Source organism: Cryptocyanus atlanticus LEGE 06306 (assembly GCF_056633155.1).
In genome coordinates this window covers 1-54,795 of the sequence record NZ_JBSJOZ010000012.1, presented here as the reverse complement: position 1 = coordinate 54,795, position 54,795 = coordinate 1, and the positions used below count along the sequence as shown (strand labels likewise).

Below are 54,795 nucleotides of genomic sequence, written 5' to 3'. Positions count from 1 at the left end.
GCCCCCCGCTGGGCCAGCTCCCCTGAACGGGGCGGCGGGCTGGAGGGCGCTCCACCGGCGGAGGCCTCCACGGCCACGGGACTGACCAGGCTGGTCAGCGCGGGCAGCAGGGCCAGAGCGATGGCCGGACTCAGCCATGGCCCCGGCAAGGAGCTGTTCGGTCCCGGCATCGCCCCAGATCCGTTGATGGTGAACGCTAACGCTGGGGGCCAGTCCCTAGGATTTCATGTCCCTAGAGGGCGGTTGGCTCCGTAGATCGGGGTTGCTGCCGGATACCGCAGGTTGTTCCCGGGCCATGCCTCTCCCCTCCCGCTCCGAATGGCCCCACCGCGACTCACCGGCCCCGATGGCCGTGGCCGGTGAAAAGGACGCCTGCGGGGTTGGCTTTCTGGCTCAGCTGAGCGGCGAGGCCAGCCACTGGCTGCTGCTCCAGGCCCTGAGGGGGCTGGGCTGCATGGAGCACCGGGGCGGCTGCGGCGGCGACGGTGACTCCGGCGACGGTGCCGGCATCCTCTGCGGGATCCCCTGGAGCTACCTGGAGGCGGTCTGGCCGGAGGCGGCCCAGGCGGAACCCGGCCGCCGGGGCCTGGCCATGCTCTTCCTGCCGGCCGATGCCGAGAAACGGGCCCTGGCCCGCCGCTTCTGCGAGGAAGGAGCGGCCCTGGTGGGTCTCCGCAGCGTCGGCTGGCGGGCGGTGCCGGTGGACGCGTCCGTGCTCGGTCCGCTCGCCCGCGAGACGGCGCCGGTGATCGAGCAGTGGCTGGTGGAGGGCCCCGAGCCCGGGGACGCTCTCGAATCCCTGCTGTTCCGGTGCCGCCGCCGGGTCGGCGACCTGGCGCGGGAAGCCTGGGGCGCGGGGGCGGGGGCGCTCTACTTCGCGTCCTTCAGCGGCCGCACCCTTGTCTACAAGGGCATGGTGCGCTCGGCCGTTCTGGGCCCGTTCTACCGCGACCTGGCCGATGATCGCTTCGCGGTCAGCTTCGCGGTCTACCACCGTCGCTTCAGCACCAACACCCTGCCCCGCTGGCCCCTGGCCCAGCCGATGCGGCTGCTCGGCCACAACGGCGAGATCAACACCCTGCTGGGGAACCTGAACTGGGCCCATGCGGCGGAGTCCCATCTGGATGCGGTCTGGGGGCCAGCCGCCGATGATCTCAAGCCGGTGGTGAATGCAGCCTTCAGCGATTCCGCCAACCTCGACGCCATGCTCGAGCTGATGGTGCGCAGCGGCCGGCCGATCACCGACAGCCTGCTGACCCTGGTGCCGGAGGCCTTCCGGAATCAGCCGGAGCTCGAATCCCGGCCGGAGGTGCAGGCCTTCTATGAGTACTCCGCCTGCCTGCAGGAACCCTGGGATGGCCCGGCCCTGCTGGTGTTCAGCGATGGTCGCAGCGTCGGGGCCACCCTCGACCGCAACGGCCTCCGCCCCGCCCGTTACTGCATCACCAGTGACGGACTCGTGGTGATGGGTTCGGAAACGGGCGTGATGGAGATCGAGGAGAGCCGCATCGTGGAGAAAGGTCGCCTCGGCCCTGGCCAGATGCTCGCCGTTGATCTGGAGAACGGCAGGCTGCTGCAGAACTGGCAGGTCAAGGAGGAGGTGGCCGCCCGCCATCCCTACGGCGCCTGGCTCCAGGAGCATCGCCGCAGCCTGCCCGGCCAGCCCTGGCAGGGGGAGCGCTGCATGGATGAGCGGGACCTGCTGCGTCACCAGATCGCCTTCGGCCTCACCTCCGAGGATCTTGATCTGGTGATCGAGGAGATGGCCGGCCAGGGCAAGGAGCCCACCTACTGCATGGGCGACGACATTCCCCTGGCGGTGCTCTCCGGCAAGCCCCACCTCCTCTACGACTACTTCAAGCAGCGATTCGCCCAGGTCACCAACCCGCCGATCGACCCCCTGCGCGAGGAACTGGTGATGAGCCTGGAGATGCATCTGGGCCGGCGGGGCTCCGCCCTGCGACCGGAGCCCTCGGCGGCCTCGGTTCTGCACCTCGACACCCCCGTTCTCAATGAGCTGGACCTGGCGGCCCTGCCCCTGCAGGGCCTGCCCACCACCACCCTCTCCACCCTCTACGCCATGGAGCAGGGCCCCGACGGGCTCCGCCAGGCCCTGGAGCGGCTCTGTCGCACGGCCGAGGACGCCGTGCGGGATGGACTGCAAATCCTGGTGCTCTCCGATCGCGCCGCCTCCGGCCTCAGTGCCGGCACCACCTACATTCCGCCCCTGCTCGCGGTGGGGGCGGTGCACCAGCACCTGCTCTCCCTGGGTCTGCGGCTCCACTGCTCCCTGGTCGTCGACACCGCCCAGTGCTGGAGCACCCACCATCTGGCCTGCCTGATCGGCTTCGGGGCGAGTGCCGTCTGCCCCTGGCTCAGCTGGGAAACCACCCGCCATTGGCAGGCCCACCCCCGCACCCGCACCCTGATGGAGCGGGGCAAACTGCCGGCGATCGATGCCGCCACGGCCCAGGCCAACGTGCGCAAGGCCCTCGAAGCGGGTCTGCGCAAGATCCTCTCCAAGATCGGCATCTCCCTGCTGGCCAGCTATCACGGCGCCCAGATCTTCGAGGCGATCGGCATCGGCGCCGATCTGATCGAGCTGGCCTTCCGGGGCACCACCAGCCGGGTGGCGGGTCTCAGCCTCGATGACCTGGCCAGCGAGACCCTGGCCTTCCACAGCAAGGCGTTCCCCGAGCTGAATCGCAACCGGCTCGAATTCATGGGCTTCGTGCAGTACCGCACCGGCGGTGAGTTCCATCTCAACAGCCCCGAGATGGCCAAGGCCCTCCATGCCGCCGTGGCCGCCGGCCCCGGCTACGACCACTTCGCCACTTACCGCACCCTGCTGGAGCACCGTCCCGTCACCTCCCTGCGGGATTTGCTCGATCTCCGGGCGGCCCCCACGCCCCTGCCGATCGACCAGGTGGAGAGCGTGGAGAGCATCTGCAGCCGGTTCTGCACCGGCGGCATGAGCCTGGGGGCCCTCTCCAGGGAGGCCCATGAGGTGCTGGCCGTCGCGATGAACCGGATCGGCGGCAAGAGCAACAGCGGGGAGGGGGGGGAGGATCCGGCCCGCTACCACCCCCTCACCGACGTGGACGACGCGGGCCGGTCCGCCACGCTCCCCACCATCGGCGGCCTGCGCCGCGGCGATAGCGCCTGCTCCGCCATCAAGCAGGTGGCCTCAGGTCGCTTCGGGGTCACTCCCGAATATCTGCGCAGTGGCCGCCAGCTTGAGATCAAGGTGGCCCAGGGGGCCAAGCCGGGGGAGGGGGGGCAGCTGCCCGGCCCGAAGGTTGACGCCTACATCGGCTGGCTGCGCAACAGCAAGCCCGGGGTGGCCCTGATTTCTCCCCCCCCCCACCATGACATCTATTCGATCGAGGATCTGGCCCAGCTGATCCACGACCTGCACCAGGTGCATCCGGCCGCGAAGGTGTCAGTGAAGCTGGTGGCCGAGATCGGCATCGGCACGATCGCCGCCGGGGTGGCCAAGGCCAACGCCGATGTGATCCAGATCTCGGGCCACGACGGGGGAACCGGGGCCTCACCGCTGAGTTCGATCAAACACGCCGGCAGTCCCTGGGAACTGGGTCTGTCGGAGGTGCACCGCAGTCTGCTGGAGAACAGCCTGCGCGACCGGGTGCTGCTCCGGGCTGACGGCGGCCTCAAGACCGGCTGGGATGTGGTGATGGCCGCCCTGCTCGGGGCCGAGGAATTCGGCTTCGGCTCGGTGGCGATGATCGCCGAGGGATGCATCATGGCCCGGGTCTGCCACACCAACAACTGCCCGGTGGGAGTGGCCACCCAGAAGGAGGCTCTGCGCCGACGCTTCACCGGCCTGCCCGAGCATGTGGTCAACTTCTTCCTCTACGTGGCCGAAGAGGTCCGGCAGCTGCTCAGCGTGCTGGGTGTGGCCCGGCTCGAGGATCTGATCGGCCGCAACGAGCTGCTGCAGGCCCGGGAGGTGTCCCTGGCCAAGACCGGGCCCCTTGATCTCTCCTGTCTGCTGGCCCCGCTGCCCCGGCAGGCCGATCGCACCTGGCTGCGCCACGACCCGCAGGCCCATGGCAACGGAGCCATCCTCGAAGATGGGCTCCTGGCCGATCCCGACGTGCTCGAGGCGATGGAGCAGCACGGGTGCATCAGCCGCCGTCTGACCATCGTCAACACCGACCGCAGCGTGGGAGCCCGGCTCGCCGGCGAGATCGCTGCCCGCCATGGCAATGCCGGTTTCCGGGGGGAGCTCGATCTGCGTTTCGAGGGCGCAGCGGGCCAGAGCTTCGGCGCCTTCCTGCTCCGTGGCATGGACATCAGGCTGGAAGGCGATGCCAACGATTACGTCGGCAAGGGCATGAACGGTGGTCGCCTCACCGTGGTGCCCCACCCCGGCGGCCATGACCCCGGGGGCCAGGTGATCCTCGGCAACACCTGCCTGTATGGCGCCACCGGAGGAGAGCTCTTCGCCCTGGGCCGCTCCGGAGAACGGTTCGCCGTGCGCAACAGCGGAGCCCGGGCCGTGGTGGAGGGCTGCGGCGACCATTGCTGCGAATACATGACCGGCGGTGTGGTGGTGGTGCTCGGCAGCACCGGCCGCAACGTGGCCGCTGGCATGACTGGCGGGGTCGCCTTCCTGCTCGATGAGGCCGACGGCCTGGCTGCCCGCCTCAACCCGGAGATCGTGACCATGCACGGGCTGGACACCCCCGAGCAGGAAGCCCTGCTCAAGCCCCTGCTGGAATGCCATCTCGAGGTCACCGGCAGTCGGAAGGCGGCCGAGATCCTGGCCCACTGGCCCCAGTGGCGCAGCCGTTTCAAGGTACTGGTCCCCCCCAGCGAGAAAGCCAACCTGGGCCTGAGCGAGCGGGAGGCCCTGGCGGCCGTCTCCTGAGGCTGCTTTCCCCGGTGGGGCTGGCGGGGGGCTCAGACCCGCTCGAAGGCGATCAGCCGGGAGAAGTAGAAGGGGGCCTGGTTGAGGCTGCGGCGCAGGGGCCGGAATCCGGCGGCGGCGGCGGCGGCCACGATGCCGTCCTCACGCAAGGTGTAGGCCCTGGTCGTGCGGCTCGGTCCGGGAAAGAGCTGGCCGATCGACTTCAGCAGGGCCAGCAGGGGCGTGTAGGGGGCGAAGCTCACGATCAGACGGCGCTCCGCCAGGCCGGCCAGATGGGCCACCATCTCCTCGGCGGCCTGCTGGGGGTAGTGGATGAACACGTCCAGGCAGATCACCGTGTCGTAGCGGCCCTCGAGGCTCTCCAGGTCCGAGCTCGTGATGTTCAGTCGGGTAGGGGGCACCCCCGCCTCCCCGGCGCGGCGGCACGCCTCGGCCACCATCGCGTCGGAGAGATCGCTGGCGGCGATCGGGCCGGCCCCCAGTTGGGCCAGCGGCAGACAGAGGCTGCCCACGCCGCAGCCCGCGTCGCAGAAGCTCCGTGCCGGGAGATCGCCCTCCTCCTGCAGCCAGGCCAGCACCTGATCCACGGTTTTCTGGTGGCCGATGCGGATGTTCCGCTGCACCTTGTTGACCTCGTCGCTGTCGCTGTAGATGCGCGTCCAGCGCTCGAATCCCGTGCTGTTGAAGTAGGCGCGTACCTCGTCTTTCTCGGCCCGCTTCGGACAGGTCGCCGCGGGGCCGGAAAGCGGGCTTGTCGGCCGGTCGGCCGTTGGGCCCGTCCGGCTCGGGTCCAGGGGCGGATCTGCCTTCATCGGGAGCTCGGGTGGGGTGGGGGCGGATCCTACGGAGCCTCAGCGGGGCCTCCGCCAGTGCAGGGGTGCTCCAGCCGCCCCATCCCCGTCCTGACTCCAGCGCAGGGTCTCGGGCAGGGACCGACCCACCAGCATCGGCGCCACCGGCTGGCGCGCCCCCAGCACTCGGCGTGGTGTGACGGTGGCCGCCGCGATCGCCTGGCCCGGCCTGGCACTCCAGCCGGCCAGCCGGCTGACCCCCTCCAGCAGGGGCAGGGTGGTGCCGGCCAGGGTGCCGTCCTCCAGCCGGCAGCTGCCGTCTTCCACCAGCAGCCCCCGCTGGTCCCAGCGATGCCTCCCGGCGCCCAGGCCATAGGGGGCGAGGGCGTCGCTGACCAGCACCACCTGGCCGGGGGCCAGCCGCTGGAGCAGCACGGCCATCGCCGGCGCCACATGGATCCCGTCGGCGATCAGACCGAGCGCCACATCGCCGCGCAGGGCCGCCACCGCCAGCGGCCCCGGGGCGCGGTGCCCCAGGCCGGCCATGGCGTTGAACGCATGGGTGAGCATCCCCACTCCGGCCTGGAAGGCCTGCTCGGCCGCCGCGGCGTCGGCACGGCTGTGGCCCAGGCTGACGACGATGCCGGCGGAGCGCAGGGCGGCGATCACCGCGCCGGCTCCTTCCAGTTCGGGGGCGAGGGTGACCAGGGCGATCGAGCGCTCGAAGCCGGCGATGCGCTCGCGCAGGGCGTCCAGAGTCGGTGGACAGAGGTGGGCGATGCTGTGGGCACCCCGCCGCTCGGGGGCGAGGAACGGCCCCTCCAGGTGGGCCCCCAGCAGGCGGCAGCGACCCGGCTCGTGCCGCAGCCGGGCCTGCTCCAGCACCGCCAGTGCCTGGCGGAGCTGGCCGACTCCGCAGGTCACCAGGGTCGGGCAGATGGCCTCGACCCCGTCGTTCCAGAGCCGCTCCAGCAGCTGCAGCAACCGGGGCAGATCCTGGGGTGTGAGCTCGGGGAAGGCCAGGCCCAGTCCGCCGTTGATCTGCAGATCAACGGCGGGCGGACTGAGCCAGTCCCCCCCCCAGCGCTCCCCGGCCGCCACCGTGCCGGGTGGCAGCGGTTCGACTCGGGCGATCCGTCCCTCGCCGTCGACTCCGACGCGCCAGCGGCGGTTCGCCCGGTGGGTGCAGGGGCCGGCCTCGGGAAGCCGCACGTCGCTGAGCCAGCGCAGGGACATCGGCAGGGGGACGCGGCGAGCGTGAGAATGCCATCCTCGCCGCCCCCCGGTCGTGATCGTTGAGCCGTCCTCCACCGAGTTCGCCCCTCCGCCGGCCCAACCGGGCGACGGCCGCGCCCTTGCCCGGGTGGCCGTGGTGATGGGCAGCGACTCCGATCTGCCCACCATGCAGCCGGCCGTGCAGCTGCTCGAGGACTTCGAGGTGCCAGTGGAGGTGCGGGTGCTCTCCGCCCATCGCACGCCGCTGGAGATGGTGGCCTTCGCCGAAGGCGCCTCCCCCAGGGGGTTGCGCGTGCTCATCGCCGGCGCCGGAGGCGCGGCCCACCTGCCCGGCATGCTGGCGGCTCTGACGACGTTGCCGGTGATCGGCGTGCCGGTGCTCAGCCGCGCGCTCTCGGGGGTGGACTCGCTCCACTCGATCGTCCAGATGCCGGCCGGGATCCCTGTCGCCACCATTGCCATCGGCAATGGGATCAATGCCGCTCTGCTGGCGGTTCAGATCCTCGCCCTCGCCGATCCCGCCCTGAACGCCCGCCTGGTGGAGTATCGGCGCCAGCTGCATGACCAGATCTGCGGCAAGGACGCTCGCCTGCGTCAGCTCGGCAGCGCCGCCTACCTGCGGGGCATGGAGCCATGAGCCTCGCCCCGGGCCTGGCGCCCTGGCAGCGGCTGGGTCTGGCCCTGCCACTGCTGGTGCTCAATCTGTGGGTGCTGCGCCAGCTGCTGCTGCCGCTGGCGCCGTTCCCCGCCCTGTTCCTGACGGCGGCCCTGATCGCTTTCCTGCTCGATCTGCCCAGCCGCTGGTTGCGGGGACGGGGGGTTCCATCGCTGCTGGCCCTGACGCTCGTGCTGGGTCTGGCCTTCGGGCTGCTGGTGCTGGTGGCTGTCTGGTTGCTGCCGCGGCTGGTGCAGCAGCTGGGCGATCTGCTCAACACCCTGCCCTCCTGGCTCGCCGAGGGGGAGGTGCTGCTGGACCGGGCCCAGGCCTGGGCCGCTGAGCGCGGCCTGCCGGCGGATTTCGGCGACCCGAGCAGCGCCCTGCTCACCCGCTCCACCCAGCTGGCCGCCCAGATCAGTCAGCGGCTGCTTGGCTTGCTTGGCACCACGGTCACCCTCACCCTCAACACCCTGATCGTGATCGTGCTGGCCATCTTCCTGTTGCTCGGGGGCGAATCGATCAGCCAGGGGCTGGCCCGCTGGTTGCCCGAGAGCTGGCGGGCCCTGGTGCTCGCCACCACGGTGCGCACCTTTCGCGGTTACTTCGGCGGGCAGGTGATCCTCGCCCTGATTCTCAGCGCCGCCCAGATCGTGGTGTTCACCCTGCTGGGGATCCCCTACGGCGTGCTGTTCGGGGTGGCGATCGGCTTCACCACCTTGATTCCCTATGCCAGCGCCCTGACGATCGTGGCGGTGAGCCTGCTGCTGGCCCTGGAGGATCCCGGCACCGGAGTGAAGGTGCTGGCGGCCTCAATCAGCGTCGGCCAGGTGGTGGATCAGGGGATCCAGCCGCGGTTGATGGGCCAGATCGTCGGACTGCAGCCGGCCTGGCTGCTGCTCAGCCTGCCGGTGGGGGCCCGGGTCGGCAGCCTGCTGGGGCTGGGAGACCTGCTGGGTCTGCTGCTGGCGGTGCCGGTGGCCAGTTGCCTCAAGACCTTTCTCGATGAACTGGCCCGGCGCCTGGGCCTGCCGGAGCCGCCGCTGATCACCCCGCCGCGATCAGCTCCTGACGCTCCAGGTAACTGATCACCTGACGGGCCGCCTCCTCCAGGCTCCGCCCCCCGGTATCAACCCGCAGCTCCGGGGCCTCGGGGGCCTCGTAGGGGCTGGAGATGCCCGTGAACTCCTTGATCACCCCGGCGCGGGCCTTGGCATAGAGCCCCTTGGGATCCCGCTGTTCGCAGACCGCCAGGTCGGCGGCGCAGTGGATCTCGATGAAGTCGCCGGGCTCCACCAGGGCCCGGGCCCGCTCCCGGTCGGCCCGGAACGGCGAGACGAAGGCGGTGAGGGTGATCACGCCGGCATCGAGGAAGAGCTTGGCCACCTCCCCGATGCGACGGATGTTCTCCTCCCGGTCGGCGTCGGAGAAGCCCAGGTCGTGGCAGAGGCCATGCCGCACGTTGTCACCATCGAGCAGATAGGTGGCCAGTCCCCGCCGGAACAGCTCCACGTTGACGGCGTTGGCCAGGGTGCTCTTGCCCGCCCCGGAGAGGCCGGTGAACCAGAGGATCGCGCTGCGGTGGCCGCGCTGGCGGGCCCGGGCGGCCCGGTCGATCGAAGCGTCGTGCCAGACGATGTTGGAAGCCTTGCTGTCGGCGGAGGGGCTTGTCATCGCGCTGGGGGTCGGTGGAAACTCGGGACCATTGTCCTAGGTCGCCCAGACAGGCGGGGAGGGTCAGCCCCCCGCCTCTCTGGGCCGGAAGCCCTCCGCCGTGAGGGCTTCCAGGCAGGGAGCCCGCTGATCGCCCTGGAGTTCGATCACGCCCGCTTTCAACGTGCCCCCGCTTCCGGCGGTGGCCTTGAGCCGCTTGAGCAGGGCCCGGGCGTCGGACTCACTGAGCTCCAGGCCGGTGATGAGGGTCACGGTCTTGCCGCCCTTGCCGGCCTTGGTGCGCTGCACGCGGACCCGCTGCCGGGGTCGGGGGGTGGCCGGGGCCTCCGGGTTCTCGGGCCGGGCAGTGCTCGCCTCGGGGCTGAACTCCCGCCAGCCTCCCTTGCCCATGCCGCCCATTGCCGCTACGCCTCCTATCACAGCGCATCGGTGAGCCCGTGGATCTGCCGCCCCTCCGCGTTGAGATGCTGCGCCTCGACCTGAACCCCCGCCCGGTGCCTCCCGCCTGCATTCCGCGGTCGGCCCCCGACGGGGACAGCCTGCGCTTGTCGATGGTGGAGGCGCCCCCATGCCCGGATCCCGCCGCGCGCCTTCGCATCGACATGCCGCCGGGCTGGTCCCCCCTGCCGGCCCGCCCGGACGGTGGGAAAGTCTGGACCCTGCCGCCCCCGCCGGTGCCGCCGCGACCCGCTTCCTAGGCTGAAGCACCCCGATTGATCACCGGTGACGAGCACCCTCCCCCCGATCCCGCCGGGGTCCTCCCCCCTGACCGGTGCCGCCGCCCTGGAGGAGGGGGCCCGCCCCAATGCGCTGGGCCGCTTCGGCCGCTTCGGCGGCCAGTACGTGCCGGAAACCCTGATGCCGGCCCTGGCGGAGCTGGAGGCTGCCGCCGCCGAGGCCTGGGCCGATCCCGCCTTCACCGGCCGGCTCAACCACCTGCTGCGCACCTACGTGGGCCGGCCGACACCGCTGTATGAGGCCGAGCGGCTCACCGCCCACTACGCCCGCCCCGAGGGCGGTCCCCGCCTGTGGCTGAAGCGCGAGGACCTCAACCACACCGGCGCCCACAAGATCAACAACGCTCTTGGCCAGGCCCTGCTGGCCCTGCGCATGGGCAAGCAGCGGGTGATCGCCGAGACCGGCGCCGGCCAGCACGGCGTGGCCACAGCCACCGTGTGCGCCCGCTTCGGCCTCGAGTGCGTGGTCTACATGGGCGCCGAGGACATGCGCCGCCAGGCCCTCAACGTGTTCCGCATGCGCCTGCTGGGGGCCACGGTGCAGCCGGTCACCGCCGGCAGCGCCACCTTGAAAGATGCCACCAGCGAAGCCATCCGCGACTGGGTCACCAACGTGGAGAGCACCCACTACATCCTGGGCTCGGTGGCGGGCCCCCACCCCTACCCGATGCTGGTGCGCGACTTCCACGCCGTGATCGGCCAGGAGACGAAGCGCCAGTGCGCCGAGGCCTTCGGTCGTCTGCCCGATGTGCTGCTGGCCTGTGTGGGTGGCGGTTCCAACGCCATGGGTCTGTTCCATCCCTTCGTTCAGGACACTGGGGTGCGCCTGATCGGCGTGGAGGCGGCCGGGGAGGGGGTGGCCACGGGGCGCCACGCCGCCACGATCACCGAGGGCCGCATCGGCGTGCTGCACGGTGCGATGAGCCTGCTGCTCCAGGACGGCGACGGCCAGGTGCAGGAGGCCCATTCGATCAGCGCCGGCCTCGACTACCCAGGCGTGGGCCCGGAGCACAGCTATCTCCAGGAACTGGGCCGGGCCGAGTACGCCGCCGTCACCGATCAGCAGGCCCTCGACGCCCTGCGCCGGGTCAGCGAGCTGGAGGGCATCATTCCGGCGCTGGAAACCGCCCACGCCTTCGCCCTGCTTGAGTCGCTCTGCCCCACCCTGGCCCCCGGAACCGAGGTGGTGATCAACCTCTCCGGCCGAGGCGACAAGGACGTGGCCACCGTGGCCGACCGGCTCGGGGATCAGCTGGCGGGATGAACCCCGAGCCGGTCAGGAGGCTGTCTCGGTGTCGCCGGCGTCCTTTCCCTCCCAGGCGAAGCGGGGCAGTCTCCGGAGGGCTTCCCGCTGGCTTTCAATCCAGACCCGGTTGATCTCCGCGATCACCGGCGCTCCCCGCTCCAGGGTCTGGTGGTGGGAGATCGCCAGGCTGTCGCGCGGGTAGAGAGCCACCTCGAACGGGGGGCCCACCGTGAGATTCGAGCGGCGGGTGATCACCTGGGAGACCAGGCACAGGCGGGCCGCGTCCTCGAGGGAGAGTCGCCAGTGGCCTACCCCATCAAGCGGGGGTTTGCCGTATTTGCTCTCGCCGATCTGCAGGAATGGCGTTTCGGGGGTGGCCATGATCGCGTTCCCCTGGGGATAGATCAGATAGAGCCCGTGGGGTTTGCCGGCGATCTGGCCACCGAGGATGAAGGAGGCTTCGCCGCTCGCGCCCACCTGATGAAGGGCCGAGTGGTTCTCGTTCTGCACGGCCACGCTCAGCCGGCCGATGTAGGCGGCCACCTCGAACAGATAACGGGCGCTCAGCAGGTCATGGGCGGTGGGGTCCTCCGGAGCCAGCACCAGACCCGGCCCCGCCGATCCCCCCGGGGTGTACATGCCCTCCCGGCGGGCCTGGTTCAGATCGCGGTGAATCCGGTTGACCACCGCCTGGGTCGTGGCCAGATTGCCGGCGGTCTGCAGCATGAACAACCGGTCAGGGGCCGGTTTGAAGCGGTGCAGTTTCCGGTAGGAGGAGATGTAGTCCACTCCGGCATTGGTGCGGGAGTCGGAGGCCATCACTAGCCCGCCCTCGAGCAGAAACCCGACGCAATAGGTCATCCCGCGGGCCTCAGCTGAGCAGCCGCTGAAGGTTAGTGGCCACCGAGCGCACGGCCGCCCGCGCCGTGGCGTAGGCCATCCGCATCGGACCCACGAGGGCCACGTGGCCCTGGCTGCCGTCTCCGGTGCGGTAGGCGGCTTTCACCACCGCACAGTGCCGCAGTGCCGGATGGGGATGCTCGGCGCCGATCCAGATGCTGTCAGTGGCCAGGTCGTCCTCCGGCTGCAGGACCCGCTGGGGCTCCTCCTCCACCAGCTGCAGCAGGGGGCGCAGGGCGGCGGTGCGGCTGAATTCGGGCTGGGCCAGCAGACCCCCCAGTCCCAGGGCCATGGCGCCGCCCCTGGCCTCGGCGCTGGCCTGGCGATGGCTGCGCAGGGCCTGTCGCACCAGGGTGGCACTGCCGCTCAGCTGGGAGGGGAGCCCCTCCCAGCGGATCGTGCCGGCCGGGGTCTGCAGCAGCTCCGCGAGCAGCCAGCGCTCCAGGGCCGCCATCTCGGGGGCGATCCCGGCAGGGAGGTGGAGATTGAGGCTGCTGGTGAGCAGCGCGTTCTCCACCAGCACCACCAGCAGCCTGTCACCGTTGGGCACCAGCCGGATCGCCTGCAATCGGGGTTCGGCGCACTGCGGCCGGGTGATTAGGCTCAATAGACCGGTGAGATCGGCCAGACGGCGGGCCAGGTGCAGCAGCAGGTCGTCGAGGGCGGCCCACTGCAGGCTGAGGCCGAGCAGTTCCCGCTCCAGCTGCAGGGCGCCGGCCCCGGGGGAGGGCAGCAGCGCGTCCACGAAGAGGCGGTAGCCCTGCTGGCTCGGGATCCGGCCCGCCGACGGATGGGGCTGCACCAGCAGCCCCAGCTGCTCCAGCGCTCCCATGGCGGAGCGGACGGTGGCCGGACTGGCGGGAAAGCCGAAGCGCCGCACCAGGGTGAGGCTGCCCACCGGTTCCATCGTGTCGACGTAGTGCTGCACGGTGGCCTGCAGCACCTGCTGTTGACGGTGGGGCAGGGTGATCAACCGCGACGGGCCGGGGGGGACTGGCCGTGATCGTACGGAGAAAAGGGGGAACGGGGCCGATCCCGACGCAGCGGGTCACCGATCCGGTCCAGGCCCCGGGGTCAGTAACGCGGCACGGATGGGTCCACCTCCACGCTCCAGGCGTCGATGCCGCCGTGAAGATTGGCCACGTCGGCGAAGCCCTGGGCCTCGATCAGCCAGCACCCGAACTGCCAGCTGCGGATGCCGGCGTGACAGAGCACCACCACCGGTTGATCCCGCCTGAGCAGGGTGTCGATCTGCCCCGCCCACTCCGCCGAACCGCTCAGGGGCAGGTGGATCACCGGATGGGGCAGGGCCGCCAGGGACAGTTCGGCCGGTTCCCGCACGTCCACCAGCTGGAGGGGCTCGCCGGCGGCCAGGCGCTGCTCGAGATGGGTGGCCCGCAGCGTGCTGGGGCCCTGGGCGGGATGGGTCGGGGCCGGCTCAGGCATCGGGTGGGGGCTTCGGTGGGATGTCAATGGGGGCCGCCATGCATAAAGATGAGGCCACTCCTGCGTGCGGCGCATGAAGGCCCGCCCCTTTCTTGCGGTCGTGCTGACGATGGCACTGCTCCTGGTCGGACTGGGGGCGGCCGGCTGGTGGGTGGCGCTGCGCCAGAGCCCACGGCGCCTGCAGGATCACAGTCTGCAGTTGCCGCTTGCGGCCCGGTTCGTCCCCCGCACCGCCTCCCTGAGCGTCCATCTGCTGGTGCCGCCCGACCGGCTGGCCGCCTACGCGCGCGTCGTGGCCCCTCCGCGCCAGCGGCGGCAGGCGGGCGCGGCCCTGACCCGCCTGCGGGATGGTGCCTTCGCCAGCGCCGGCCTGGATTACACCACTGAACTGGCCGGCTGGCTGGGATCCGAAACCAGCCTGGCCGTGCTGGCCCCCGAGGGCCTCGGCGGCCCCACCGGCTGGCTGCTGGCGCTGCGCAGCCGGGATGCGGAGGGAGCCCGCCGGTTCCTGCAGCGCTTCTGGCAGAGCCGGAGCCTGGCCGGCTCCTCCCTGCAGATCAGCAGCTACCGGGGCATGGGTCTGATCAGTGGGCGGGGCGCCCTGCTGGGTCAGCCCTCCACGCCCCTGGCCACGGCCCTGATCGAAGACCGGCTGGTGCTGATCGCCTCCGGCCGCGGAGTGCTGGAGCAGGCCCTGGATGTGTCCCAGATCGATGAACTCAATCAGGCGGGCAGCCCCGCCCTGCGGGCCTCGGTGGGCCGGTTGGGCCCGGGGATCGCCCTGATCACCGCCCGCCCCCAGACCCTGAGCGACTGGTTCGACAGCCCGGAGGCCCTGATCGGTCCCGAGGAGGCGGTCACCCTGGTGGCGGCCCTCGCTCCCGCCGGTTCTGCCCTGGATCTGGAGGCCGAGCTGACCCTGCGGGAGCCCCTCTCCGTGCCCAGCCTGGAGGCCTCGTCGGACCGGCTGGAGGATGGGCTGCGCGGCCCCCTCCGCAGCCTGGCGCTGGTGCAGAACCCCGCCGCCCTGCTCGCAGAAGCGGAGTCCGGGCAGGGGGATCTGGAGCGCTGGCGAGCCCTGGTGGGTGTCCCACTGGAGCGGATGCTGCTCCGACTCGGCGGCCCCCTTCCCCCCCTGGTGGCGGCCGCCGATCCGGGCCCCCTGCTCTGGGGGGAGCACCCCGACGGCTGGGTGATGGCCACTGGAGCGGATCAGCCGTCGGCCCAGCGGCTGGAGCCTGAGCTCAGCCGATTGGGCTTCATCCTGGCCCCGCTGGAGCGCTCGGGGCGCACCCTCGAGGTCTGGACGCGGCTTCAGGCCCGCACCGGCCGGGGGGATCCCGATCGGCTCGTGGCGGATGTGGCGGGGGCGCGGCTCGAGCATGAGGGCACGGCCTGGTGGGGCAAGGGACTGGGGGCTCTGGCCGACCAACTGGAGGACCGGCCGCCGCCGCGTCGGCGTCTGGCCCAGCTCCGCTCCCTCGAAACGCCGTCCGCCCCGCTCCAGTGGGCGATGGATTCCGAGACGGCCCGGGCCCTGCTGACCCCCTGGCAGCCCTGGCAGCTGCTGACGGGCCTGGCCGCCAGCCCGATCGGATCCCGGGTGCAGGGGCTGGCGCTCAGCCTCGACGCCAGGCCCCTTGCCGGGGAGGCGCCCCCCACGGCCATGGGGGCGGACCCGGCCGCGGCCGCTCTGGTGCTTCGCGCTCGCCTGGAGCTGGGCTGAGACCATGCCACCGCCGGAGGTGTTGCTGCTGCGCCATGGGCTTGCCCTCGATCGCGACGTGGCGGCCGCCGAGGGCCTGGCCGATCACCGGCGGCCGCTGACGCCGGAGGGGGTCCGACGCACCGCCCTGGTGGTGGAGGCACTGGTGCGGCTCGAACTCTGCTGTGACCTGCTGCTCACCAGCCCGTTGCTGCGGGCCCGACAGACGGCGCGGATCGCCCGCGATGGCGGGCTGGCCCCGGCCCTGGACCAGGAGTCCGCGCTGGAGCCGGGAGGTGACCCCCTGCCCCGGCTCGGCGCCTGGCTGGGCGATGGAACCCCCCGGCGGAGCGGACGGATCGGCCTCGTGGGACATGAACCCGACCTCAGCCTGCTGGCGGCCAGGCTCTGCGGGATGCCCCCGGGATCCCTGCGGCTCAAGAAGGCGGGGGCGGCTCTGATGGCGGTACCCGCCACCGGCCACGGCTGTCTCACCCTGCTGCTCACGCCCCGCAGCCTGTTGGGGGACCGCTGAGCGCGGTCGGCAGGGCTACGGCGGGCCCCCGGGGAGCGGACCTAGGTTGGGGAGTCGTGCTGGATCCGTAGGCCATGGTGGTGGATGCAACCCGGGCGACCGCCGCTGCCCCTGCCGGGGCGGCCGGGGAGGTCACCGTTGATGCCACCGGCGAGGCCGCGGCCATCTTCCGGCCGGGCCTCGAAGGGGTCCCGGCCACCCAGTCAGCCATCTGCGACATCGACGGCCGCGGGGGGGTGCTCACCTACCGGGGCTATCCCGTCGAGGAACTGGCCGCCCAGAGCAGCTTCCTCGAAACCACCCACCTGCTGATCTGGGGCGAGCTCCCGACCGCCGAGCAGTTGCGGGCCTTCGAGCAGGAGGTGCAGATGCATCGCCGGGTCAGCTTCCGCATCCGGGACATGATGAAATGCTTCCCGGCCGACGGGCATCCGATGGACGCCCTGCAGTCGAGCGCCGCGTCCCTCGGCCTCTTCTATTCCCGCCGGGCCCTCGATGACCCCGGCTATATCTTTGACGCCGTGGTGAGGCTGATCGCCAAGATCCCGACCATGGTGGCGGCCTTCCAGCTGATCCGCAAAGGTCAGGACCCGATTCAGCCCCGCGACGATCTTCCCTATTCGGCCAACTTCCTCTACATGCTCACCGAGCGGGAGCCCGATCCCCTGGCGGCGCGCATCTTCGATGCCTGTCTGATCCTTCACGCCGAGCACAGCCTCAACGCCAGCACCTTCAGCGCCCGCGTCACCGCCAGCACCCTCACCGATCCCTATGCGGTGGTGGCCTCGGCCGTGGGGACCCTGGCCGGGCCCCTGCACGGCGGCGCCAACGAGGATGTGCTGGCCATGCTCGAGCAGATCGGCAGCGCGGAACGGGTCGAGTCCTACCTGGAGCGGGCCATCGCCGAAAAGCAGAAGATCATGGGTTTCGGCCACCGGGAATACCGGGTGAAGGATCCCCGCGCCGTGATCCTGCAGGGTCTTGCCGAGCAGCTCTTCGATCGCTTCGGCCACGACGCCATGTACGACGTGGCCCGTCGGCTGGAGGAGGTGGCCTCGGTGCGTCTGGGCCCGAAGGGGATCTACCCCAACGTGGATTTCTACTCCGGTCTGGTGTACAGGAAGCTCGGCATTCCGCGCGACCTGTTCACGCCGATCTTCGCCATCGCCCGGGTGGCCGGCTGGCTGGCCCATTGGAAGGAGCAGCTCGGCGCCAACCGCATCTACCGGCCGACGCAGATCTATACCGGATCCTGTGGCCGCCGCTGGATGCCTCTGGATACCCGCATCCCCGGCGCAGGCGTTTAAGTTGCCCCTACCTCCGCCGAACCGGGAGCCGACACGGTGTTGATGTTCACGGCACCAGCCCCTCTCCACTCCCCCGCCCCCGCCCTGGCCAGCGTGGGGGTGGGCCTTGACCTCCAGACCAGTTTCACAAGCACCCTGGAGGGCCTTGGACTCAGCCAGGAAACGGCCCACCTGCTCTGGCTGCCCCTGCCCATGCTGCTTGTGCTGGTGGCGGCGGTGATCGGCGTGCTGGTCAATGTCTGGCTGGAGCGCAAGATCTCGGCCGCCGTGCAGCAGCGGATCGGTCCGGAGTACGCCGGTGCCCTCGGGGTGCTGCAGCCGATGGCCGATGGTCTCAAGCTGCTGTTCAAGGAAGACGTGATCCCCAAGCGGGCCGACGGCCTGCTGTTCACCCTTGGCCCGGTGCTGGTGCTGGTACCGGTCATCCTCTCCTGGCTGGTGGTGCCCTTCGGTCAGAACCTGCTGATCAGCGATGTGGGCATCGGCGTCTTCCTCTGGATCGCCCTCAGCAGCATCCAGCCGATCGGCCTGCTGATGAGCGGCTACGCCAGCAACAACAAGTACTCCCTGCTCGGGGGGCTCAGGGCCGCAGCCCAGTCGATCAGCTATGAGATTCCGCTCGCCCTGGCGGTGCTGGCGGTGGTGATGATGAGCAACTCGCTCAGCACCGTCGACATCGTCAATCAGCAGAGCGGCGCCGGGATTCTCAGCTGGAACATCTGGCGCCAGCCCGTGGGCTTTCTGATCTTCTGGATCTGCGCCCTGGCCGAGTGCGAACGCCTGCCCTTTGATCTTCCCGAGGCCGAGGAGGAGCTGGTGGCCGGCTACCAGACCGAGTACGCCGGCATGAAGTTCGCCCTGTTCTACCTGGGCAGCTACATCAATCTGGTGCTCTCCGCCCTGCTGGTGGCGGTGCTCTACCTCGGTGGCTGGGGCTTCCCGCTGCCGGTGGAATGGCTGGCCGGAGCCCTCGGCCAGTCCGTGGATGCGCCCCTCGTGCAGGTGATCACCGGTTCCCTCGGCATCGTGATGACCGTGCTGAAGGCCTACCTGCTGGTGTTCATCGCCATCCTGCTGCGCTGGACGCTGCCCCGGGTGCGGATCGACCAGCTGCTCGACCTGGGCTGGAAGTTCCTGCTTCCGATCGCCCTGGTCAATCTGCTCGTCACCGCCGGGCTGAAGCTGGCCTTCCCATTCTATTTCGGCGGTTGAAGCGCCATTCGGCCATCATGAGTGAGTAGAAGTACCACTCCCTCAACCCCTGCCCAGCCGGGAGCACGGCTCCTACCCCACTCCCCGGCCCCATGCTCCACCTCCCGCCCATCCACCCTTCCGACTTCCCCAGCCATGTTCGGATTCCTCCAGAAGGTCGGTGACTACACGAAGGACGCCGTTGGCGCCGCCTCTTACATCACCCAGGGCCTGTCGGTCACCTTCGACCATCTGCGCCGCCGCCCTGTCACGGTTCAGTACCCCTACGAGAAATTGATCCCCTCCGAGCGGTACCGCGGTCGGATCCATTTCGAGTTCGACAAGTGCATCGCCTGTGAGGTGTGCGTGCGGGTCTGTCCCATCAACCTGCCGGTGGTGGATTGGACCATGAACAAGCAGACGAAGAAGAAGGAGTTGAGCAACTACTCGATCGATTTTGGGGTGTGTATCTTCTGTGGCAATTGCGTTGAATACTGCCCGACCAACTGCCTGTCCATGACCGAGGAATATGAGCTGGCGGCCTTTGATCGCCACAGCCTCAACTACGACAATGTCGCCCTCGGCCGCCTGCCCACCAGTGTCAGCGACGATCCGGCGGTGGTGCCCCTGCGGGAGCTGGGCTATCTCCCCAAGGGAGAGGTCGACCCCCATGGCATCGATCCCGCCCGTCCCCGGGCGGGCCGGCTGCCCGAGCAGGTGGCGCCCGACGCCACCCAGGCCCCCGGTTCAGCCGGGTCCTCCTCATGACGATCGCCTCCACCACCCAGCTGATCTGCTTCCTCGCCCTGTCGGCCACCATGGTGATCGGGGCGTTGGGGGTCGTGCTGCTCCCCAACATCGTCTATTCCGCCTTCCTGCTGGCCGGGGTCTTTCTCTCGGTGGCCGGCCTGTACCTGCTGCTCAACGCCAGCTTCGTGGCGGCGGCCCAGGTGCTCGTCTACGTCGGTGCGGTGAATGTGCTGATCCTGTTTGCGATCATGCTCGTGAACAAGAAGGAGACCCTCGCCGAGATTCCTGGCCTCGGCCTCAGGCGGATTCTTTCCGGTGGGGTCTGCCTCGGCCTGTTCCTGCTGCTCCTGAGGGTGGACCTCACCACGCCCTGGGCCCTGCCCGGGCCCACCCCCATCGGCGACGACGCCACGGTCACCATCGGCGTGCATCTGTTCACGGATTACCTTCTCCCCTTTGAGCTGGCCTCCGTGTTGCTGCTGATGGCGATGATCGGTGCCATTGTGCTGGCCCGCCGAGATGTCTTCAGCAGTGATGTGATCACCGGCGAATCCGCCGATCAGGGCCTGATCGAGAAGGCCCGCACCCCTTTGCTACTGGACACCGATTCCGACCCCCCCGCCCTTGTGGAGACCAGCCGATGACTGCCGCCGATGGTTTCCAGGTGTCCCTCCAGGCCTACCTCGTTCTGGCGGCAATCCTGTTCTGCACAGGGGTATGGGGCCTGATCAACAGCCGGAACGCCGTGCGGGTGCTGATGAGCATCGAGCTGATGCTCAATGCCGTGAACATCAACCTGATGGCGTTCTCAAGTTATCTCGATGGGATCCAGATCCGTGGCCAGGTGTTCGCCATCTTCGTGATCACCGTGGCAGCGGCGGAGGCGGCCGTCGGTCTGGCGATCCTGCTCTCCCTCTATCGCAACCGCGAAACCGTGGATATGGAGCAGTTCAATCTGCTGCGTTGGTGACCGCTCGTCCCGTTCATGCAGCTTGAGACGGTCTGGTTGATCGTGCGGGCCGGCAGCCAGGCGGCCCACCGTCAATCCAGGCGCTGTGCGGAGGATCTGCGCGCCCAGGGCGTGAGGGTGACATCCGCGACCTCTGGCGCGGGCTCCAATCCGTTTCCGGGCCTGCTGGCCAGCGAAGCCGGCTTGCCCGATCTCACCGTGGTGCTCGGCGGGGATGGCACCGTGCTCGGCGCCGCCCGACACCTCGGTCCCCTGGATGTGCCGATTCTCAGCTTCAACGTGGGAGGACACCTCGGTTTCCTCACCCATGAACGCAAGCTCCTCGTCCTCGCCTCCGCCAGCGCCGAGGACAATCTCTGGCAGCGCCTGCGGGATGATCGCTTCGCCCTGGAGCGGCGCATGATGCTGGCCGCCGCCGTCGATCGGGGGGACGGCCTCCTCGATGGCGAAAGCTGGGACGCCGGCCCCAACGCTGAGACCGTGCACCGCGCCCTCAACGACTTCTATTTTCGGCCCTGCTTCGATGAGCTCTCCCCCACCTGCCTCCTGGAACTGGAGATCGACGGCGAGGTGGTCGATCAGTTCCGCGGTGACGGATTGATCATCGCCACCTCCACCGGCTCCACGGGCTATGCCATGGCGGCAGGGGGGCCGATTCTTCACCCCGGCATCGATGCCATCGTGGTGAACCCGATCTGCCCGATGAGCCTGTCCAGCCGCCCCGTGGTGGTGCCGCCCCGCTCCAGGCTGGCGGTCTGGCCCCTCGGGGATCCCAGCCGCCGGGTGAAGCTCTGGAAGGATGGGGCCCACGCCACCGTGATCGAGCCGGGTGAGCGCTGCGTTGTCCAGCGATCCCGCCATTACGCCCTGATGGTGCGGCTGGAACAGAATCCCTCCTACTACCGCACCCTCAGCCACAAGCTCCACTGGGCCGGTGACCTCACGGCCGCTGAGCCTTCTCCCAACTGAGCCGGTGGCAATGCTCCAGGCGCTCAACCCGCCAGTGGCGACGGAAGCGGCGTGGATCCAGGATCAGGGGCTGCTGGGGCGACCCGAGCGGCTGGTTCAGGTAGGCCTGCGCCAGCAGGCGAAGATCGGTCAGGCGAGGATGGCTCAGGAACACGGCGGATCGACGGTGGCGCTGGAGATCGAGCGGAGGTTTCTGGTCACGGGTGAGGGCTGGCGGCCCCATGTCCGCCGGTGCAGCCGGCTGCGCCAGGGCTATCTGGCGGCCTCCCCCGAAGGGGTCACCGTGCGGGTCCGGCTGCGGGAGGCCAGCCCCTCCTCTGACCTGGAAACCAGCCCGGAGGAGGGGCGCCAAGGCTGGCTCACCCTCAAAGCTGACGCCGGCGGCTTCGCCCGTCATGAGTTCGAATACCTGATTCCACCGGCCGATGCGGAGGGCCTGCTGGAGCTCGCCTCCCATCAACTGCGCAAGTGGCGGTATGGCCTCGATCTTCCGGGTGGTGACTGGGTTCTGGACCGATTCGAAGCGGAGAACGCGCCACTGCAGCTGGTCGAAGTGGAACTGGAGAGCGAGGATCAGGCCGTGGTGGTGCCCCCCTGGTGCGGGCGCGAGATCACCGACCGCCCGGAGCTCAGCAATGCGGCCCTGGCCCGCCGGCCCCTGAGCCACTGGCCCGCCGCCGAGCGCCAGCATCTGATCGATGACCTGATGCGTCCCGGGGACGGGGGCGGGCCAGGCAACCCCTAGGATATTTCAGGATTTCTTCCCTTTCTGTTCCCCCTCGCCACGGGTCCCTTGCTGTGATTGGCCTCTACGACCACCAGGGCGTGCTTCGCTTCGCCGGCCGTGATCGGGCCGACTGCCTCGACTATGCCGATCTGTTCGGTCTCAGCCCTGAGATTTACAGCCTGGAAGCGCTCAGTCCGGAGGATTCCCAGCTCCAGCGGCATGCTCCCCTGGGGGCGCTGCTGGATCCGTTCCACAGCCGCTAGCGGCCGATCAGGGCTCGCTGGCCGGCAGGTGGCAGCAATTGAAGCCGTCCCGGCAGATCTTGCCGTTGTCCATCGCCCAGTTCAGCAGACCCACGCGGTTCTTCGCCCCTGTTTTGGTGAAGATATTGCTGACGTGATTGTCTACCGTCCGCTTGCTGATCATCAGTTTGAGGGCAATCTCCTGATTGGTCAGGCCAGTGGCCACCAATTCGATGATCTCCAGTTCGCGTTCGGACAGGCTGGAGCGCAACTCGCCGAGATCGTATCGATCGGACATCCAGGCACCCAGTCCTTGGATTCCCACTGTAATCAGCGAGCGCTGCCGCATGATGGGGCCGGCCCCAGCCCCTTCCCCATTGCTGCTGCAACAGGCTCTGCGGAGCGATCAGTTCGCGGTCACGGCCGAGGTCACCCCGCCCCGGGGTGGCGATCCGTCTCGCACCCTCACGGTCGCCCGCCGGCTCAAGGGCCTGGTCCATGCGGTCAATGTCACCGACGGCAGTCGGGCCGTGATGCGCATGAGCAGCCTGGCCCTCTGCCGCCTGCTGCTGGACAACGAGCTCGAACCGGTGCTCCAGCTCGCTTGCCGGGATCGCAACCGCATAGCACTCCAGGCCGAGCTGCTCGGTGCCCATGCGCTTGGGATCAGGAACGTGCTCTGCCTCACCGGGGATCCGGTGCAGGCGGGCGATCAACCCGGAGCCCGGCCGGTCAACGATCTGGAGTCGGTGCGCCTGTTGCAGCTGGTGGATCGCTGCAACCGCGGCCTCGACCCCGTGGAGGGCCGGCTTCCCGATGGCCCCACGGCCCTCTTCCCCGGGGCGGCCGCCGACCCCCAGTCCCCCAGCTGGAGCGGCCTGCGGGAGCGGGTGCGGCGCAAGCAGGAGGCGGGGGCCCGCTTTCTGCAGACCCAGATGGTGATGGATGCCGATGCCCTGCGGCGCTTCTGCGACGAGATCACGGCCCCGCTGGGTCTGCCGGTGCTGGCCGGGGTGTTTCTGCTCAAATCGGCCCGCAATGCCCTGTTCATCAACCGGGTGGTGCCGGGGGCTTCGATCCCCCAGGCCGTGATCGATCGTCTCGCCGCCGCCGCCGACCCCGCCGCGGAGGGGGTGGCCATCGCGGCGGAACAGGTGAGCCTCTACCGCGGTATCGCCCAGGGGGTGCATCTGATGGCGGTGAAGGCCGAAGAGCGCATTCCCCAGATCCTGTCCAGGGCCGGGATTGAGCCGGTGCTGAGCGGCCGTGGGCAGGAGCTGCCGCGCCCCGCGCTCAGAGCGGGCCCTTGCTGACGGCGAAATCGGTGCCCAGCAGTTCCGCCAGGGCCTTCTGTTCCGGGGATGGCTGGGCGACGTCCTGACGCCGCACATCGGTGATCAGCCAGTCGAGGGCGGCTTCCTGCAGATCGAAGTGGTCACCGTTGCGATCGACGCAGTAGCGGCCGAACACCAGCTTCTCCACCAGCCGGACTCCCTGGCCGATGCGGGAGTAATCGAAGATGATCGAGTTGTCGATCGTGGCTCCTTCACAGATGTGACAACTCGGCCCGATCATCGCCGGTCCGATGAGGGTGACGCCCGGTTCGATCCGGCTCATGCCTCCCACATAGATCGGGCCTGTGACGTTGATGCGGTCCCAGTCGGCCGCCACATTCAGGCCGGCGAACACGCCCGGGCGCACCTCGCGTCCCGGGGTCTTGACCTGGCGGACCTTGCCCAGCAGCACACTGCGGATTGCCTGCCAGTAATCGGGCACCTTGCCGATGTCCACCCATTCGAAATCCATCGGCAGGGCATAGAACGGTGCACCTGCAGCCACCAGCCTCGGGAACAGGTCGGCTCCGATATCGAAAGGAATACCAGCGGGAATGTGATCGAGCACTTCCGGCTCGAAGATGTAGATGCCGGTGTTGATCATGTCGCTGGCGGCATCCTTGAGGGACGGCTTCTCCTGGAAGCTGAGCACCCTTGAATCAGCATCCGTTACCACCACACCATAGCTGCTGACCTGATCCTTGGGCACCCGTTTGGTGACAAGGCTGGCAAGTGCCCCTTTCTCCTTATGGCGACGCACCGCTTCGGTGAGATCAAGATCAATCAGGGCATCGCCGCAGAGCACCACGAAGGTGTCGTCAAAGAAAGGCTGAAAGGTCTGAACCTTTTTGAGACCACCGGCGGAACCGAGCGCTTCGCCGATCAGTTCGCCGTCTTCAATCCGGCCTTCGAAGCTGTAGGCGATTTCGACGCCGAAGCGCTGGCCATCGCGGAAGTAATTCTCAATCTCTGCGGCCAGATGGGAGACGTTGACCATGACTTCGGTGAAGCCGTGCTCCCGCAGCAACTCCAGCAGGAACTCCATCACGGGTTTCTGCAGGATCGGGATCATCGGCTTGGGAATCGTGTGCGTGATGGGACGCACCCGTGTTCCCTTGCCCGCCGCAAGGATCATCGCCTTCATGGGCGCCAGTCTGCTTCAGAACGGTGCCTTACACCCTAATGAAGCCCTTCAGGCCGCCCACGCTTGCCGAGCCGGCGGGGAAGCTGGCACCGGCACCGCCGCGAGGGAGGGCGAGGGTTCGACCTGGGCCTCCCGGTGGCTCCGCAGGTCCAGGGGGCCGAACAGGTCCCCCTCCTGGCGGAGGTCCACCCGGCCCTGGGAGCAGAGGAAGAGCAGGGCCCAGAACACCCCCACCCGGTCCTGGTCCAGGTCCGCCGGCGCGGCGGCGGACCAGGCCTCCACCAGTAGCTCGAAACTGACCCAGTCGCCGGATTCGTTCCAGTGCAGCAGAAACCGGCTGAGGGCCGCCGTGGTTTCGGGCAGTTTCTCCCGGTGGGCCAGGGCCGCCACCTGTTCGATCGCGGCCCGCTCGCTGTAGCGGCGCGGCCTGGGGCGATGCCGGGCCGTGCCATCGTCCTGCTCCAGGCGCTCAGCGATGGTCTCGAGCTGCCGGATCAGTTCCCCGAGCGTGACGGGCCGTTGCAGCGGGGGTGGCGCCACCGGACGCCGCAGCAGGTGCCGCTCTGGCCGGTGGGGGAGTTCGAGACCGCCGCCGACCCCCTCGGTTTCGGGGGCCTCCTCCTCGAAGGGGTCCTCCAGCAGGACCTCGACGGGGAAGGTCTGCCGCTCCAGCACTTCCGCCTTGAGGCTCACCAGCACCGAGGCGGCCAGAAAGGCTTCGCTGGTGGCCGCCAGGTCATGCTCATAGCTGCCACCTGCCGCTGCCCGGGCGGCGGAGGCCGTCAGGGCAGGTGCCAGGGCGATGCGCTGGCGCAGCTGGTCGAGAAAGCCATCGACCACGGCAATCACATCGACGTCCCAGGGATCGAGATCGCCTCGCACGGCGGCATCCTGGAGCAGACGGATCGCCAGGCGGGCGCCGGCTTCGGACACGGGGTCTCCCACTCTGGCCGCAACGTACCTGGTCCGGCCGGTGCCAGCCAGGGGCAGGCGCCTCAGCCGCCCGACGCGATCGGGCCGCCGGGGGCAGAACTCTCACCCGCCGCGGGCAGGAGGCTGAGCTGGGCATCCACCGTGGCCCGGTAGCGCTGCACATCGGCCTCGAGTTCACGGATGCGCACCTGCTGGGCTTCCAGCTCCGTCTGCTCCTGCAGCTGCTCCACCTTGCGGACCACACCCGTCCAGACGGCGAACACCCAGGCGGCGGTGGCGCCGATGCCGCCCACCACCAGGAGCATGGCGGCCAGGGGGAGGGTGGCGCAGACGCCCGGCAGGAACCGAACGGTGGTGGGGGCGGTGTTCTCCAGGGTGAACATCACCGTGGCCAGACCGAAGCTGAAGATCAGCAGGAAGTTCAGCTGACGCATGGATCCTGGCGGGGAAGGGGAACCGGTCGCGGAGTCCGCGGGGGTGGTGGCTGGGAGCGTACGCATGGTGCTTGGCTTCTCCACAGGCGGCCGGGCAACCGCAGGGTTTCGTAACCGCTCGCCGGCTCAGCGCAGGCGGGGGGCACTCAGGGGGGCGAGAAGCGGGGCCGGCGGTTTCAGCACGGCCGGGGAGAGCCAGTCGGCCGGGAGAGGCTGGCGGATCGGACCGTTGGGGTTGGGTCCGAGCACACGGGCCATGGCGGCATCCTCCCGAAGCACCAGGGCCTCGATCGAGGCGCGGTAGCTGTCGGTCATCAGCCGGGGGTAGAGGCCGATGCCGATGATCGGCACCAGCAGGCAGGAGATCACGTAGATTTCGCGCGGCTCGGCATCCACCAGTTTGGTGTGGGCGGCCAGCTCCGGGTTCTCCTTGCCGAAGAAGATCTCGCGCAGCATCGAGAGGAGGTAGATCGGGGTGAGGATCACCCCCACGGCCGCCAGGGCCGCGATCACGATGCGGAAGCTGAGGGCGTAGGCCTCGCTGGTGACGAAACCGGCGAAGACCATCAGCTCGCTGACGAAACCGCTCATGCCGGGCAGGGCCAGGGAGGCCAGGGAGCACACGGTCCAGAGGGCGAACATCTTGCGCATCTTCTGGCCCACACCGCCCATCTCATCGAGCTGCAGGGTGTGGGTGCGGTCGTAGGTGGCGCCCACCAGGAAGAAGAGGCTGGCGCCGATCAGCCCATGACTCACCATCTGCAGCATGGCGCCGCTGGTGCCGAGGGCACTGAAGCTGCCGATGCCGATCAGCACGAAGCCCATGTGGCTGATCGAGCTGTAGGCGATCTTGCGCTTCAGGTTGCGCTGGGCGAAGGAGGTGAGCGCGGCATAGATGATGTTCACCACCCCCAGCACCACCAGCAGGGGCGCGAACTGGGCGTGGGCCTCCGGCAGCAGTTGCACGTTGAAGCGCAGCAGGGCGTAGCCCCCCATCTTCAGCAGGATGCCGGCCAGCAGCATGTGCACCGGTGCGGTGGCTTCGCCGTGGGCATCCGGCAGCCAGGTGTGCAACGGCACGATCGGAAGTTTGACCCCGAAGGCGATCAGCAGGCCGGCGTAGGCCAGCAGCTGGAAGCGGGTGGAGAACTCCTTGGCCGCCAGGGTGGTGAACTCGAAGCTGGGGGTGCCGCCCCCCTGGAAGCCCATGGCCAGGGCCGCCAGCAGGATGAAGACCGAGCCGCCCGCCGTGTACAGAATGAACTTGGTGGCGGCGTACTGACGCTTCTTGGCCCCCCAGATCGCCAGCAGCAGGTAGACCGGCAGCAGCTCCAGCTCCCAGGCCAGGAAGAACAGGAGCATGTCCTGCACGGCGAAGACGGCGATCTGGCCGCCGTCCATGGCCAGGATCAGGAAATAGAACAGCCGGGGCTTGAAGGTGACGGGCCAGGCGGCCAGAACCGCCAGGGCGGTGATGAAGCTGGTGAGCAGGATCAGGGGCATCGAGAGCCCGTCGGCCCCCACCGACCAGGCCAGGCCCAGATCGGGCACCCACTCCACCCGCTCGATCAGCTGCAGCCCGGCCACCGACGGGTCGTAGCCGTTCAGGTAGGCGCCGGCGGTGACCAGGAAGGTGGTGAGCGCCACCCCGAGGGCATACCAGCGGATCGTCTTGCCATCACCCGGATCGGGAATGAAGGGGATCAGCAGGGCCGCCGCGATCGGCAGCAGGATCGAGACACTCAGCCAGGGGAAGGGGGTGGCGGCACCGGCAGCGGTCAGGGCGCCCGTTGCAACGGCTGGGTCGAGCGGCACTGGTGGGAAGCGGTTCTGGGCGGAGTGTAGAAATACGGTCTGCCTGGATCGCTCCCAGATAAGGGATGACACACACAGCGGGCCGCGCGGGAGGCCTGATCAGAAACTGCTGAAGAGCACCACCAGGGAGATCACCCCCCCGAACACGATCAGCGCATAGAACTGGGCCCGGCCGGTTTCGAAGTATTTGAGGCCCTCGCCGCTGCCCAGGGTCAGCAGGCCGGTGAGGTTCACCACCCCGTCGACCACCTTGGCGTCCACCTCCAGCACCTGGCGGGCCAGCCGGCGGCTGCCCTTGACGAACAGGGCGTCGTTGATCGCGTCGAGATACCACTTGTTGGCCAGAAAGGCGTTGATCGTGGGAAACCGCCCGGCCACCAGGGTGGCCAGATCGAGCCGGTGGAGCGCGTAGGCCAGCACCGCCACCACGATGCCGGTGGTGGAGATCGCCACCGAAGCCCCCGCCAGGGGCAGAAACTCGCCCCAGCTGAAGGCGCCGGCCATCTCCGCGGCCTCGGCCGGATCGAGCAGCGCTCCGAAGCGGCTGTTCCAGGGGGTTCCGAGCAGGCCGATCAGGGCCGAGGGGACGGCCAGCACCACCAGTGGGACCGCCATCTGCCAGCCGGATTCGTGGGGGTGGGAGGCGTGATCCCCAGGCTCCGCCTCGCCGGAGTCGGCCGATCCCCGCCCGGCCGCGGCGAGCAGTTCGGTGCGGACCGCCAGGTCGGTGCCGCGGAAGGGCCCTTCGAAGGTGAGGAAATAGAGCCGGAACATGTAGAAGGCGGTCATGCCGGCGGTGAGAAAGCCGACGGCCCAGAGCAGCGGATAGGTGTTGAAGGCCTGACCGAGGATCTCGTCCTTGCTCCAGAAGCCCGCCAGGGGAGGGATGCCGCTGATCGCCACGCAGCCCACCAGGAAGGTGATCGCCGTGACGGGCATGAACTGGCGCAGGCCGCCCATCAGCCGCATGTCCTGGGCCAGGACGGGCTCATGGCCCACCACCTCCTCCATCGCGTGGATCACCGAACCGGAGCAGAGGAACAGCATCGCCTTGAAGAAGGCGTGGGTCACCAGGTGGAACATGCCGGCCACCGGGGCCCCGCAGCCCATGGCCAGCATCATGTAGCCGAGCTGCGACACGGTGCTGTAGGCCAGCCCCTTTTTCAGATCCATCTGGGTGAGGGCCACCGAAGCCCCCAGAAAGCAGGTGATGGTGCCGATCACGGCGATCACCACCTGAACCTGGGGGAACAGGTGGTACAGGGGCTGCAGCCGGGCCACCAGGAACACGCCGGCCGCCACCATGGTGGCAGCGTGGATCAGGGCGGAGATCGGTGTGGGGCCTTCCATGGCGTCGGGCAGCCACACGTGCAGGGGGAACTGGGCCGATTTGGCCATCGGGCCCATGAACACCAGCAGGCAGAGGAGCACGGCGGCGGCATTGGGCACGCTTCCCCCCGCCACCGCTTCGGCCAGGCCAGTGCCGATCTCCTCGAAGCCGAAGCTTCCGGTGGCCCAGAAGAGACCAAGAATTCCGAGCAGGAGCCCGAAATCTCCCACCCGGTTCACCACGAAGGCCTTCTGGGCGGCGTTGGCGGCGCCGTCGCGGTCGTACCAGAAGCCCACCAGCAGGTAGGAGCACATGCCCACCAGCTCCCAGAAGACGTAGATCTCCAGCAGGTTGGGGCTGATCACCAACCCCAGCATCGAGCTGCTGAACAGGGCCAGATAGGTGAAGAAGCGCACATAGCCCTTGTCGTGGGCCATGTAGCCATCGGAATAGACCATCACCAGCAGGGCGATGGTAGTGACGAGCGCCAGCATCACGGCCCCGAGGGCGTCGACACGGAAGCCCATCTGCAGGTTGAAGCTGCCGGCGCTGGCCCAGTTGAACAACATCTCGGTGGCGGGAGCACCGGCCAGCTGTTCGGCCAGCACCGCGAAGCTCAGCACCGCCGCCGCCCCGACACAACTGATCAGCAGCAGGGCCACCGGCTTGCGCAGCCGGTTGACGGTGCGGTTGAAGCTGATCAGGCCGAGGCCGGTGATCGCGGCCCCCGCCAGGGGCAGCACGGGAATCAACCAGGCGAGTTCAGCAGCCGACGTCATCCAGCTCCGGTTACGGGCCCACGGAGTGTAGGCAGCCTCCCCCGGCCGGTCGCACTCTGTGTGGGACCGAGATCAGGGGCCATCCGCCCGGCCTGTGCGCCTGTCAGCACACTGGCTCAGCCCAGCCAGGCGCCCAGTGGTCCGGCCAGGAAGGCCTGAGCGGCCAGGCCGAGGAAGCGGTGGCTCCACCAGATCAGGGCGATGGCGATGGCGATGCCCAGTTGGGCGGGCCTCAGGAACTCGGCCCAGACCAGCTGCTGGCGACCGTCGAGGACGGCGCGGAAGGGCAGGACGGAGGTGCTGGCGTTCAGCTCCTCGAAGGCCGCCCCGAAGCGGGCGCGCAGCCTCCGGTCACCGTGCCAGATGGCGAAGAGATGGTGCCCGATCAGCCCCGCGCAGGTGACCAGCATGAAGCTGCTGCCGATCCAGAGCAGGTGGGTGGCGCACCAGAGCACCTGGCCCACCGCCTGGGGATGGCGGCTGATCCGGATGATGCCGCTGGCGTAGAGGCGCACCTGGGGCCGGAGCAGCGCGGGGATCTCCAGCAGGTTGTAGGTGGCGGGGTAGAGAAAGAAGAAGCTGATCGCCGTGCCCACCCAGATCAGCGGAATCAACCCCGGAGTGCCCTGCAGGTTCCAGAGCCGGAGGCCCTCGTAGCGGTGGGCGATGAAGAAGCCCACCAGGACCACCGCCGCCGGAATGCTCACCGCCGCGAACAGCAGCCGCCAGGCCCGTGCCCCCACCCGCGCTTCGGCCCAGGGCCTCAGGGCGGCGCCGCCGCTGTGGAGCACGGCGAACCCCAGCAGCAGGGCCAGCATCATCAGGCTGGAGCGATGGGGGGCCAGGGCCAGCCGCAGGGGTTCTCCCCCGCTGCCGGCGAAGGCGGGGATCAACAGGGCTAGGCCGGGAAGGGGCAACGGCAACGGGCGGCCTCGGCAGGGGCAGAGTCTGGCGGAGCGCCTGTGACGGCTGGGCTGGGGAGCCAGTGGTGCAGAGGGTTTCCTTCTAGAGTCCACGGATCCAGCCGGAGCCAGGCCCTGCCGAGCCCACCCCATGGCTGATTTGCCCTTCACCCTCGATCAGCTTCGAATCCTGCGGGCCATCGCCAGCGAGGGCAGCTTCAAAAAGGCTGCCGACAGCCTCTACGTCACCCAGCCGGCGGTGAGTCTGCAGATCCAGAACCTCGAGAAACAGCTGGATGTCTCCCTGTTCGATCGGGGCGGTCGCAAGGCGCAGCTCACCGAGGCGGGCCATCTGCTGCTCAGCTACTGCGACCGGATCCTCAGCCAGTGCCAGGAGGCCTGCCGGGCCCTCGATGATCTCCACAACCTCCGGGGTGGCTCCCTGATCGTGGGGGCCAGCCAGACCACGGGCACCTACCTGATGCCCAGGATGATCGGCCTGTTCCGCCAGAAGTATCCCGATGTGGCGGTGCAGCTGCAGGTGCACAGCACCCGCCGCACCAGCTGGAGCGTGGCCAACGGCCAGGTGGACCTGGCCATCATCGGTGGTGAGCTGCCATCCGATCTGGGAGATCTGCTGCAGGTGGTGCCCTACGCCAGTGACGAGCTGGCCCTGGTGCTTCCGGTCAAGCATCCGCTGTCCCGGCTGAGCGAACTGCACAAGGATGATCTCTATCGGCTCGGGTTCGTCTGCCTCGATGCCCAGTCCACCACCCGCAAGATGGTGGACCAGCTGCTGGCCCGCTCCGGGCTGGATGTGGGACGGCTCAAGATCGAGATGGAGCTGAATTCCTTCGAGGCGATCAAGAACGCCGTGCAGAGCGCCCTCGGTGCGGCCTTCCTGCCGGTGGTGTCGATCGAGCGGGAACTGGCGACCGGCAGCCTGCACCGCCCGGTCGTGGCGGATCTGCTGGTGCGGCGCCAGCTCAAGCTGATCTCCCATCCCGCCCGCTACTGCTCCCGGGCCTCCGAAGCCTTCCGCCGAGAGGTGCTGCCCGTGTTCGCCAGCCCGGACAGCCCCCTGAGGCAGCCCCAGATCCGGGTGCCCGTCAGCAGCGAGGCCGTGGCCGGCGCTCAGAACTGATCGGCTTCCGGGGTGATGCCCACCGAGTCATCGGCGGCGCCGGCGATGCCCCTGGTCTGGAACTTGTTGCCACTGATGTCGGTCTGATAGACACAGCGCACGATCGGTCTGTCACGGATGGAGCCGATGTAGGCGAAGGTATTCATGCGTTGCTTGCACTGGCGCATCTGCTCGGAAGTCACGGCGCCCTCCTTCTGCAGCACGCTCCAGTTCTCCCGCCGGATCACACAGCCGGGTTGCAGGGTGGGCTGGGTCACGAAACTGCTGCTCGGGTTCATGGTCGTGTAGAGCTCCACGTCCATCACGAAGGCGCTGGCTCCCCATTGCTTGCAGAATTCCGGGTCCGGCACGGCCAGATCCAGCTGCTGGCTGCTGGCGATGTTGCCCTGGTTGCCGGGGGTGTTCGTCGACAGGGCTGTGCCGATGCCGATGCCCAGCACCAGCACGCCGGCCAGAACGGCGATGGTGGCCACGTTCATCTGAATCGGAGCGCCGCCGCCGCCGTTGCCGCCCCCTCCCTTGCCGCCGCCCCCCCCATTGCCGCCGTTGCCGGAGCCGGCGGTGCGGCCGTTGGGCCTGCGGCCGCGGGGGCCGTCGTCGTAGGGGTCATCGCCGAAGCGCTCGTCGCTGAGGTAGCGATCACGGCCGTTGGTGGCGTAACCGGTTCCGGTCCGCCCGCGTGGGGCCTTGCGGCCCGGGGGGTCGAAGCGGGAGCGGCTCACGAGGCGTCGGGGTTGCGGGGCAGACCCATCGAATAATTCAGGACCCGGGCCGTTGGGTTGTAGCGGAGTGACCCGGCCTGCAGGAGCTGGCGAATCGTTCCCTCGAGCTCGGAGCCGATGCGGCGCAGGTTGTATTCGCTGAGCTCTTCCCCGGCGAAGGAGGCCACCAGCTCCCGGAAGCGCTGCTGCACCGTGCCCAGCACCGCCTCGTTCCAGAGGAACTCGTTATCGGGGTCAAGATCCAGGGTGAGGCGGCCAGGATCGGCCAGCAGCTCACCGTCTTCGACCCGGGCGGTGAAGATCCGCACGTGGCGGGTGGTGGACTTGAGCAGGCTGTCGGCGGCCATGGGGAGGGGGTGCGGGAGAGGGGGGATCACGCTGGAACCGACTTTAGGAACTCCCCGGCCGGCGCTGGCTGGGCCGGCCCTTTTAAGGTTGCCCCTCTCCCCGTTCACCCCCATGCGCGTCGCCATCGCCGGAGCTGGCCTGTCCGGTCTCTCCTGCGCCAAGTACCTCTGCGATGCGGGCCATACCCCCGTGGTCGTCGAGGCCCGCGGCGTGCTCGGCGGCAAAGTGGCCGCCTGGCAGGATGAGGACGGTGATTGGTACGAGACCGGTCTCCATATCTTCTTTGGCGCCTATCCCAACATGCTCCAGCTCTTCGCCGAGCTGGGCATCGAAGACCGGTTGCAGTGGAAGGAGCACGCCATGATCTTCAACCAGACGGACGTGCCCGGAACCTACAGCCGCTTCGACTTCCCGGATCTCCCCGCCCCCCTCAACGGCGTGGCGGCCATCTTGGGCAACAACGACATGTTGAGCTGGCCCGAGAAGATCCGCTTCGGCCTCGGCCTCGTGCCCGCCATGCTGCGCGGCCAGGCCTACGTCGAAGACTGCGACCAGTACTCCTGGACCGAGTGGCTGCAGTTGCACAACATTCCGGAGCGGGTGAATGATGAGGTGTTCATGGCCATGAGCAAGGCCCTGAACTTCATCAATCCTGATGAGATCTCCAGCACGGTGGTTCTCACTGCCCTGAACCGTTTTCTCCAGGAGAAGAACGGCTCGCAGATGGCCTTCCTGGACGGCAATCCCCCCCAGCGTCTCTGCGAGCCCATCGTGGAGTCCATCCGCTCCAGGGGCGGGGAGGTCCATCTCGACAGCCCGCTGCGGGAGATCCAGCTGGGGGACGATGGGGCCGTGGTCGGGTTCCGCATCGCCGGCATCAAGGGCCAGGAGCCCCGGGAGATCGTGGCCGATGCCTACGTCAGCGCCCTGCCGGTCGACCCGTTCAAGCGGCTGCTGCCCGAGCCCTGGAGACAGCTCCCCTTTTTCCGCAAGCTGGATGGCCTGAACGGGGTTCCGGTGATCAACATCCATCTCTGGTTCGACCGCAAGCTCACCGCCATCGACCATCTCCTGTTCAGCCGCTCCGCGCTGCTCAGCGTCTACGCCGACATGAGCAACACCTGCCGGGAGTACGCCGACCCGGAGCGCTCCATGCTGGAGCTGGTCTTCGCGCCGGCCGCCGAGTGGATCGGTCGCAGCGACGACGCCATCGTGGAGGCCACCCTCCAGGAGCTGCAGCGGCTCTTCCCCGACCATTTCACCGGCGACGACCAGGCCCGCCTGCGCAAGGCACGGGTTGTGAAGACGCCGCAATCCGTTTACAAGACGGTGCCAGGCTGCCAGCAGCTCAGGCCGTCGCAGGACACGCCGATCCCCAACTTCTTTCTGGCCGGTGACTACACCATGCAGCGCTACCTGGCTTCGATGGAGGGGGCCGTGCTCAGCGGCAAGCTCTGTGCGGACGCCGTGAGCCGACGGTGCTCTCCCGCCCCCGTGGCGCTCTGAGTGTGCTGAGTGCCCCCCCCACGGTCCCCTGCGGTGTCCTGCCGAGTCTGGATGAGGCCTACGAGTCCTGTCGCGCCGAAACAGCCCGCTGGGCCAAGACCTTCTACCTCGGCACCCTGCTGATGCCGCCGGCCAAGCGGCGGGCGATCTGGGCCATCTACGTGTGGTGCCGGCGCACCGATGAACTGATGGACAGCCCCCAGGCCCAGGGGCTGCCGGTGGACCGGCTGGCGGAGCGGCTGGATTGCTGGGAGGAGCGCACCCGTGCCCTGTTCGCCGGCAGGGTCCAGGACGGCCTCGACCTGGTGCTCCATGACACCCTGGCGCGCTATCCCCAGCCCCTGCAGGCCTATCTCGACATGATCGAGGGCCAGCGCATGGACCTCCAGCGCCATCGCTATGCCAGCTTCGCCGACCTGGAGCTCTACTGCTACCGCGTGGCCGGCACCGTGGGGCTGATGACCCAGGAGGTGATGGGGCTGGACACCGCTTACACCTCGGCCCCCTGGAGTGCCCCACCGGACACCTCGGCCGCCGCCGTCGCCCTCGGCATCGCCAACCAGCTCACCAACATCCTGCGGGATGTGGGAGAGGACCGCGGCCGCGGACGGATCTACTTGCCGCTGGAGGATCTGGAGCGTTTCGGCTACAGCGAGGCCGAGCTGATCGCCGGCACGGTCAACGACAACTGGCGCGCGCTGATGGCCTTTCAGCTCAGCCGGGCCCGCCACTGGTTCGCCCGCTCCGAGGCCGGGGTGCGCTGGCTGGCGGCGGATGCCCGCTGGCCCGTCTGGGCCTCCCTGCGGCTGTATCGGGCCATCCTCGATGGCATCGAGCGTCTCGACTACGACGTGTTCAACCACCGGGCCTACGTGCCGCGGGCCTTCAAGCTGCTTGACCTGCCCCGCTCCTACCTGATCGCCCAGGCCCGCTGAGGGCACTCTCGCTCCGCTCCCATGGCAACGGGGCCCCGGAACCGCGGCCCTTCACGGGCCAGCGCCGCGCTCAAGCCAGTCGAGCAGGATCGGATTGACCAGCTCCGGAGCCTCGTCGTGGGGGCAGTGCCCGAGACCGGGCAGCACGCGCAGCTCGCGCACCGCGTCAAAGCGCTCCGACCAGCGCCGGGCCTCCTCCGGGTCCTCCCATGGGTCCCGCTCGCCCCAGAGCAGCCGCACCGGCAGGGTGCCCAGCCGGGCGAGCAGTTCGGGGGCCAGATGATCGGAGAAGAGATTGATGAAGCCCCGAAAGCTTTCGAGGGCCCCGGGGTCGGTGCTCGGCCGATAGAGAATCTCCACCAGCTCGTCATCCACATGGGCGCCGCTGGGGTAGGCCTGCCGCAGCACCCGCCGGATCAGGCCGGGTCGGGCCAGAGCCCTGAACAGCGGGCCGATCACCGGACGCTGCCGCACCAGGGCCTGAACCACGGGGCGGCCCCAGCGCTGCAGGGCCGGAAGCTCCGCCAGACGCTTGTCGTCGAGGCTGCGCTCAGCGCAGTCGATCAGGATGAGCTGGCTGGGGGCCTGGCCCTGGGTCTGCAGCCGTTCCGCCGCGCGCAGGGCCACCAGGGCGCCGATCGAGTTGCCGACCAACTGGAGCGTGGTGCCACCGCCGCCGGAGTGGGGCCGGATGATCGCCGCGGCGAAGGCGATGACCTGGTCGGCCCAGAGATCGAAGCAGTAGCGCACGGTCCCGGCCTGTTCCGCTTCCCCGCTCAGACGGGAGCGGGGTTTGTCGCTGGAGCCGAACCCGAGCAGATCGATCGCGTAGACCTCGAAGCGGCTGGCCAGGGCCGCCAGATTGCTCCGCCAGTGGCCGGAGGAGGCGCCGAAGCCGTGGATCAGCAGGACGGGAGGAGCCCCGGGCCGTGCCGGCGACGGCCCCAGGTGACGGAAGGCGATCGAATGGCCCTCCCAGCGCCATCGCTGCTCCGGCAGGCTCTCGAGCGACGCTGGAACCACGGGAACCATCAAGGGGGACCGGCCTGCCCCTCCGAATTCAGACGGCGGCCGTCTGGTTGGCGAGGAGAGACTTCAGCTTGGCCAGTTCCCCGGCCCAGCGGGGATCCGGAGCGCCTTCGGTGACGGTGTCGCTGTGGACCACCTTGTTGACGGCCTTGCGGGCGACGCTGGTCGGGGCCGAACCGGGACGGCGATCGACTGCGCCGCCGCCGCGGGTCTCGCGCCGCTCGGAGCGCTCGATCCGCAGGGTGTTGCCGCCGAAGTCACGGCCGTTGAGCTGCTCGATCACGCGGTCGGCCAGGGCCTCGTCATCAACGTTGGCGAAGCCGAAGCCACGGCAGGCGCCCGTTTCTCGGTCCTGGACCGTCTTGAAGCGGACCCCCTCACCCACGGCCGTGAACAGAGCGTTGAGCTCCTTGTCGTCGAAGCTCTGCGGCAGGTTGCCGACATACAGGCGAACGCTCATGGAAGGAAAGGGGGGAAGGAAATGGCTCGGGCTCCAGGCCAGGGCCTGATCGATCGACAGACTGCTCCGGTACACCGGTTCGGCCCATGGCCGTTGAGCCGATGCGGCCCCTGGTTCCCTGAACAAAACGTCGGATGATTCAGCGGAAGGCTGCGGGCGCGGATCAGGCTGAACAGACGCCTGTGCACGGTGTAGTTAATCACGCCGAGTGGCCCTCAAGCCAGATCCGGGCTGAGGCGAGGGCTTCGTCATGATCGTGGAGACGGCCGAAGGCCGCTTCCAGGCGGAGGTGCTCCAGCAGGGCCCCCAGCCGCGGGGAGGGGCTCAGCCCCAGGGACTGCTGCAGCTCGCGGCCATCGACCGGGGAGCGGGGGTGGAAGAGGCGGTCACTGGGGTCGTGCCAGCGCGCCATCCAGGCGTGGGCCAGCGGGGCCGAAAAGATTAGCAGCAGGGCGGGCAGGTCGGCCTCCAGCTGCCGGTGCAGGCCAAGTCGCTCCGGTTCACTCAGGTCCCCGATCCGGGAGTCCGGTCCATCCTCCGGCCCGGCGGCCTGGCCCCCCCCTCCCAGCAGCCGGAGCTGCCAGTGACGCAGGCGGGCACAGCGCTGCTGCAGCCGCCGGCTGCTGCGCAGCCGGGTGAGCCCCTCCGCGTCGAAGAGGATCGCCAGCCGCGCCAGGGCCAGTGCCGCCCCCGCCAGCGGGGCGACGAGCCCCCGTTCCTCCGCCTGGCGGGGGCCGAGCCGCCGCAACCAGGGCCCGGCGGCCTTGGCCGGGTCCCCCCCGGGCCGCCAGGGATCCAGCAGCCCGCCGTCGAGGGCCCGGGCCAGTCCTTCCCCACCCGCGGGGCAGTGCGCCAGCTTCTCGAGCTCCAGCAGAACCCGTTCCGGGGCCACCTGGGGCAGCCGCGAACGGTGGCGCCGGATCCCCTCCCAGGTGCCGGGCTCCAGCCGGAAGCCCAGCTCCGCGGCGAGCCGGACCCCGCGCAGCAGCCGCAGGGGATCCTCCAGCAGATTGCGCTCCCGCACGGCCGTGAGCTGACCGGCGATCAGATCCTCCAGGCCCCCGGTGGGATCCAGCAGGCACGCCTGCCCGTCGAGCGGCAGGGCCAGGGCGTTGAGGCGGAAATCGCGGCGCCAGAGGTCTTCCGCCAGGTCCTCGCCGGCCTGGCGGGCCACGTCGAGGGTCCAGCCGGAAAGCACCAGCCGGGCGATCGATCGGCGGGGATCGAGCACCACGGTGCGGCCACCGTGGCGGCGGGCCAGCGCATGGCACAGGGCGATGGCATCCCCGGGCACCACCAGGTCCAGATCGGGTCGCGCCGGGAGCCGGCCCAGCAGGCCATCGCGCACCGCCCCCCCCACCACGGCTGTTCCCGGGGGGAGGTCGCCCGGGGGCACGGGCCAGAGCTCCAGCCGCAGGGCCAGTCGCAGGGCCGCCGCCGCCGCCAGGAGCCGGGCTTCGCCCGCGGCGGTCCGCCACCCCAGAATGGGCGGGTTCGGAGGCCGCGGCGGCATGTGCATCTGCGTGGATTGCCACTGGGTGGATCGCTGTCAGGCCTATCACGCGGTCGAGCGCCAGCACGGTGTGGTCCCGCTCAGTGATGCCCCCGATTTCCGCCCCGTGGAGCCGAGGATCCACGTCCAGGTGATGGACCTGCCCCGGAGTCAGGTGGGGGTGGAGTGGGATGTGCGGGCCTGTGGCAGCTTCCGCCGGGAGGAGGGCCGCTGGCGGCGGCTCCGCCCCGGTGAGCTTCTGCCCCCATGAGTGTGCAGGGGAGCGCATTGCTGGCGCTGCACAGCTCCAGTGATGTCCTTGGGGTGGGATGGCGGGACGGCCAGCCCGGACCCTGCGGGGGCGGCGGGGCGGCGGGACGGTCGCGCATCGCCACCTTCCCGCTGGGGCGTCGGCTCTCGAACGAGCTGCTTGGCTGCATTGAGAGCGTGCTGCCGGCCGAGCACTGGCGCAGCCTGGGCCGCCTGGCCGTGGTCACCGGTCCGGGAGGGTTCACCGGAACGCGACTGACCGTCGTGTTCGCTCGCACCCTGGCCCAGCAACTCGATCTGCCCCTGCACAGCTGCAGCAGCTTCCTGCTGGTGGCCCATCGCCTCTGGCGGCTGGGCGACGTGGGCAGCGAGCGGGTCTGGCTGACCCAGGCGCTGCCCAGACGCGGGGTGGTGGCGGGCTGCTACGGCCCTGACGCCGGGGCGCTGGGCGGCCTGAGGGAGTGGGAGCCGCCCCGCCTGTTTCGTTCCCTGGCGGATCTCCCCCAGGGGACACGGCTGGAGGTCCAGACCGATCCGGCCGCGGATGTGGGCGCCCTGCTCGAGCTGGCCGGCCTCGAAGCCGCCGCCGGTCTGGCCCCCCCCTGGCAGGGGGTCCTGCCCCTCTACCCCACCAGCCCCGTGGAGCCGGCCTGATGCGTCGGCTGCTGTTGCTGGGCCTGGCGGCGGGCGGGCTGCTCCTGCTGGGCCGTCCGCTGCTGGGGCCGCCGCCGGTCCGGCCGCAGCTCATCCTCGTGCTCGGGGGCGACATCGCCCGTGAGAAGCTGGCCGGCCAGCTCGCCCATCGCTATGGATTGCCGGTGGTGGTCAGCGGAGGCAGCAACCCCGAATACGCCCAGTGGCTGTTCCGCCAGGAGGGGCTCGGCAGCGGTCAGTATCAGCTCGACTACCGCGCCCGGGACACCCTCGGCAACTTCACCACGGTGGTGGATGACCTGCAGCGCTCCGGGGTGCGTCACGTGCTGCTGGTGACCAGCAGCGATCACATGGACCGGGCCCTGCTGGTGGGCCGGATCGTGGCCGGCAGCCGCGGCATTCATCTCTCCCCCGTGCCGGTGTCCTGTGGGGATCGGTGCCGCTCGGAAGGACGGCGCAAGGTCTGGGGCGATGGGGTGCGGGCGGCGGCCTGGGTGCTCACGGGGCGGGATCTGCGCCGCTGGGCGGCAGAGCGGATGCCGACCTGGCTGGGGCCAGCAGGCCCTGATCCAGCAACCCGTTGATCTGACGCTGGCAGGCCAGGGTCGCCGCGTGGAGATCCCCGTGGCGCCGGGACGTTGGTGGCGGAATGGGCACCCCGATGCGGATGTGGATCGGCAGCAGCCGGGGCCATGACTGGCCGGTGCCAAGGGCCCGATGGCTGTTGATGATCGCGACCGGCAGCAGCGGCACCCCGGCCCGGGCCGCGAGCAGGGCCGCACCGGGTCTGGGCTCGTTCACCCGGCCGTCGCTCTGGCGGGTGCCGTCGATGAACACCCCCGTGGCCCAGCCCTCCAGCAGTCGGTCGGTGGCGGTGCGGATCGCCTCCCGGTCGCTGGCCCCCCTGGAGACGGGGTAAGCGCCGCAGGCGCGGATGATCGGTCCCAGCAGCGGCACCGCGAACAGTTCCGCCTTGGCCATGAAGGCCACCGGGCGCCCCAGGGCATGGCCGAGCAAGGGCGGATCCAGATGGGAGCCATGATTGGCCACCACCACGACGGCCCCTTCGATCGGGACGTGGTCGTTGCCGGTGGTGCGGCCGCGGAAGAGCAGCCGGTAGATCGGAAACACCAGCAGATAGCTGATCAGCCGGTAGGTGAGGCTCGGGCGCGGGGTCAGCAGGACCGGCGGATCGGCGGGCCGTCGCCGACGGCGACCCAGGCGCCGCCCCTGCCTGGAGGGCTCGACTCCATCCCTCCGGCTGGTCAAAGCCCCAGATCGGCGCTGCTGGCGACCTGGGAGGTGGTGACCCCCTGGAGGCTGCGCCGGATCAGGCCGGTGAGCACATTGCCGGGGCCGATCTCCACCACGGTTTCGATCCCCTGGCTGGCGAACTCCTCCATCGTTTCGCGCCAGCGCACCCCGGTCACCATCTGGCTCCGCAGCCGCTGCTTGAGGGCGTCACCCCGGGTTTCCGGGGTGGGATCGGTGTTGCTGAGCACGGGGATGGTGGCGTCGGCGAAAGGCACCTGGTCCAGCAGATCGGAGAAGGCGGCGGCGGGGGCGGCCATGTGCGGCGAGTGGAAGGCGCCGGAGACGGCCAGCGGAATGGCCCGCTTGCAGCGCAGCTGGCCGATCACGGTGGCCACGGCCTCCGGGCTGCCGGAGAGCACCACCTGGGCGCTGCTGTTGTCGTTGGCGATCACCACATTCGGTGTGGCCGCCACCAGAGCGTCGAGTCCGGCGCGATCAAAGCCCATCAGGGCGGACATGGCGCCTCCCCCTGCCGCCGCCATCAGCTCACTGCGGCCCCGCATCAGCTCCAGGCCGGCCGCGAAGTCGAAGACTCCGGCCGCGTAGAGCGCGACCAGTTCCCCCAGGCTGTGGCCAGCCACCAGCTGGGGGGCTAGGCCCTGGCCCCTGAGTCCATCCACCAGCAGGCTTTCGATCACGAACAGGGCCGGTTGGGTGTTGCGGGTGTCGTTGAGGTCGGAGAGGCCGTTGAGACTGGGCTGGCTCTCGCCCTCGCAGATCGCCAGCAGGTCACGCCCGAGCTGCTCTGAGGCCAGGGCGAACCGCTCATGGGCGCCGGGGAGATCGAGCAGGGCGGAAGCCATCCCCAGTTTCTGTGATCCCTGGCCGGGGAACACCCAGGCGATTCCCATGGCGACGATGAACCGATCTGGTGGAGATTACGGCGGTGCCGTTCCGCCCGGAGCCGGCGTCGCGGTCTCCTCCGGTTGGCGCGGTGTGGGCGGGCCCCAGCGCAGCAGGGCCGCTCCCCAGCTCAGACCGGCCCCAAAACCGCTGCTGGCGATCAGGTCCCCCGGGCGGATTCGTCCGTCGCGCACTGCCTCGTCGAGCATGAGTGGAATGGTGGCGGCCGAGGTGTTGCCGTAGTGGGCCAGGTTCGTGAGCACCCGCTCCGGGGCCACGGAAAACCGTTCGGCCACCGCGTCGAGGATGCGCTGGTTGGCCTGGTGCAGCAGCAGCCAGTCCAGCTGGTCGGCGCGGGTTCCCGTGCCCTCGAGCAGCTCCTGCAGCACGGCGGGAACCTCCCGCACCGCGAACTTGTAGACCTCCTGGCCGTTCATGTGGATCGGCGCGAAGCCGCCGAGCTGGGCCGTGTGGCCGTTCACCAGGGGTTGGCGCTCCGGCCGCTGCCGCAGGGAGAGGCAGTCACTCCGGCGGCCATCGGAATGCATCCGGAAGCCGATCAGGCCGTCACGGGCCGGATCGCAGCCCTCCACCGCCACCGCGGCGGCACCATCACCGAACAGCACGCAGGTGCGGCGATCGTCCCAGTCGACCCAGCGGCTGAGCTGGTCGGCGCCGATCACCAGGGCGCGCCGTGCGCTGCCGGCGCGGATGTACTGGGCGGCGGTGATCAGGGCGAACAGGAAGCCGCTGCAGGCGGCGGTGAGATCGAAGGCAACGGCCGAGCGGGCCCCCAGCTCCCCCTGCACGCGGGGGGCGGTCCCGAACAGATCATCCGGACTGGAGGTGGCGAGCAGGATCAGATCCAGCTCGGTGGGCTCCCAGCCGGCGTGGGCGAGGGCCCGACGGCCGGCCTCCACCGCCAGGCTCGTGAGCGTCTCCCCGGGGCCCGCCACCCGCCGGGCGGCGATGCCCGTGCGGCTGCGGATCCAGGCGTCGTTGGTGTCGACCCGGCGGCTCAGCTCCTCGTTGCTCAGGCTCAGGGCCGGCAGGGCGCTGCCGCACCCCACCAGGGCCATGCCTGCGCCCATCCGGCCGAGCGACACCGTGTCCGTCCCCAGGTCGGCTCAGTCAACCACAGGTCGACACGGCATCTTCCTGGGCGCAGAGCCGGTGCAGATCCTCCATCACCCCATGGCTGGCCGCCAGCTGCGCCAGCCGCAGGGCGCTCACCACCGAGAGGGCCTTGCTGCTGCCGTGGCCGATCACGCAGACCCCGTCGACCCCGAGCAGCAAGGCCCCGCCGTGCTCGGCATGGTCGAGTCGCTTCTTGATGCGCACCAGATTGCTGCGCAGAAAGGCCGAGCCCACCTTGCCGCGCCGGCCCCGCGGCAGCTCAGCGCGCAGCACGTCGAGCAGAACGCCGCCCACCGACTCCAGGAACTTCAGCAGCACGTTGCCGGTGTAGCCGTCACAGACCACCACGTCGAACTGACCCGAGAGCACGTCACGGCCCTCGCAGTTGCCCGCGAAGTGGATCCGCGATTCCGCCGCCAGTAGGGGGAAGGTCCGCAGGGTGAGTTCATTGCCCTTGCACTCCTCCTCCCCGATGTTGAGCAGCCCGATCCGGGGCTCGGGAACGCCGAGCACATCGCGGCTGTAGATCGTGCCGAGCAGGGCGAACTGGTGCAGGTAGGCGGGCTTGCAGTCCATGTTGGCCCCGACGTCGAGCACCAGCACCTGCCGGGCCGGATCCTTGGTCGGGAAGAGGGCGCCGATCGCGGGCCGGTCGATGCCCTTCAGGCGGCCCAGCCGGAAGATCGCCGCCGCCATCACCGCCCCGGAGTTCCCCGCCGAGTAGACCGCCGTGGCCTCTCCCCGCTTGACCAGGTCCATGGCCAGGTTGATGCTGGCGTCCCGTTTCCGCCGGACCACCGTGGCCTCCTCGTTCATGCCCACCGAGGGGCCGCTGGGTACCAGGTGCAGCAGGCCATCCGCCTGGGCCTCCCGGAGCGGGTCGGCCAGCCCGAGCTCCGCCACGGCCCGTTCCACGGCATCAGGCTCGGCCACGAAGCGGACGCGCAGGGGCAGGCGGCGCACGGCCTGAAGGCAGCCTTCCAGGATCGGTCCCGGGGCCACATCGCCACCCATGCCATCCACCGCCAGCCAGGGCCGCTGACCCGTGGGGATGTCGAGGGGCTCGCCGCCGCCCTGCTGCAGGCGCCGCAGCGGATCGATCACCAGGGGATGGAGCATCGACCCTGCCGTGGAGGCCATGCTGCCCGCCACCGATCCGGCGGCCGAGGCCACGCTGCCCGCCACCGACCCGGCCGCGGAGGCGGCGGTGTTGGCCGAGTTGGTGGCGGTTCCCACCAGGCTCGTGACCGCGGCGTTGCGGCGGTACCAGATCACCAGCCGCCGGATCGCCCGGCTGGGCCGGGCCCGCCGCACACTGCGGGAGTCGGTGTCAGGGTCCTTCGGTGGCAACGGCTTCCACGATGCGCTGGAACAGGTAACCCGTGCCCCTGGCCGTGAGGATCAGCTCGGGATTGGCTGGATCATCCTCCAGTTTGGAGCGCAGACGCGAGATGTGGACATCCACTACCCGGGTATCCACGTGACGCTCCGGGGTATAGCCCCAGACCTCCTTGAGGATCTCGCCACGGCTGAACGGCTCGCCCGAGCGGCTGACCAGCAGCTCCAGCAGGCTGAACTCCATGCCGGTGAGCCGGATGCGCTCGTCTCCCCGGTAGACCTGGCGCTTGTTGGTGTCGATGCGCAGGTCGCTCACCTGGATCACCCCGGAGTTGGGGATCCCCACGATCTGCTCCTTCTCGACGCGGCGCAGCACACAGCGGATGCGGGCCTCGAGCTCCTTGGGGCTGAAGGGCTTGACAACGTAGTCGTCGGCGCCCAGCTCCAGGCCGGTGATCCGGTCGGCCACGTCGCCCAGGGCCGTGAGCATCACGATCGGCACGTCGGACTCCTTGCGGAGTTCCTGGCAGACCCCGTAGCCATCGAGCTTGGGCATCATCACGTCGAGCACCACCAGGTCGGGAAGGGACTGGCGGAAGGCCTCCAGGGCCTCAACCCCGTCACTGGCGGTGACGACGTGGTAGCCGATCATCGACAACCGCGTGTCGAGGATCCGCCGGATGCTGGCCTCGTCATCGACGACGAGGATGGTCTCCTTGGCCGGGGCGGAAGTCGTCATCGCGACACCATCGCATTTACAAAGGTTCGGGCCTGGGAACTGACGGAAAGAACTCAGGGTTCATCAAGCGCCATCATCCATCACCCTTCTTACTCCTCCCTTGCCCCGGACTACACCCCTCTACGTCTGCCAGAGCTGCGGAGCCCACTCCCGCCAGTTCTTCGGGCGTTGTCCCGGCTGCGGCAGCTGGAACACGCTGCTCGAGCAGAGCGCCCCTCCTCCGGATGGCCGCCGCCGCCGGGGTGGGCCCACCTCCCCCGGGGACGGGGCGGCGATGGCGGGCCGGCCGCGCCGTTCGGAGCCGATCCAGGCGGTGGGCGAGCGGCCGCTGCAACGGCTGCCCAGCGGCTTCCCGGAGCTGGACCGGGTGCTGGGTGGTGGGCTCGTACCCGGCTCCCTGGTGCTGGTGGGGGGCGACCCGGGCATCGGCAAGTCCACCCTGCTGCTGCAGTGCGCCCAGTCCCTGGCGTCCATGTGTCCCATCCTCTACGTGAGTGCCGAGGAGTCGGCCCAGCAGGTGAAGCTCCGCTGGCGGCGCCTGGACGGGGTGCTGGACGCCCCGCCCCCACCCCAGGGCCCGGCCGGGTTGCAGCTGCTGGCCGAGACCGACCTGGAGCTGGTCCTGCAGGAACTGGAGGCCCTCCGCCCTGCTGTGGCGGTGATCGACAGCATTCAGGCCCTCCACGACGCCCAGCTCGGCAGCGCTCCCGGTTCGGTGGCCCAGGTCCGGGAGTGCGCCGCCGCCCTGCAGCGGCTGGCCAAGCGGCAGGACACGGCCATGCTGCTGGTGGGTCATGTCACCAAGGAGGGTCTGCTGGCCGGCCCCAAGGTGCTCGAGCACCTGGTGGACACCGTGCTCACCTTCGAAGGGGACCGGTTCGCCAGCCACCGGCTGCTGCGCGCCGTCAAGAACCGCTTCGGGGCCACCCATGAGCTGGGGGTGTTCGAGATGCGCGACCGGGGCCTGGCCGAGGTGGGCAACCCCAGCGAGCTGTTCCTGGGCCAGGAGGGTCCCAGCCCCGGCACCGCCACGATCGTGGCCTGCGAGGGCACCCGCCCCCTGCTGGTGGAGCTCCAGGCGTTGGTGAGTCCCACCAGCTATGCCAGCCCCCGCCGCACCGCCACCGGCATCGGCATCAACCGTCTGCACCAGATCCTGGCGGTGCTGGAGAAGCACCTGGGGCTGCCCCTCTCCCGGTTCGACTGCTATCTGGCCGTGGCCGGTGGCCTAGCCGTGGAGGAACCGGCGGCGGATCTCGGGGTGGCGGCCGCGGTGGTGGCCAGCTGCCGCGATCTCACCCTGCCGGCCGGCACGGTCCTGGTGGGGGAACTGGGCCTGGGGGGGCAGATCCGCGCGGTGGGGCAGCTGGAACTGCGGCTTCTGGAAGCCTCCCGGCTCGGATTCCGCCGTGCCGTGGTGCCCCGCGGCAGCGGGCTGGGCCCGGCCGCCGCGGCCATGGGCCTGGAGCTGCTGGAGGCGGCGGGGGTGTCCGAGGCGATGGTGGCGGCATTGGGCGTGGATCCCGCCGCGGACTGAGCGGTGCCGAGCCTCAGAAGTAGACGTCCACGGCGCCGCGGCCGCTGGTCTTGAGCCAGTTCTGGGCTTCGATGTAGTTGTTCGGAGCCATGCGGATCGCCTTGCCCCAGTAGCCGGCGGCCTGGTCGAAACGGCGATCGGCCTCGTCGGTGTCGCCCCGTTCCTCGGCCAGGGAACCCAGGTGGTGATGGATCACGGCCATGTTGTTGAGCACCTGCGGCATCTTGCCGTTGAGCTCAAGCGCCTGCTCGTAGATCTCGATCGCCCGCTGGTGGTCGCCATTGCTGGTGTAGACGAGGGCCATGTTGTAGAGGATGAAGGCCCGATCGAGCGGATCGTCCTCCAGTTTGAGGGCCTCCTCGTAGTTTTCCAGCGCTTCGGCGTACTCCCCATCCCCCTGGGCACTCATGCCGTCGCGGTAGTAGGCGAAGGCCTCCTTGGCGCGGCGGTTAGTGGGCAGGACCTTGAGAATCAGGTCGGCCATCACCGTGAAACTCTTGTCGATGAAGTTGTCGTTGCGTTGGCTGCGGGGCACGGCGCGGGAGTCCGGATCGGTCCCCCCATCCTGACGGGTGCCCGCCGGCTCGGTCAGGCCGCGTTGCACTCCCTACGCTTGATCCCTCCGCCTTGCCTGGGAGCCAGCCCCCTGTCCCCTTCCGCCCCCACCCCCGGGATCTCGGCCAGGACGTCCGCCCGGATGCCTGCCGGGATCCCCGCGGCGACGACCCCGGCGGCCCCCGGGGTCGAGCCCCTGCTGCTGGAGGTCGATGGGATGAAGTGCGGGGGTTGCGTGCGGGCCGTGGAGCAGCGGTTGCTGGAGCAGCCCGGGGTCTGCCAGGCCAGCGTCAGCCTGCTCACCCGCACCGCCTGGATCGGTCTGGACCCCACCGCGGGGGAGCCGGCCGGGGCGGCCGAACCGTTGATTTCCAGCCTGCTTGCCCTGGGTTTTGAGGCCCGGCGCCGGGACGGCGCGCCCTCGGTGCTCTCGAGGGCCGAGCGGGTGGCCCAGCGGCGCTGGTGGCAGGGCTGGCGCCAGCTAATCGTGGCCCTCAGCCTGCTGCTGGTGTCGGTGCTCGGCCATCTCGCCGAATCGCGCAGCCTGCCGGCTCCCCTGCTGACCCTGCCGGGAATGTCCGTGCTGGCGGCCCTCTGGTTCCATGCCCTGGTCGCCACCCTGGCGCTCGTCGGCCCCGGGCGGGGGATCCTGGTGCGCGGTGCCCGCCACGCCTGGCACCGGGCTCCCAGCATGGACACTCTGGTGGGCCTGGGCATGGCCAGTGCCTACCTGGCCAGCCTGGTGGCCTTCCTGCGACCGGCCTCCGGCTGGCCCTGCTTCTTCAACGAGCCGGTGATGCTGCTCGGGTTCGTGCTGCTGGGCCGTTTTCTCGAGGAACGGGCCCGCCATCGCACCGGAGAGGCCCTGGAGCGGCTGGTCCAGCTGCAGCCGGATCGGGCTCTGCTGCTGCTGGGGGATGGTCCCCCTCGCGAGGTGCGGGTGGGTGGCCTGCGGCCCGGGGATCGGGTCCGGCTGCTGCCGGGGGATCGGGTGCCGGTGGATGGCCTGGTCCTGGAGGGCCGCTCCGCCGTGGATGTGTCGAGTCTCACCGGAGAGCCCCTGCCCCTGGAGGCCGAGCCTGGCCGGGAGCTGATGGCCGGCATGCTCAACCTGCAGGCCCCTCTCGTGCTGGAGGTCCGCCACACCGGGGCCGCCACCACCCTGGCCAGGATCATCGCCCTGGTGGAGCAGGCCCAGGCCCGCAAGGCACCGATCCAGCGCCTGGCGGATCGGGTGGCGGGCCGTTTCAGCCTGGCGGTGCTGGCCCTGGCCCTGGGCACCTTCCTGTTCTGGTGGCAGTGGGGCACCCGGCTCTGGCCCCAGGTGCTGCTGAGCTTCAGTGCCGCCCCCGGGGGGCACAGCGGCCATGGGGGGCTGGGACTGCTGGGCACTCCGATCTCCAGTCCCTTCTCCCTGGCCCTGCAACTGGCGATCTCCGTCCTCGTCGTGGCCTGTCCCTGTGCCCTCGGCCTGGCGACCCCCACGGCCATCACGGTGGGCTCGGGCCTGGCGGCCCGCTCCGGACTGCTGTTCCGCGGAGGCGACGCGATCGAGACGGCCGCCGGTCTCCAGGCCATCCTCTTCGACAAGACCGGCACGCTCACCCTGGGGCGCCCCCTCGTGGTGGCTGTGGTGCCGGCCGGTGGCGGGGATCCCGGGGACGTAGATCCCGAGGACGTAGATCCCGAGGACGTAGATCCCGAGGGGGCCGCCGCCGATCGGTTGATCGGCATTGCCGCCGCCCTTGAGCAGCAGACCCGCCATCCCCTGGCCCATGCGCTGCTGCAGGAGGCCCAGCGCCGTCAGCTGTCCCTCCAGGGGGTGAGCGACAGCCTCACCGTCCCCGGTGCCGGCCTGGAAGGCCGCGTCGGGACGGAGGCGGGGATCTGCCGCATCGGCCGCCCGGACTGGCTGTCCCAGCTGGGTCTGCCCCTGGCCCCGGACTTGCACCGCCGCCTCGACGGGCTGGAAGCTCAGGGGGCCACGGTGCTGGCCGTGGCCTCCCAGACCTCGGTGCTGGGTCTGGTGGCGGTGCAGGATCAGCCCCGCTCCGATGCGGCCACTACCCTGGCCGCCCTGGCCGCCCAGGGGCTGCGGCTCGGCGTGCTCAGCGGTGATCGTGCCCAGCCGGTGCTCCAGCTGGGCGAGCGCCTCGGCCTCGCGGCCGCCGATCTGGCCTGGGAGCTCAGGCCTGAGCAGAAGCTGGAGCGCATCGTCGAGGCGCGCCGGCTCGGTCCCCTGGCCATGGTGGGTGACGGCATTAACGATGCTCCCGCCCTGGCGGCGGCCGACCTGGGGATCGCCGTGGGCACCGGCACCCAGATCGCCCAGGACACGGCCGACCTGGTGATCCTGGGCGATCGGCTCGAGGGGCTGGTGGAGGCGTTGCGTCTGGCCCGCCGCACCCTCGCCAAGGTGCGCCAGAACCTGGCCTGGGCCTTCGGCTACAACCTGATCGTGCTGCCGATCGCGGCCGGCCTGCTGCTGCCCGGCTATGGCCTGCTGCTGACGCCGCCGCTGGCGGCCCTGTTGATGGCCCTCAGCTCCGTGACGGTGGTGGTGAACGCGCTGCTGCTCCATGGCCGGGCCTGAGGCCCCCGTGCCGCGGGGGCGCTTCCTGGTGCTGGAGGGGATCGACGGCAGCGGCAAGACCACCCAGCTGGAGCAGCTGCGCCACTGGCTTCCCGCCAGCGGCCTGCTCCCCCCCGGCGCCGATCTGGTGGTCAGCCGGGAGCCCGGGGGAACGCGACTGGGCCAGGCCCTGCGCCAGCTGCTGCTGCACCCCCCCGACGGGGCCGCCCCCTCCCCCACCGCCGAGCTGCTCCTCTACGCCGCCGATCGGGCCCAGCACGTGGAGTGCTGCATCGCCCCAGCCCTCGCCGCCGGGCACTGGGTGGTGAGCGACCGCTTCGTCGGCTCCACGGCCGCCTACCAGGGCCATGGCCGGGGACTTTCCCGGGAGGTGATCGCCCGGCTGGAGACCATCGCCACCGCTGGGGTGGTGGCCGATCTCACCCTCTGGCTCGACCTGCCGCCGCTCGAATCCGTCCGGCGGCGGGGCTCCCGTCCCGCCGACCGGCTTGAGGCCGGCGGTGTGCCCTTTCTCGAGCGGGTCCGGCAGGGGTTCACCCAGCTGGCCCGTCAGCGGAGCTGGGTCACCATCGCGGCTGACCGTCCACCGGAGCACGTGGCCGCCAGGATCCGCTCGGTGATCCTGGAGCGGCTCGGATCGCCCGCTTCCCCCCACGCCGATGGCTGATCCCTTCGCGGACCTGATCGCCCAGGCACCGGCGGTGACGCTGTTGCGCTCTGCCCTGAAGCTCGGGCGTCTGGCCCCGGCCTATCTCTTCGCTGGCCCCGACGGGGTGGGACGGCGGCTGGCGGCCGTGGGATTTCTCGAGGGGCTGCTGGCCGGGCCGGACGGGTCGGTGCCCATCCGGCGTCGCCTCCGCCAGGGGAACCACCCCGACCTGCTCTGGATGGAACCCACGTATCAGCACCAGGGGAGGCTGATCGCCGCCTCCGAAGCCGTGGCCTCGGGGCTGGCGAAACGGGGGCTCCCCCAGGTGCGGCTCGAGCAGATCCGTGCGGTCAGCCGCTTCCTGGCAGGCCGGCCGCTGGAGGGATCCCGCTGCCTGGTGGTGATCGAGGCGGTGGAGCTGATGGCGGAGGGCGCCGCCAATGCCCTGCTCAAGACCCTGGAGGAGCCCGGTGAGGGGCTGCTGATCCTGCTCAGTGCCGCCCCCGAGCGCCTGCTCGCCACGATCCGCTCCCGCTGCCAGCTGATTCCCTTCCAGCGGCTGGATCCGGCCGCCATGGCCGCCGTGCTCGCCAGGCTCGACGGTGGATGCGCGACGGTTGATCCCCCCGCCCTGCTGGAGCTGGCGGCCGGGGCTCCCGGGGCCCTGCTGGAGCACCGCCGGCAGTGGGGGGGGCTGCCCGAGGGCCTGGCGGAGCGGATGGAGCGCCTGGGGGCCGATCCGCTCGAAGCCCTGGGGCTGGCCCGGGATCTCACCGAGGCACTCGAACTCGATCAGCAGCTCTGGCTGCTGAACTGGTGGCAGTGGCGGCGCTGGCACCTGGATCGTCAGATCGGCGTCCAGATCAGGCTGGAGCGACTCCGTCGCCAGCTGCAGGGCTTCGTTCAGCCCCGCCTGGCCTGGGAGGTGGCGCTGCTGGAGATCGGCGGGGTCACCGGCTGAGCCGGCGCGACGGGTCAGGCGCTTTCACGGGCTCCCGGGTTGGGGGGATCGGCGTCGTCCCCGGAGCCTCGGCCGAGGCTCTCCTGCTGCAGGAGCCTCTCCTCGCTGGGGAGCTCCAGGCAGTAGCCGGCCCCATAGACGGTCTTGATGAAGCGGGGCTTGCGGGGATCGGGTTCGAGCTTGGTGCGCAGGTGGCGCACGTGAACCCGGATCGTCTCGATGTCGTCGTCAGGTTCATACCCCCAGACCTCCTTGAGGATCAGCGAGGGGGCCACCGTCTGCCCGTGGCGCTGGAGCAGGCAGTGGAGCAGCTCGAACTCCAGGTGGGTCAGGCGCACGGGGTCGTCGAACCAGATGGCCTCGAACCGCTCCGGAACCAGGGTGAGCGGGCCGTAGCTGAGGATTTCGCTGTGCTTGGTGGAGACCGGGGCCCGGTCACTGCGCCGCAGCAGGGCCTTGACCCGCACGATCAGCTCTTCAAGATCGAACGGTTTGGTGAGGTAGTCATCGGCGCCGGAATTGAATCCGCTCACCTTGTCTTTGGTGCCCCCCAGGGCTGTGATCATCAGGATCGGGATGGCGGCCGTGCGCTCATCGCGCCGCAGCCGCTGGCAGAGGGTCAGCCCGTCGACCTTGGGCAGCATCAGATCCAGCAGGACCAGGTCGGGTCTGGCCTGCAGGGCCAGGGCCTGGCCCCGGATGCCATCTTCGGCGCACTCCACGGAGAAGCCTCCATGCTCCAGGTGCCCCGCCACCAGCTCCCGCATGTCCCGGTCGTCTTCGATCAGCAGGATGCAGGGCTTCATGGAGGCGGCGCTGATGGGCGGTGCTGAACAGAGGTGCTGAAGGGTGGTGTCACAGGAACCCGGGGATCCGGACGCCTTCCACCCATGGCCATTGTCGCCAGTCCTGCCAGGGACGGTAACGGCCGCCGGCCCGGGGGCCAGATCTTCAGACTCTCTTCCCGCCCGGCCATTGACAGCGGCCGCCTTGCGCAACTACCCGCCCCCCCCTGCCAGGGCGTGGGACGGGCGGATGCAACCAACAACTCCCCGGGCGGGATTCGAACCTGCGACCAATCGGTTAACAGCCGACCGCTCTACCACTGAGCTACCGAGGATTGAACCGGATTGAACCTACCCGCCGGCCCTGCCGCCCGGCAAGGGGGGCTCCCGACGCTCCAGAGCTCGCCGCAGGGCCGGGCCCGATTGCCAGAGCGCCAGCCGCCCCCGCTCCATCACGGCGGCGGCGTCGCAGCGGTCGAGTTCCTCGAGGCGGTGGGTGATCCAGAGGGCGGTCAGGGGCTGCTCGGACCGGGCGCACAGGCGCTGGATCAGCCCCAGCACCTCCTGCTGACTGTCCGGATCCAGCAGGGCGGTGGGTTCATCCAGCAGCAGCAGGCCGGCCTCGCCGGCCAGGGCACCGGCGATGGCCAGCCGCTGTTTCTGACCGCCGCTGAGGCTGTGGATGGGTCGTCGCTCCAGGCCGCCCAGCCCCACCAGCGCCAGGCAGGCCCGGATGCGGTCCTGGCGCTCCCGGGGCTCGAGATCCGCCGGCAGACCGAGCTGGAGATCGGTGCCGCAGCTGGGCAGCAGCAACTGGTGGTCCGGGTTCTGGAACACCAGGGCCGTGCGCAGGGCGCAGTGGATGGTCCCGGTCTGGGCCTGAAGCAGGCCGGCGAGCAGCCGCAGCAGGGTGCTCTTACCGCTGCCGTTGCCGCCCACCAGCATCCACAGCCCTGCAGCGGGAACCTGGAGATCACAACGGTCGAGGGCCCGCTGGCCGGAGGGCCAGGCGAAGCTGAGACCCTGGGCCGTCAGGATTGGTTCCGACCCCGTCGGGCCGCTGCGGCACGCGTCAGGGCCTGGCAAGGATCAGCTCTCGAAGCTGAAGCCCGGGCGCTTGCTGCCCCCACCCACGGCCGATTTCTCGTACATCTGCACCCCCACCAACTCGCTGCTCAGCAGGCAGACCCGCTTCTCCTCCGCCTTCTCGCAGGTCAGCTCGAGCACGCGGGGGTGGCCGCTTTCCATGGCCGTGCGGATCTCGCCGAACAGGCTCTGGGCCGCGGCGAGTTCCTTGCGCTGCACGGCGATGGGCATGGGACTGAGCTTGAGGGAGAGCTCGACGACGTACATGGTCTGCGCCGGGGGGCGGAGGGATGGAAGGCATCACTCTGGCGATTCCGTCAGAGTGATGCCTCCGATGGTATGGCTCCGTCCTGGATGGACCTGGCTGCAGCCGAGCGTTCCAGAGAGCCCCCGCGCCATCCCTGGTGGCTCTGGCTGATCGGGGCGGTGTGCGCCCTCTTCGCCCTCCGGTCGCTCTCGCTCGTCGAGGCGACCAGTCTTTGGATTGATGAACTCACCACCGTTCAGCAGGCGTTCCAGCCCTCGTTCGAGGTGCTGCAGGAATCCCTGCGGACCGACTCCCATCCACCGCTCTACTACGGGCTGCTCTGGCTGTACGGCCACGTCGTTCCGCAGACGACAGGGGGGGTGCGGTTCCTGTCCTGGCTGGCCTACGGCGCCGGTGGCCTGGCTCTGGTGGGGCATGGGCGCGGCCTGGCCCTGGCGCTCGGCTCTCCGGCGCCCGGGGTGGCGGCCGCGGCCGCGGCGCTGCTGGCCTTCTGTCTCCCCCTGCCGCTGCGCTACTCGATCGAGGGCAGGAGCTACGCCCTGCTGGCCCTGCTGGTCACCCTGGCGTTGTGGTCCCGGCGCTGTCTGCTCACGGAATCGCCCCTGCCGCCACGCCGCCGCTGGCTCTGGCTCGGCTGTCCCCTCGCCCTGGCCCTGGCTGCCCTCACCCATTACTACGGCCTGTTCACCCTGATCGGCCTGGCTCTCGGGGATGCCGCCATCGCCCTGGGGCGGGCGGCCGGCCGGCGCCGCCGGCTGGCCCTGATCGCCGCGGAACTCGGGGCGGCGGTGCCGGTGCTGGGCTGGATCCTGCCCCAGCGGCAGTTTCTGGTGGGAGGGAGCACGGTGGACTGGCTGGGGCCGCCGGATGGCCGCTTGCTGAACGACCTGCTCGCGGCCTATCTGGGTCCCTTCCCCGGTCTGAAACTGGTGCTGATCGGAGCCGGACTCCTCCTGTGGATCCGCAGCGGACACCTGCTGGTCCTGGCCGGCCCCGGGACGGCGACATCCGGATCGGCGGGGGGAGCACCCCCCGGCCGGCGCAGCGGCCGCTGGCTCGACCTCAGTGGTCTGCTCGGCGGGCTGATGATGACGGCCCTGGTGCTGGGGGTGTCCTGGATCAGGCCCCTGGCCCATCCCCGATACTTCATCGTGCTGATGCCCGCCGTGGTGAGCAGCCTGGCCGTGGGCATCGCCCGGCTCCGTCCCCGGGACCGGTCCACCGGGACCCTCCTGGCGGTGATCCTGGCGGCCGCTTTGATTCTGAGCTGGCAGAGCGCCTTCTCCAGCCTCGATCCCGCCGGTGCCGCGCGCGGCAGCCGGGAAGGCTGCGATTTCCGTGCCCTCTCCCTGGCCACGGAATCCGAGCCGCTCCGCTACACGACCCGGGCTCGCCGGCACCTCCAGGCATCCGATCAGGTGCTCATCGCGGCAGGACGCCTCGACGGCGGGGCGGCCCCCTGGCGCAAGGCCAACGAGCTCGATGGGGTGCTGAACGGTCAGGGCGCGACCCTGCCCGGGCGCCTGGCCCTGGCCGCCACCGGAGACCCGGAGCATCGCCGCCTCTTCGACACCTCCCGCCAGCGGCTGGAGGAGGCCGGCTATCGCTGCCGGGACCTGCTGCCCGGTCATGCCCAGGCCTGGGCCGTCCGCTGTGGGCGATCCTGAGAACCCACGACCAGTGAGGGTCACCGTTTAGAGTGAAGTTGTAACGCTTCATGACATACCCACATGACGATCGCTCTAGGGCGCGCGCCGGCCACGAGGGGATGGTTCGACGTCCTC

The 54,795-nt window shown here is 69.8% G+C and carries 56 protein-coding genes and 1 tRNA gene (1 of these 57 only partly in view); 27 read left to right on the top strand and 30 right to left on the bottom strand.

What is annotated here, in order from left to right; all coding sequences use genetic code 11:
* On the bottom strand, positions 1-170 hold the beginning of the coding sequence (locus ACWJI7_RS11965) for a phosphodiester glycosidase family protein (RefSeq protein ID WP_479938187.1). Its footprint begins 1,672 nt before the window's first position; the window shows 170 of its 1,842 coding nt (coding positions 1-170); its start codon is at positions 168-170; its stop codon lies off the left edge, out of view.
* A gap of 125 nt (positions 171-295) precedes the next feature.
* On the opposite strand from ACWJI7_RS11965, the gene gltB reads away from it, so the two are divergent.
* Positions 296-4,894, top strand: a complete 4,599-nt coding sequence (gene gltB / locus ACWJI7_RS11960; RefSeq protein WP_479938186.1) for a glutamate synthase large subunit — start codon at positions 296-298, stop codon at positions 4,892-4,894.
* Between the two features lie 32 nt (positions 4,895-4,926).
* On the opposite strand, the gene bchM is transcribed toward gltB, so the two are convergent.
* Positions 4,927-5,706, bottom strand: a complete 780-nt coding sequence (gene bchM / locus ACWJI7_RS11955; RefSeq protein WP_479938185.1) for a magnesium protoporphyrin IX methyltransferase — start codon at positions 5,704-5,706, stop codon at positions 4,927-4,929.
* Between the two features lie 39 nt (positions 5,707-5,745).
* Complete coding sequence (locus ACWJI7_RS11950; protein WP_479938184.1) at positions 5,746-6,921, bottom strand: N-acetylglucosamine-6-phosphate deacetylase; 1,176 nt, start codon at positions 6,919-6,921, stop codon at positions 5,746-5,748.
* A gap of 127 nt (positions 6,922-7,048) precedes the next feature.
* Here ACWJI7_RS11950 and purE point away from each other — a divergent pair, with 127 nt between their 5' ends.
* Positions 7,049-7,558: a 5-(carboxyamino)imidazole ribonucleotide mutase gene (gene purE, locus ACWJI7_RS11945; RefSeq protein ID WP_479938213.1), complete on the top strand. Its 510-nt coding sequence runs from the start codon at positions 7,049-7,051 to the stop codon at positions 7,556-7,558.
* Positions 7,555-8,664, top strand: a complete 1,110-nt coding sequence (locus ACWJI7_RS11940; protein WP_479938183.1) for an AI-2E family transporter — start codon at positions 7,555-7,557, stop codon at positions 8,662-8,664. Before purE ends, ACWJI7_RS11940 begins: the two co-directional genes overlap by 4 nt.
* Here the strand turns inward: ACWJI7_RS11940 and cysC are convergent.
* Positions 8,624-9,250 carry an adenylyl-sulfate kinase gene (gene cysC / locus ACWJI7_RS11935; protein ID WP_479938182.1) on the bottom strand — a complete coding sequence of 209 codons (627 nt, stop codon included), beginning with the start codon at positions 9,248-9,250 and terminating at the stop codon, positions 8,624-8,626. The two genes, ACWJI7_RS11940 and cysC, sit on opposite strands and share 41 nt — an antisense overlap.
* Positions 9,251-9,313: 63 nt before the next feature.
* Complete coding sequence (locus tag ACWJI7_RS11930; RefSeq protein ID WP_479938181.1) at positions 9,314-9,640, bottom strand: translation initiation factor; 327 nt, start codon at positions 9,638-9,640, stop codon at positions 9,314-9,316.
* A 47-nt stretch (positions 9,641-9,687) separates the two neighbouring features.
* Between ACWJI7_RS11930 and ACWJI7_RS11925 the strand changes: the two genes are divergently transcribed.
* Positions 9,688-9,948, top strand: coding sequence for a hypothetical protein (locus ACWJI7_RS11925; protein ID WP_479938180.1), 261 nt, complete (start codon positions 9,688-9,690; stop codon positions 9,946-9,948).
* A gap of 25 nt (positions 9,949-9,973) precedes the next feature.
* Complete coding sequence (gene trpB / locus ACWJI7_RS11920) at positions 9,974-11,251, top strand: tryptophan synthase subunit beta (RefSeq protein WP_479938179.1); 1,278 nt, start codon at positions 9,974-9,976, stop codon at positions 11,249-11,251.
* Positions 11,252-11,263: 12 nt separating this feature from the next.
* Here trpB and ACWJI7_RS11915 read toward each other — a convergent pair whose 3' ends face one another.
* The 3 genes from ACWJI7_RS11915 to ACWJI7_RS11905 all read right to left on the bottom strand — a co-directional run bounded on the left by ACWJI7_RS11915 (position 11,264) and on the right by ACWJI7_RS11905 (position 13,579).
* A complete protein-coding gene (locus ACWJI7_RS11915) occupies positions 11,264-12,094 on the bottom strand; it encodes a proteasome-type protease (RefSeq protein ID WP_479938178.1) in 831 nt (276 codons plus the stop codon).
* A 10-nt stretch (positions 12,095-12,104) separates the two neighbouring features.
* Positions 12,105-13,106 (bottom strand): HrcA family transcriptional regulator, encoded by a 1,002-nt coding sequence (locus tag ACWJI7_RS11910; protein WP_479938177.1) that lies wholly within the window; start codon positions 13,104-13,106, stop codon positions 12,105-12,107.
* A 101-nt stretch (positions 13,107-13,207) separates the two neighbouring features.
* Complete coding sequence (locus ACWJI7_RS11905) at positions 13,208-13,579, bottom strand: rhodanese-like domain-containing protein (protein WP_479938176.1); 372 nt, start codon at positions 13,577-13,579, stop codon at positions 13,208-13,210.
* 73 nt (positions 13,580-13,652) lie between these two features.
* Here ACWJI7_RS11905 and ACWJI7_RS11900 point away from each other — a divergent pair, with 73 nt between their 5' ends.
* The 10 genes from ACWJI7_RS11900 to ACWJI7_RS11855 all read left to right on the top strand — a co-directional run bounded on the left by ACWJI7_RS11900 (position 13,653) and on the right by ACWJI7_RS11855 (position 21,996).
* The gene (locus ACWJI7_RS11900) at positions 13,653-15,305 is read left to right on the top strand and encodes a DUF3352 domain-containing protein (RefSeq protein WP_479938175.1); all 1,653 of its coding nucleotides are present in this window, start codon (positions 13,653-13,655) and stop codon (positions 15,303-15,305) included.
* Between the two features lie 4 nt (positions 15,306-15,309).
* Complete coding sequence (locus ACWJI7_RS11895) at positions 15,310-15,819, top strand: SixA phosphatase family protein (protein WP_479938174.1); 510 nt, start codon at positions 15,310-15,312, stop codon at positions 15,817-15,819.
* Positions 15,820-15,893: 74 nt separating this feature from the next.
* Positions 15,894-17,126, top strand: coding sequence for a citrate synthase (locus ACWJI7_RS11890; protein ID WP_479938173.1), 1,233 nt, complete (start codon positions 15,894-15,896; stop codon positions 17,124-17,126).
* 93 nt (positions 17,127-17,219) lie between these two features.
* On the top strand, positions 17,220-18,338 hold the full coding sequence (gene nuoH / locus ACWJI7_RS11885; RefSeq protein ID WP_479938212.1) for an NADH-quinone oxidoreductase subunit NuoH: 1,119 nt from the start codon (positions 17,220-17,222) through the stop codon (positions 18,336-18,338).
* A gap of 135 nt (positions 18,339-18,473) precedes the next feature.
* A complete protein-coding gene (ndhI, locus tag ACWJI7_RS11880; RefSeq protein ID WP_479938172.1) occupies positions 18,474-19,085 on the top strand; it encodes an NAD(P)H-quinone oxidoreductase subunit I in 612 nt (203 codons plus the stop codon).
* Positions 19,082-19,711 carry an NADH-quinone oxidoreductase subunit J gene (locus ACWJI7_RS11875; protein ID WP_479938171.1) on the top strand — a complete coding sequence of 210 codons (630 nt, stop codon included), beginning with the start codon at positions 19,082-19,084 and terminating at the stop codon, positions 19,709-19,711. The genes ndhI and ACWJI7_RS11875 overlap by 4 nt, the downstream gene beginning before the upstream one ends.
* Positions 19,708-20,037 (top strand): NADH-quinone oxidoreductase subunit NuoK, encoded by a 330-nt coding sequence (gene nuoK, locus ACWJI7_RS11870; RefSeq protein ID WP_479938170.1) that lies wholly within the window; start codon positions 19,708-19,710, stop codon positions 20,035-20,037. The genes ACWJI7_RS11875 and nuoK overlap by 4 nt, the downstream gene beginning before the upstream one ends.
* Positions 20,038-20,052: 15 nt before the next feature.
* The gene (locus ACWJI7_RS11865; RefSeq protein WP_479938169.1) at positions 20,053-21,006 is read left to right on the top strand and encodes an NAD(+) kinase; all 954 of its coding nucleotides are present in this window, start codon (positions 20,053-20,055) and stop codon (positions 21,004-21,006) included.
* Positions 21,007-21,172: 166 nt separating this feature from the next.
* On the top strand, positions 21,173-21,751 hold the full coding sequence (locus ACWJI7_RS11860) for a CYTH domain-containing protein (protein ID WP_479938211.1): 579 nt from the start codon (positions 21,173-21,175) through the stop codon (positions 21,749-21,751).
* A gap of 53 nt (positions 21,752-21,804) precedes the next feature.
* On the top strand, positions 21,805-21,996 hold the full coding sequence (locus ACWJI7_RS11855) for a hypothetical protein (RefSeq protein WP_479938168.1): 192 nt from the start codon (positions 21,805-21,807) through the stop codon (positions 21,994-21,996).
* A gap of 7 nt (positions 21,997-22,003) precedes the next feature.
* On the opposite strand, the gene pedR is transcribed toward ACWJI7_RS11855, so the two are convergent.
* Positions 22,004-22,273 carry a photosynthetic electron transport-dependent transcriptional regulator PedR gene (gene pedR, locus ACWJI7_RS11850; protein ID WP_479938210.1) on the bottom strand — a complete coding sequence of 90 codons (270 nt, stop codon included), beginning with the start codon at positions 22,271-22,273 and terminating at the stop codon, positions 22,004-22,006.
* A gap of 52 nt (positions 22,274-22,325) precedes the next feature.
* On the opposite strand from pedR, the gene ACWJI7_RS11845 reads away from it, so the two are divergent.
* Positions 22,326-23,288: a methylenetetrahydrofolate reductase gene (locus ACWJI7_RS11845; RefSeq protein WP_479938167.1), complete on the top strand. Its 963-nt coding sequence runs from the start codon at positions 22,326-22,328 to the stop codon at positions 23,286-23,288.
* Here ACWJI7_RS11845 and ACWJI7_RS11840 read toward each other — a convergent pair.
* From ACWJI7_RS11840 to ACWJI7_RS11815, 6 genes are all read right to left on the bottom strand, one after another.
* Positions 23,269-24,453: a sugar phosphate nucleotidyltransferase gene (locus ACWJI7_RS11840; RefSeq protein ID WP_479938166.1), complete on the bottom strand. Its 1,185-nt coding sequence runs from the start codon at positions 24,451-24,453 to the stop codon at positions 23,269-23,271. The genes ACWJI7_RS11845 and ACWJI7_RS11840 overlap by 20 nt on opposite strands.
* Before the next feature lie 48 nt (positions 24,454-24,501).
* The gene (locus tag ACWJI7_RS11835) at positions 24,502-25,386 is read right to left on the bottom strand and encodes a segregation/condensation protein A (RefSeq protein ID WP_479938165.1); all 885 of its coding nucleotides are present in this window, start codon (positions 25,384-25,386) and stop codon (positions 24,502-24,504) included.
* A gap of 62 nt (positions 25,387-25,448) precedes the next feature.
* Positions 25,449-25,820: a LapA family protein gene (locus ACWJI7_RS11830; protein WP_479938164.1), complete on the bottom strand. Its 372-nt coding sequence runs from the start codon at positions 25,818-25,820 to the stop codon at positions 25,449-25,451.
* Positions 25,821-25,946: 126 nt separating this feature from the next.
* Positions 25,947-27,635 (bottom strand): NAD(P)H-quinone oxidoreductase subunit 4, encoded by a 1,689-nt coding sequence (locus tag ACWJI7_RS11825; RefSeq protein ID WP_479938163.1) that lies wholly within the window; start codon positions 27,633-27,635, stop codon positions 25,947-25,949.
* Positions 27,636-27,734: 99 nt separating this feature from the next.
* Positions 27,735-29,744, bottom strand: a complete 2,010-nt coding sequence (locus ACWJI7_RS11820; protein ID WP_479938162.1) for an NAD(P)H-quinone oxidoreductase subunit 5 — start codon at positions 29,742-29,744, stop codon at positions 27,735-27,737.
* 116 nt (positions 29,745-29,860) lie between these two features.
* Entirely contained in the window at positions 29,861-30,565 is a 705-nt protein-coding gene (locus ACWJI7_RS11815; protein ID WP_479938209.1) for an NnrU family protein, read from the bottom strand.
* A gap of 232 nt (positions 30,566-30,797) precedes the next feature.
* Here ACWJI7_RS11815 and ACWJI7_RS11810 point away from each other — a divergent pair, with 232 nt between their 5' ends.
* Complete coding sequence (locus ACWJI7_RS11810) at positions 30,798-31,790, top strand: LysR substrate-binding domain-containing protein (protein WP_479938161.1); 993 nt, start codon at positions 30,798-30,800, stop codon at positions 31,788-31,790.
* On the opposite strand, the gene ACWJI7_RS11805 is transcribed toward ACWJI7_RS11810, so the two are convergent.
* Together ACWJI7_RS11805 and ACWJI7_RS11800 are read right to left on the bottom strand one after the other, a co-directional pair.
* Complete coding sequence (locus ACWJI7_RS11805; protein WP_479938160.1) at positions 31,781-32,512, bottom strand: DUF3172 domain-containing protein; 732 nt, start codon at positions 32,510-32,512, stop codon at positions 31,781-31,783. The genes ACWJI7_RS11810 and ACWJI7_RS11805 overlap by 10 nt on opposite strands.
* Entirely contained in the window at positions 32,509-32,859 is a 351-nt protein-coding gene (locus ACWJI7_RS11800) for an NAD(P)H-quinone oxidoreductase subunit M (RefSeq protein WP_479938159.1), read from the bottom strand. The genes ACWJI7_RS11805 and ACWJI7_RS11800 overlap by 4 nt, the downstream gene beginning before the upstream one ends.
* 112 nt (positions 32,860-32,971) lie before the next feature.
* On the opposite strand from ACWJI7_RS11800, the gene pds reads away from it, so the two are divergent.
* Entirely contained in the window at positions 32,972-34,366 is a 1,395-nt protein-coding gene (gene pds / locus ACWJI7_RS11795) for a 15-cis-phytoene desaturase (protein ID WP_479938158.1), read from the top strand.
* Positions 34,363-35,301, top strand: a complete 939-nt coding sequence (locus ACWJI7_RS11790) for a phytoene synthase (protein WP_479938208.1) — start codon at positions 34,363-34,365, stop codon at positions 35,299-35,301. The genes pds and ACWJI7_RS11790 overlap by 4 nt, the downstream gene beginning before the upstream one ends.
* Positions 35,302-35,352: 51 nt before the next feature.
* On the opposite strand, the gene ACWJI7_RS11785 is transcribed toward ACWJI7_RS11790, so the two are convergent.
* The 3 genes from ACWJI7_RS11785 to ACWJI7_RS11775 all read right to left on the bottom strand — a co-directional run bounded on the left by ACWJI7_RS11785 (position 35,353) and on the right by ACWJI7_RS11775 (position 38,303).
* Positions 35,353-36,324 (bottom strand): alpha/beta fold hydrolase, encoded by a 972-nt coding sequence (locus tag ACWJI7_RS11785; protein WP_479938157.1) that lies wholly within the window; start codon positions 36,322-36,324, stop codon positions 35,353-35,355.
* 37 nt (positions 36,325-36,361) lie between these two features.
* Positions 36,362-36,790, bottom strand: a complete 429-nt coding sequence (locus tag ACWJI7_RS11780; RefSeq protein WP_479938156.1) for an RNA recognition motif domain-containing protein — start codon at positions 36,788-36,790, stop codon at positions 36,362-36,364.
* Between the two features lie 199 nt (positions 36,791-36,989).
* Positions 36,990-38,303 carry a tRNA nucleotidyltransferase/poly(A) polymerase-related protein gene (locus tag ACWJI7_RS11775; RefSeq protein ID WP_479938155.1) on the bottom strand — a complete coding sequence of 438 codons (1,314 nt, stop codon included), beginning with the start codon at positions 38,301-38,303 and terminating at the stop codon, positions 36,990-36,992.
* Between ACWJI7_RS11775 and ACWJI7_RS11770 the strand changes: the two genes are divergently transcribed.
* Genes ACWJI7_RS11770 through ACWJI7_RS11760 form a run of 3 tightly spaced genes read left to right on the top strand, consistent with a single transcriptional unit; the run spans position 38,302 to position 39,790 of the window.
* Complete coding sequence (locus ACWJI7_RS11770) at positions 38,302-38,553, top strand: Ycf34 family protein (RefSeq protein ID WP_479938154.1); 252 nt, start codon at positions 38,302-38,304, stop codon at positions 38,551-38,553. The genes ACWJI7_RS11775 and ACWJI7_RS11770 overlap by 2 nt on opposite strands.
* Positions 38,550-39,206, top strand: a complete 657-nt coding sequence (tsaB, locus tag ACWJI7_RS11765) for a tRNA (adenosine(37)-N6)-threonylcarbamoyltransferase complex dimerization subunit type 1 TsaB (RefSeq protein WP_479938153.1) — start codon at positions 38,550-38,552, stop codon at positions 39,204-39,206. Before ACWJI7_RS11770 ends, tsaB begins: the two co-directional genes overlap by 4 nt.
* Entirely contained in the window at positions 39,206-39,790 is a 585-nt protein-coding gene (locus tag ACWJI7_RS11760; protein ID WP_479938152.1) for a YdcF family protein, read from the top strand. The genes tsaB and ACWJI7_RS11760 overlap by 1 nt, the downstream gene beginning before the upstream one ends.
* On the opposite strand, the gene ACWJI7_RS11755 is transcribed toward ACWJI7_RS11760, so the two are convergent.
* From ACWJI7_RS11755 to rpaB, 5 genes are read right to left on the bottom strand one after another with little or no spacing between them, the layout of a single operon-like run.
* A complete protein-coding gene (locus ACWJI7_RS11755; protein WP_479938207.1) occupies positions 39,705-40,427 on the bottom strand; it encodes a lysophospholipid acyltransferase family protein in 723 nt (240 codons plus the stop codon). The two genes, ACWJI7_RS11760 and ACWJI7_RS11755, sit on opposite strands and share 86 nt — an antisense overlap.
* Before the next feature lie 44 nt (positions 40,428-40,471).
* Positions 40,472-41,371 carry an ACP S-malonyltransferase gene (gene fabD / locus ACWJI7_RS11750; RefSeq protein WP_479938151.1) on the bottom strand — a complete coding sequence of 300 codons (900 nt, stop codon included), beginning with the start codon at positions 41,369-41,371 and terminating at the stop codon, positions 40,472-40,474.
* A 27-nt stretch (positions 41,372-41,398) separates the two neighbouring features.
* On the bottom strand, positions 41,399-42,442 hold the full coding sequence (locus tag ACWJI7_RS11745; protein WP_479938206.1) for a beta-ketoacyl-ACP synthase III: 1,044 nt from the start codon (positions 42,440-42,442) through the stop codon (positions 41,399-41,401).
* Between the two features lie 52 nt (positions 42,443-42,494).
* Positions 42,495-43,850, bottom strand: a complete 1,356-nt coding sequence (gene plsX / locus ACWJI7_RS11740) for a phosphate acyltransferase PlsX (protein ID WP_479938150.1) — start codon at positions 43,848-43,850, stop codon at positions 42,495-42,497.
* Positions 43,831-44,577 carry a response regulator transcription factor RpaB gene (gene rpaB / locus ACWJI7_RS11735; protein ID WP_479938149.1) on the bottom strand — a complete coding sequence of 249 codons (747 nt, stop codon included), beginning with the start codon at positions 44,575-44,577 and terminating at the stop codon, positions 43,831-43,833. Before rpaB ends, plsX begins: the two co-directional genes overlap by 20 nt.
* Positions 44,578-44,677: 100 nt before the next feature.
* Here rpaB and radA point away from each other — a divergent pair, with 100 nt between their 5' ends.
* Positions 44,678-46,114, top strand: coding sequence for a DNA repair protein RadA (radA, locus tag ACWJI7_RS11730; RefSeq protein WP_479938148.1), 1,437 nt, complete (start codon positions 44,678-44,680; stop codon positions 46,112-46,114).
* Between the two features lie 13 nt (positions 46,115-46,127).
* On the opposite strand, the gene ACWJI7_RS11725 is transcribed toward radA, so the two are convergent.
* Positions 46,128-46,649 (bottom strand): photosystem I assembly protein Ycf3, encoded by a 522-nt coding sequence (locus tag ACWJI7_RS11725; protein ID WP_479938147.1) that lies wholly within the window; start codon positions 46,647-46,649, stop codon positions 46,128-46,130.
* 162 nt (positions 46,650-46,811) lie between these two features.
* On the opposite strand from ACWJI7_RS11725, the gene ACWJI7_RS11720 reads away from it, so the two are divergent.
* Genes ACWJI7_RS11720 through ACWJI7_RS11710 form a run of 3 tightly spaced genes read left to right on the top strand, consistent with a single transcriptional unit; the run spans position 46,812 to position 50,872 of the window.
* Positions 46,812-49,262, top strand: coding sequence for a heavy metal translocating P-type ATPase (locus tag ACWJI7_RS11720; RefSeq protein ID WP_479938146.1), 2,451 nt, complete (start codon positions 46,812-46,814; stop codon positions 49,260-49,262).
* Positions 49,249-49,929: a dTMP kinase gene (gene tmk, locus ACWJI7_RS11715; RefSeq protein WP_479938145.1), complete on the top strand. Its 681-nt coding sequence runs from the start codon at positions 49,249-49,251 to the stop codon at positions 49,927-49,929. Before ACWJI7_RS11720 ends, tmk begins: the two co-directional genes overlap by 14 nt.
* Positions 49,922-50,872, top strand: a complete 951-nt coding sequence (locus ACWJI7_RS11710; RefSeq protein WP_479938144.1) for a DNA polymerase III subunit delta' — start codon at positions 49,922-49,924, stop codon at positions 50,870-50,872. The genes tmk and ACWJI7_RS11710 overlap by 8 nt, the downstream gene beginning before the upstream one ends.
* Before the next feature lie 14 nt (positions 50,873-50,886).
* Here the strand turns inward: ACWJI7_RS11710 and ACWJI7_RS11705 are convergent, their stop codons facing one another.
* From ACWJI7_RS11705 to ACWJI7_RS11690, 4 genes are all read right to left on the bottom strand, one after another.
* Positions 50,887-51,678 carry a response regulator transcription factor gene (locus ACWJI7_RS11705; RefSeq protein WP_479938143.1) on the bottom strand — a complete coding sequence of 264 codons (792 nt, stop codon included), beginning with the start codon at positions 51,676-51,678 and terminating at the stop codon, positions 50,887-50,889.
* A gap of 242 nt (positions 51,679-51,920) precedes the next feature.
* A tRNA-Asn gene (locus ACWJI7_RS11700) sits at positions 51,921-51,992 on the bottom strand.
* A 16-nt stretch (positions 51,993-52,008) separates the two neighbouring features.
* Entirely contained in the window at positions 52,009-52,743 is a 735-nt protein-coding gene (locus tag ACWJI7_RS11695) for an ABC transporter ATP-binding protein (protein ID WP_479938142.1), read from the bottom strand.
* A 3-nt stretch (positions 52,744-52,746) separates the two neighbouring features.
* Complete coding sequence (locus ACWJI7_RS11690; protein ID WP_479938141.1) at positions 52,747-53,010, bottom strand: UPF0367 protein family; 264 nt, start codon at positions 53,008-53,010, stop codon at positions 52,747-52,749.
* Positions 53,011-53,082: 72 nt separating this feature from the next.
* Here ACWJI7_RS11690 and ACWJI7_RS11685 point away from each other — a divergent pair, with 72 nt between their 5' ends.
* Complete coding sequence (locus ACWJI7_RS11685; RefSeq protein ID WP_479938140.1) at positions 53,083-54,678, top strand: hypothetical protein; 1,596 nt, start codon at positions 53,083-53,085, stop codon at positions 54,676-54,678.
* The last annotated feature ends 117 nt before the right edge of the window (positions 54,679-54,795 follow it).

Coding starts and splice junctions, on each gene's coding strand:
- gltB (WP_479938186.1), top strand. CDS start 296: ATGCCTCTCCCCTCCCGCTCCGAATGGCCCCACCGCGACTCACCGGCC.
- bchM (WP_479938185.1), bottom strand. CDS start 5,706: ATGAAGGCAGATCCGCCCCTGGACCCGAGCCGGACGGGCCCAACGGCC.
- ACWJI7_RS11950 (WP_479938184.1), bottom strand. CDS start 6,921: ATGTCCCTGCGCTGGCTCAGCGACGTGCGGCTTCCCGAGGCCGGCCCC.
- ACWJI7_RS11940 (WP_479938183.1), top strand. CDS start 7,555: ATGAGCCTCGCCCCGGGCCTGGCGCCCTGGCAGCGGCTGGGTCTGGCC.
- cysC (WP_479938182.1), bottom strand. CDS start 9,250: ATGACAAGCCCCTCCGCCGACAGCAAGGCTTCCAACATCGTCTGGCAC.
- ACWJI7_RS11930 (WP_479938181.1), bottom strand. CDS start 9,640: ATGGGCAAGGGAGGCTGGCGGGAGTTCAGCCCCGAGGCGAGCACTGCC.
- ACWJI7_RS11915 (WP_479938178.1), bottom strand. CDS start 12,094: ATGACCTATTGCGTCGGGTTTCTGCTCGAGGGCGGGCTAGTGATGGCC.
- ACWJI7_RS11905 (WP_479938176.1), bottom strand. CDS start 13,579: ATGCCTGAGCCGGCCCCGACCCATCCCGCCCAGGGCCCCAGCACGCTG.
- ACWJI7_RS11900 (WP_479938175.1), top strand. CDS start 13,653: ATGAAGGCCCGCCCCTTTCTTGCGGTCGTGCTGACGATGGCACTGCTC.
- ACWJI7_RS11895 (WP_479938174.1), top strand. CDS start 15,310: ATGCCACCGCCGGAGGTGTTGCTGCTGCGCCATGGGCTTGCCCTCGAT.
- ACWJI7_RS11890 (WP_479938173.1), top strand. CDS start 15,894: ATGGTGGTGGATGCAACCCGGGCGACCGCCGCTGCCCCTGCCGGGGCG.
- ndhI (WP_479938172.1), top strand. CDS start 18,474: ATGTTCGGATTCCTCCAGAAGGTCGGTGACTACACGAAGGACGCCGTT.
- ACWJI7_RS11875 (WP_479938171.1), top strand. CDS start 19,082: ATGACGATCGCCTCCACCACCCAGCTGATCTGCTTCCTCGCCCTGTCG.
- nuoK (WP_479938170.1), top strand. CDS start 19,708: ATGACTGCCGCCGATGGTTTCCAGGTGTCCCTCCAGGCCTACCTCGTT.
- ACWJI7_RS11865 (WP_479938169.1), top strand. CDS start 20,053: ATGCAGCTTGAGACGGTCTGGTTGATCGTGCGGGCCGGCAGCCAGGCG.
- pedR (WP_479938210.1), bottom strand. CDS start 22,273: ATGTCCGATCGATACGATCTCGGCGAGTTGCGCTCCAGCCTGTCCGAA.
- ACWJI7_RS11845 (WP_479938167.1), top strand. CDS start 22,326: ATGGGGCCGGCCCCAGCCCCTTCCCCATTGCTGCTGCAACAGGCTCTG.
- ACWJI7_RS11840 (WP_479938166.1), bottom strand. CDS start 24,453: ATGAAGGCGATGATCCTTGCGGCGGGCAAGGGAACACGGGTGCGTCCC.
- ACWJI7_RS11830 (WP_479938164.1), bottom strand. CDS start 25,820: ATGCGTCAGCTGAACTTCCTGCTGATCTTCAGCTTCGGTCTGGCCACG.
- ACWJI7_RS11820 (WP_479938162.1), bottom strand. CDS start 29,744: ATGACGTCGGCTGCTGAACTCGCCTGGTTGATTCCCGTGCTGCCCCTG.
- ACWJI7_RS11815 (WP_479938209.1), bottom strand. CDS start 30,565: ATGATGCTGGCCCTGCTGCTGGGGTTCGCCGTGCTCCACAGCGGCGGC.
- ACWJI7_RS11810 (WP_479938161.1), top strand. CDS start 30,798: ATGGCTGATTTGCCCTTCACCCTCGATCAGCTTCGAATCCTGCGGGCC.
- ACWJI7_RS11800 (WP_479938159.1), bottom strand. CDS start 32,859: ATGGCCGCCGACAGCCTGCTCAAGTCCACCACCCGCCACGTGCGGATC.
- pds (WP_479938158.1), top strand. CDS start 32,972: ATGCGCGTCGCCATCGCCGGAGCTGGCCTGTCCGGTCTCTCCTGCGCC.
- ACWJI7_RS11780 (WP_479938156.1), bottom strand. CDS start 36,790: ATGAGCGTTCGCCTGTATGTCGGCAACCTGCCGCAGAGCTTCGACGAC.
- ACWJI7_RS11770 (WP_479938154.1), top strand. CDS start 38,302: ATGTGCATCTGCGTGGATTGCCACTGGGTGGATCGCTGTCAGGCCTAT.
- ACWJI7_RS11775 (WP_479938155.1), bottom strand. CDS start 38,303: ATGCCGCCGCGGCCTCCGAACCCGCCCATTCTGGGGTGGCGGACCGCC.
- tsaB (WP_479938153.1), top strand. CDS start 38,550: ATGAGTGTGCAGGGGAGCGCATTGCTGGCGCTGCACAGCTCCAGTGAT.
- ACWJI7_RS11760 (WP_479938152.1), top strand. CDS start 39,206: ATGCGTCGGCTGCTGTTGCTGGGCCTGGCGGCGGGCGGGCTGCTCCTG.
- fabD (WP_479938151.1), bottom strand. CDS start 41,371: ATGGGAATCGCCTGGGTGTTCCCCGGCCAGGGATCACAGAAACTGGGG.
- ACWJI7_RS11745 (WP_479938206.1), bottom strand. CDS start 42,442: ATGGCCCTGGTGGGGTGCGGCAGCGCCCTGCCGGCCCTGAGCCTGAGC.
- rpaB (WP_479938149.1), bottom strand. CDS start 44,577: ATGACGACTTCCGCCCCGGCCAAGGAGACCATCCTCGTCGTCGATGAC.
- ACWJI7_RS11720 (WP_479938146.1), top strand. CDS start 46,812: ATGCCTGCCGGGATCCCCGCGGCGACGACCCCGGCGGCCCCCGGGGTC.
- tmk (WP_479938145.1), top strand. CDS start 49,249: ATGGCCGGGCCTGAGGCCCCCGTGCCGCGGGGGCGCTTCCTGGTGCTG.
- ACWJI7_RS11710 (WP_479938144.1), top strand. CDS start 49,922: ATGGCTGATCCCTTCGCGGACCTGATCGCCCAGGCACCGGCGGTGACG.
- ACWJI7_RS11705 (WP_479938143.1), bottom strand. CDS start 51,678: ATGAAGCCCTGCATCCTGCTGATCGAAGACGACCGGGACATGCGGGAG.
- ACWJI7_RS11690 (WP_479938141.1), bottom strand. CDS start 53,010: ATGTACGTCGTCGAGCTCTCCCTCAAGCTCAGTCCCATGCCCATCGCC.
- ACWJI7_RS11685 (WP_479938140.1), top strand. CDS start 53,083: ATGGCTCCGTCCTGGATGGACCTGGCTGCAGCCGAGCGTTCCAGAGAG.